The following is a 57671-nucleotide window of genomic DNA, read 5'->3' on the forward strand; positions in this document are numbered from 1 at the left end:
GCGGCCCACACCACGCAGACGCACCCTCCGATCGCGAGCACCAGAACGCCGGTCAACGCGAACATGATCATGCGAGTCCCCCTGTCTGTCGTCCCCCTGCACCGCTTCCGCGAGGGGGTCCGGACATCCTGTCATCCCCGAAAACGGTCTCCACGCGCCCGCGTACGGGCCTCCGCCTGCCCGAACGCGGGCAATTCTCTTGGTCATCGCACCTTTCACTCCTTACTCTCCTGCTCATGACAAGCCCCGCCGTCGACCCGGCCCCCGAGCCACCCCGAGCCGCTCCCGAGCCCGGCCCCCGTACCCCCGTGGCCGTCGAGGCCGCCGCCGTGGCCGCCGCCACCGTCCCGGCCCGCCGGATCACCGGCGCCGTATGGGCCGCGCTCGGCATCGTCTACGTCGTCTGGGGCTCCACGTACCTCGGCATCCGGATCGCCGTCGAGACGATGCCGCCGTTCCTCTCCGCCGGTGTCCGCTTCGCCACCGCCGGGCTGCTCCTGGCCGGGATCATCGCCTGGCGCCAGGGGCCCGCCGCCCTCAAGGTCGACCGGCGGCAGCTCGGCTCGGCCGTGCTCGTCGGCCTGCTCCTGATCCTCGGCGGCAACGCCCTCGTCGTCCTCGCCGAGACCTCCATCCCCTCCGGCCTGGCCGCCCTGCTCATCTCCGTCGTCCCGGCCTGGGTCGTGATCCTCAAGGCCGCCACCGGCCAGCGGCCGAGTGCCGGCGGGCTCGCCGGTGTGCTCCTGGGGCTCGTGGGGCTCGCCGTGCTCACCCTGCCGGGAGTCAGCGGTGAGGTGAAGGTCGGCGGAGTCGTCCTGGTCGTGGTCGCGACCCTGCTGTGGTCGGTCGGCTCGTTCTCGTCCGCGCGTCTCCCGATGCCCCCGAACCCCTTCACGGCCAGTGCGTACGAGATGATCGCGGGCGGTCTCGCCGGTATCGCCCTCGGACTGTTCCGGGGCGAGCAGCACGGCCTCGACCTGTCCGCGATATCGGCCCGCTCGTGGGTGGCGCTCGCCTACCTGATCGTCTTCGGCTCGCTGATCGCCTTCACCGCGTACGCGTGGCTCCTGCAGGCCGCGCCGCTCTCGCTGGTCGCGACGTACGCGTACGTGAACCCGGTCGTCGCGGTCGCCCTCGGCGCCCTCGTCCTGAACGAGGCCCTGTCCTGGCCCATCGTCCTGGGCGGCGCGATCGTCGTCGGCGGCGTCTGTCTCATCGTCTCGACGGAACGGCGCGGATGACCCTGGCCCCGGGGCGCGGATGACCGAATCCACGCGGTGCGGATGACCCGTGCCCCGGGGTGTGCCCGGTCCCGTCCCGTGGCGCCGCGCCCGCTCTTCGGCCAATTCGGACAGAGGCCCCGACCCATCACTCCACATGGGACAAGCCCACGCCCGCCGCCCCGGCCCTAACGTGTCACGAGAGCAATCGCTCGCACCCCCCGATACGGAAAGGGCCGGGACGCAATGACGACCACCCACGCCTTCTGGCTCGCCGGCCGCGAGGCCACCGGCGAGGCCACCTTCGACGTCACGAACTCCTTCGACGGACGTCTGGTCGGCAAGGTCAGCGTGCCCACCGAGGCCCAGGTCGAGGAGGCCGTCGCCGCCGCGCACGCCGTCGTCGACGAGTTCGCCGCGACCCCGGCGCACGTCCGCGCCGCCGCCCTCGACCACGTGTCGAAGCGGCTCGCCGAGCGCACCGAGGAGATCGCCCTGGTGATCTCCGCCGAGAACGGCAAGCCCATCAAGTGGGCCCGCGGCGAGGTCGGCCGTGCCGTCTCCGTCTTCCGTTTCGCCGCCGAGGAGGCCCGCCGCTGGAACGCCGGCGAGGCCCAGCGCCTGGACACCGAGGCCGGTGGCGCGGGCCGCCTCGCGCTGACCCGCCGTATCCCCAAGGGTGTCGTCCTCGGCATCGCGCCGTTCAACTTCCCGCTGAACCTCAGCGCCCACAAGGTCGCCCCGGCCATCGCCGTCGGCGCCCCGATCATCCTCAAGCCGGCCCCGTCGACCCCGATCTCCTCCCTCATCCTGGGCGAGATCCTGGCCGAGACCGACCTGCCGGCCGGCTCCTGGTCGATCCTGACCGTGCCGAACGACCGCATGCCCGCCCTCGTCAAGGACGAGCGCCTCCCGGTCATCTCCTTCACCGGCTCCGACACGGTCGGCTACGCCATCCAGCAGTCGGTGCCCCACAAGCACTGCACCCTGGAGCTCGGCGGAAACGCCGCGGCCGTCGTCCTCCCCGACTGGTCCTCCGAGGAGGACCTGGACTGGGCGGCGAGCCGTATCGCCACCTTCTCCAACTACCAGGGCGGCCAGTCCTGCATCTCCGTCCAGCGCGTGATCGTCGACTCCTCCGTCCACGACCGCCTGCTGCCGAAGATCGTCGCCGCCGTCGAGGCCCAGGTCACCGGTGATCCGTCCGACTCCGCCACCGACGTCGGCCCGCTGGTCGACGAGGCCGCCGCGAAGCGCGTCGAGTCCTGGGTGGACGAGGCCGTCGCCGCCGGCGCCAAGCTCCTCGCGGGCGGCAAGCGCGAGGGCGCGACCTACGCCCCGACCGTGCTCACCGAGCTCCCGGCGGACGTCACGCTGGCCCGCGCCGAGGTCTTCGGCCCGGTCCTGACCATCACCCGGGTGGACGGCGAGGCCGAGGCCTTCGCCGCCGTCAACGACTCCGACTTCGGACTCCAGGCCGGTGTCTTCACCCACGACCTCCAGGCCGCCTTCCGCGCCCACCGCGCCCTCGAGGTCGGCGGCGTGATCGTGGGCGACGTCCCCTCGTACCGCGCCGACCAGATGCCGTACGGCGGTGCCAAGCGCTCCGGCGTCGGCCGTGAGGGCGTCAAGTACGCCATGGACGACTACACCTACGAGCGTGTCCTCGTCCTGACGGGCCTCGCCCTGTAAGGACGCGTACGCGCGCCGCGAGACCAGGCGGTCCGAACCCACTGTGCGGGGGTTCGGGCCGCCTTTCGCCGTCCGGGCGTGCCGCCGCCGGATCCCCCCGCCTGTCGGTACCTCCCGAAATCGGGTACGACGGACAGTGAGACCGAGGAGGTGTCCATGTCCGCCCCCACCCAGCGGCCCAAGGTCACCGCGCACGAGGCCCGGCAGACCGCCGAGGCCGCACGTGAGCGGGACTGGCACAAGCCCAGCTTCGCCAGGGAACTCTTCCTCGGCCGGTTCCGGCTCGACCTCGTCCATCCCCATCCGCTCCCCGCCGACGAGGACGCCCGGCGCGGAGAGGCCTTCCTGGCCGCCCTCCGCGCGTTCTGCGAGACCCGGATCGACGGCGCCCGCATCGAGCGCGAGGCCCGCATCCCCGACGAGACGCTCGCCGGACTCAAGGAACTCGGCGCGCTCGGGATGAAGATCGACGTGAAGTACGGCGGCCTCGGCCTCACCCAGCTGTACTACAACCGGGCCCTCGCGCTCGTCGGCTCCGCGAGCCCCGCGGTCGGCGCTCTGCTCTCCGCGCATCAGTCGATCGGCGTACCGCAGCCGCTGAAACTCTTCGGCACCCGGGAGCAGAAGGACGCCTTCCTGCCCCGGCTGGCCCGTACGGACATCTCCGCGTTCCTGCTGACCGAGCCGGACGTCGGCTCCGACCCGGCGCGGCTGGCCACCACGGCCGTACCCGACGGGGACACGTACGTCCTCGACGGCGTGAAGCTCTGGACCACCAACGGCGTCATCGCCGACCTGCTCGTCGTCATGGCCCGTGTGCCCGTCTCGGACGGGCATCCCGGCGGCATCACCGCCTTCGTCGTCGAGGCCGGCTCGCCCGGCATCACCGTCGAGCACCGCAACGCCTTCATGGGCCTGCGCGGCCTGGAGAACGGCGTCACCCGCTTCCACGGCGTCCGGGTCCCCGCCGAGAACCGCATCGGCCCCGAGGGCGCCGGCCTCAAGATCGCCCTCACCACCCTCAACACCGGCCGGCTCTCCCTGCCCGCCGCCTGCGCGGGCGCCGGGAAGTGGTGCCTGCGGATCGCCCGCGAGTGGGCGGGTGTCCGGGAGCAGTGGGGCGGGCCGGTCGGCAGGCACGAGGCCGTCGGCACCAAGATCTCCTTCATCGCGGCCACCACCTTCGCCCTGGAGGCGGTCGTCGACCTCGCCTCCCAGATGGCCGACGAGGACCGCAACGACATCCGGATCGAGGCCGCCCTCGCGAAGCTGTACGGCTCCGAGATGGCCTGGCTCATCGCCGACGAACTCGCCCAGATCCGCGGCGGCCGCGGCTACGAGACCGCCGACTCGCTCGCCGCCCGCGGCGAACGCGCCGTCCCCGCCGAGCAGGTCCTGCGCGATCTGCGGATCAACCGGATCTTCGAGGGCTCGACCGAGATCATGCACCTGCTGATCGCCCGCGAGGCCGTCGACGCCCACCTCTCCGTCGCCGGCGACCTCATTGACCCCGGGAAGTCGCTCGCCGACAAGGCGAAGGCCGGCGCGCGGGCGGGCGGCTTCTACGCCCGCTGGCTGCCGGGGCTCGTGACGGGGCCGGGGCAACTGCCGCGCTCGTACGCCGAGTTCGGCGAGCTGGCGACACATCTCCGATACGTCGAGCGGACCTCCCGCAAGCTCGCCCGCTCGACCTTCTACGCGATGTCCCGCTGGCAGGGCCGGATGGAACTCAAGCAGGCCTTCCTCGGCCGGATCGTCGACATCGGCGCGGAACTCTTCGCGATGAGCGCCGCGTGCGTACGGGCCGAACTGCTGCGCACCACCGGCGACCACGGCCGGGAGGCCCGGCAGCTCGCGGACGCCTTCTGCCGACAGGCCCGGCTGCGGATCGAGGAGCTGTTCGGACGGCTCTGGTCCAACACCGACGACATCGACCGGAAGGTCGCCGACGGCGTGCTCGCCGGCCGGTACACCTGGCTGGAGGAGGGCATCGTCGACCCGGGCGACGACGGCCCCTGGATCGCGGACGCCACCCCCGGCCCCTCGGCGCACGAGGACGTCCACCGCCGCGTCCCGTGACCGGCCCGCCCGCGTTCCGCCATGCGGAACGCGGGTCCACCCGGCGGGACGGAACGGCAGGATGACCCCGTGACCGTCATCCACATCCCCGGCTCCAAGTCCGTCACCGCCCGCGCGCTCTTCCTCGCCGCGGCGGCCGAGGGCACCACCTCCCTCCTGCGGCCCCTCGTCTCCGACGACACCGAGGGCTTCGCCGGGGGGCTGGCCGCCCTCGGGTACGCCGTCAGCCGGGAGAGCGACGCCTGGCACATCGAGGGCCGGCCCGCCGGGCCCGGCGTGGACTCCGCCGACGTCTACTGCCGTGACGGCGCCACCACCGCCCGCTTCCTGCCCACCCTCGCCGCCGCCGGCCACGGCACCTACCGCTTCGACGCCTCCGCCCAGATGCGGCGGCGTCCCCTGGGCCCGCTCAGCACCGCCCTGCGCGAGCTCGGCGTCGACCTGCGGCACGGCGGTCAGGACGGACACCACCCGCTCGACGTCCACGCGCACGGCGTGAAGGGCGGCGCGCTCACCCTGGACGCCGGGCAGTCCTCCCAGTACCTGACGGCCCTGCTCATGCTGGGCCCGCTCACCGCCGAGGGCCTCGACATCACCGTCACCGACCTGGTCTCGGAGCCGTACGTCGAGATCACCCTCGCGATGATGCGGAGCTTCGGCGCCGAGATCCGCCAGGAGGGACGCACCTACCGCGTCGCCCCCACCGGCTACCGCGCCCGGAGCTACGGCATCGAGCCCGACGCCTCCACCGCCAGCTACTTCTTCGCCGCCGCCGCCCTCGAACCCGGCCGTTCCGTCACCGTCCCCGGTCTCGGCACCGGCGCCCTCCAGGGCGACCTCGGCTTCGTCGACGTGCTGCGCCGCATGGGCGCCGACGTCGAGATCACGGCCACCGGCACCACCGTCCGCTCCACCGGCGCCCTGCGCGGCCTCACGGTCAACATGCGGGACATCTCCGACACCATGCCGACCCTCGCCGCGATCGCGCCCTTCGCCGACGGCCCGGTCCGCATCGAGGACGTGGCCAACACCCGGGTCAAGGAGTGCGACCGCCTCGACGCCTGCGCCGAGAACCTGCGCCGTCTCGGCATCACCGTCGAGACCGGCCCCGACTGGATCGAGATCCACCCCGGCACGCCCACCGGGCCCGTCGAGATCGCCACCCACGGCGACCACCGGATCGTCATGTCCTTCGCGGTCACCGCCCTGCGCACGCCCGGCATCACCTTCGACGACCCCGGCTGTGTGAAGAAGACGTTCCCCGACTTCCACCGGGTCTTCGACACGTTCGTCCACACCCCGTGAAGACCGCCCGGCGTTTGCGGCAAGAATGGGGGGCATGAGCGACCGCCCCTCTCCTCTCGCCGACCCCCATATCGCCTTCGACGTCTCCGAAGGACGCCGGGACATCGTCGTCCTCGGCTCGACCGGGTCCATCGGCACGCAGGCCATCGATCTGGTGCTGCGCAACCCCGACCGCTTCCGGGTCACCGCCCTGGCCGCCTCGGGCGGCCGGGTCGCGCTGCTCGCCGAGCAGGCGCACCGGCTGAAGGTCGCCGCGGTCGCCGTGGCCCGCGAGGACGTGGTGGAGGAGCTCCGTACGGCCCTCAAGGCGCTGTACGGCTCCGAGCCGCTGCCCGAGCTCCTCGCCGGCCCCGACGCGGCCACCCAGCTCGCCGCCTCGCCGTGCCACACCGTCCTCAACGGCATCACCGGCTCCATCGGCCTCGCGCCGACCCTGGCGGCCCTCGAAGCCGGCCGTACCCTCGCCCTGGCCAACAAGGAGTCGCTGATCGTCGGCGGTCCCCTGGTGAAGGCCCTCGCGAAGCCCGGTCAGATCATCCCTGTCGACTCCGAGCACGCGGCCCTCTTCCAGGCACTCGCCGCGGGCACCCGCGCCGACGTCCGCAAGCTGGTCGTCACCGCGTCCGGCGGCCCGTTCCGCGGCCGTACGCGCGCCCAGCTCGCCGGCGTCACCCGCGAGGACGCGCTCGCCCACCCGACCTGGGCCATGGGCCCGGTGATCACGGTGAACAGCGCCACCCTGGTCAACAAGGGCCTGGAGGTCATCGAGGCGCACCTCCTCTACGACATCCCCTTCGACCGCATCGAGGTCGTCGTCCACCCGCAGTCGTACGTGCACTCGATGGTCGAGTTCACCGACGGCTCCACACTGGCCCAGGCCACCCCGCCGGACATGGGCGGCCCGATCGCCATCGGCATCGGCTGGCCCGAGCGGGTCCCGGACGCGGCCCCCGCCTTCGACTGGACCAAGGCCTCCACCTGGGAGTTCTTCCCGCTCGACACCGAGGCGTTCCCGTCGGTCGGGCTGGCCCGGCACGTCGGCGAACTGGGCGGCACGGCCCCCGCCGTGTTCAACGCGGCCAACGAGGAGTGCGTCGAGGCGTTTCTCGCCGGACGGCTGCCGTTCAACGGCATCATGGATACGGTCACAGCGGTCGTCGCGGAGCACGGCGTTCCCGCCGCGGGAACCTCTCTCACCGTGCCGGACGTCCTCGAAGCGGAGACCTGGGCGCGCGCCCGGGCCCGAGAGCTCGCAGCGAAGGCAACAGCGGAGGCCCGCGCATGACCGAAATGCTCCTGTACATCGCGGGCCTCGTGCTGTTCGCCCTCGGCCTCCTCGTCTCCATCGCCTGGCACGAGCTGGGCCACCTCTCCACGGCCAAGCTCTTCGGCATCCGCGTACCGCAGTACATGGTCGGTTTCGGCCCCACGATCTGGTCGAGGAAGCGCGGCGAGACCGAGTACGGCATCAAGGCCATCCCGGCCGGCGGCTACATCCGCATGATCGGCATGTTCCCGCCGGGCGAGGACGGCAAGATCGAGGCCCGCTCCACCTCGCCCTGGCGCTCGATGATCGAGGACGCACGGGAGGCCTCGTACGAGGAGCTCGAGCCCGGCGACGAGACCCGGCTCTTCTACACGCGCAAGCCGTGGAAGCGCGTGATCGTGATGTTCGCCGGACCCTTCATGAACCTGGTCCTGGCGGTGGCGCTGTTCTTCGGCTCGATGATGACGCTGGGCGTCGAGGGCCAGACGACGGGCGTCGCCGCCGTCCAGAAGTGCGTCATCAAGCAGAGCGAGAAGCGCGAGAAGTGCGCGGCGGGCGACCCCGTCTCCCCGGCCTTCAAGGCGGGTCTGAAGGACGGCGACAAGATCGTCGCCTTCAACGGCACGCCGGTGAGCGACTGGGACACCCTGTCCGACCGGATCCGCGACACCATCGGTCCGGCGACGGTCACCGTCGAGCGGGCCGGGCAGCGCGTCGACCTGCACCCCGACCTCGTCTCCAACGAGGTGCCGAAGAAGGACGAGGACGGCAAGGTCGTCCAGCCGGTCGACTACGAACCCGCCGGATACCTCGGCTTCCAGTCCAGGACCGAGGTCGCGCCGCTCTCCTTCGGCGAGACCACCGACCGCATGGGCGACCTCCTGGAGAACGGCGTCCACTCGGTCATCGCCCTCCCGGGCAAGATCCCCGGTCTGTGGGACGCCACCTTCGGCGACGGCGAGCGCGCGGACGACTCGCCCGTCGGTGTCGTCGGCGCCGCCCGCATCACCGGTGAACTGATGACCGTCGAGGCCCCGCCGACGACGATCCTCGTGATGTTCATGAACCTGCTCGTCGGGTTCAACGTGTCGCTGTTCCTGTTCAACATGCTCCCGCTGCTGCCGCTCGACGGCGGCCACATCGCCGGAGCCCTGTGGGAGTCCGTACGCCGTCACACGGCCCGGATCTTCAAGCGCCCCGACCCGGGCCCCTTCGACGTGGCGAAGCTGATGCCCGCCGCGTACGTGGTGGCCGGTGTCTTCGTCTGTTTCACGCTGCTCGTCCTCGCCGCCGACCTCGTCAACCCGGTGAAGATCACGTAGCCCGCAGGGGGGCCGGACCCATCGGTGTCCGGCCCCCCGCCCCCGGGGCGGTAACCTCGGAGACCTGAGCCCGCCGACGCACAACCTTGAGGTTGCACAGAAGATGACCGCGATTTCTCTCGGTATCCCGACCGTCCCGACCCGGCTCGCCGAGCGGCGCAAGAGCCGCCAGATCCAGGTCGGCAGCGTGGCCGTCGGCGGTGACGCACCCGTCTCCGTGCAGTCGATGACCACGACCCGCACGTCCGACATCGGCGCCACGCTGCAGCAGATCGCCGAGCTGACGGCCTCCGGCTGCCAGATCGTGCGCGTCGCCTGCCCCACCCAGGACGACGCCGACGCCCTCGCGGTCATCGCGCGGAAGTCGCAGATCCCGGTGATCGCCGACATCCACTTCCAGCCGAAGTACGTCTTCGCGGCGATCGACGCCGGCTGCGCGGCCGTCCGCGTCAACCCCGGAAACATCAAGCAGTTCGACGACAAGGTCAAGGAGATCGCCAAGGCGGCCTCCGACGCCCGCACCCCGATCCGGATCGGCGTCAACGCCGGCTCGCTCGACGCGCGGCTGCTCAAGAAGTACGGCCGGGCCACCCCCGAGGCGCTCGTCGAGTCCGCCCTGTGGGAGGCGTCCCTCTTCGAGGAGCACGGCTTCCGCGACATCAAGATCTCGGTCAAGCACAACGACCCGGTGATCATGGTCGAGGCCTACCGCCAGCTCGCCGCCCAGTGCGACTACCCGCTGCACCTCGGCGTCACCGAGGCGGGCCCGGCCTTCCAGGGCACCATCAAGTCGGCCGTCGCCTTCGGAGCGCTGCTGTCCCAGGGCATCGGCGACACCATCCGCGTCTCCCTCTCCGCGCCGCCGGCCGAGGAGATCAAGGTCGGCATGCAGATCCTGGAGTCGCTGAACCTGCGCCAGCGCCGCCTCGAGATCGTCTCCTGCCCGTCCTGCGGCCGCGCCCAGGTCGACGTCTACAAGCTTGCGGAGGAGGTCACCGCCGGCCTCGACGGCATGACCGTCCCGCTGCGCGTCGCCGTCATGGGCTGCGTCGTCAACGGTCCCGGCGAGGCCCGCGAGGCCGACCTCGGCGTCGCCTCCGGCAACGGCAAGGGCCAGATCTTCGTGAAGGGCGAGGTCATCAAGACCGTCCCCGAGTCGAAGATCGTCGAGACGCTCATCGAAGAGGCGCTCAAGATCGCCGAGCAGATGGAGAAGGACGGCGTCGCCAGCGGCGAGCCGTCGGTCGCCGTCGCGGGCTGAGCCCTCCCGGCCCGCTCGGAGCGGCCCGCGCGGGTCCTCCTCGGAGCGGCCCGGCCGGCCCGCCCTCCGCGTGGCGGACCGAGCGCTTCCGGCTCCCTCGAAGCCCCTTCTCCCTCCCGGGAGGAGGGGCTTCTCGTGCGGGGAGGGCCCCGCCACAGGCGAGAGGGGTAAAGTGCGGAGACCACGTAGAACCGTACGGTGAGGCCCCTTCGTGCTGACACAACCCGCCACCCGGGTCCTCGAACCCGCCGACCTCGGCGCCGCACTCGCCGTTCTGGAGAGCGCCCCCGTCGAGAACGCCTTCGTGACCGCCCGCGTCCAGGTCGCCGGACTCGATCCCTGGCGACTCGGGGGCGAGATGTGGGGCTGGTACAGCGAGGGGCGGCTGAGGTCGCTCTGCTACTCCGGCGCCAACCTCGTGCCGCTCTGCGCGACGCCCGAGGCCGTGCGCGCCTTCGCCGACCGGGCGCGCAGGACCGGCCGCCGCTGTTCCTCGATCGTCGGGCCGGCCGGGCCCACCACCGAGCTGTGGCGGCTCCTGGAGCCCAGCTGGGGCCCCGCGAGGGACGTCCGCGCCCGGCAGCCGCTGATGGTCGCCGAGGAGCCCTCCGTGACCGTCACGCCCGATCCGCTCGTCCGTCGCGTCCGCAAGGACGAGATGGACGTGATCATGCCCGCGTGCGTGGCCATGTTCACCGAGGAGGTGGGCATCTCCCCGCTCGCCAACGACGGCGGACTGCTCTACCAGGCCCGGGTCGCCGAGCTGGTCGGCTCCGGCCGCTCCTTCGCCCGCATCGAGGACGGCAAGGTGGTCTTCAAGGCGGAGATCGGCGCCGCCACCCGCCAGGCCTGCCAGATCCAGGGCGTCTGGGTCGCCCCCGAGCACCGCGGCAAGGGCCTCTCCGAGTCGGGCATGGCCGCCGTCCTCCAGTACGCCCTCGCGGACATCGCGCCCGTCGTCAGCCTGTACGTGAACGACTACAACACCCCCGCGAGGGCCTCGTACCGCCGTGTCGGCTTCCAGGAGACCGGTGCCTTCATGAGCGTGCTGTTCTGAGGCCCCGGCCGCTTGTAGGGTGCGCCGCATGGACGACGCAGAGATCATGATCGGGCCGGTCAATCTCGCCGCCCGGGTGGACGAGGCACTCGCCGTGCAGGCGGTCGCCTTCGGCCTGGACGCGGACGAGGTCGCCGTACGCCGCCACATCGTGCTGCGCCACCTGCTGAACCCCGGCGCCCGCGCCTACGGGGCCACCACCGCCGGGGGCGAGCTCGTCGGGTTCGTGTACGGGATGCCCAACGACCGGGGCCACTGGTGGTCCACCGTCGTCGAGTCGTATCTGCGCGCCACCGGCACCGTCGACTGGCTCGACGACTCCTTCGTGATCACCGAGCTCCATGTCCACCCCGCCCACCAGGGGCACGGCCTGGGCCGCGCCCTGATCACCACCATCACCGACGAGGCCGCCGAACCGCGCTCGATCCTCTCCGCGATCGACACCGACAGCCCGGCCCGCGGTCTCTACCGCTCCCTCGGCTACCAGGACCTCGCCCGTCAGGTGCACTTCCCGAGCGCGGTCCGCCCGTACGCGGTCATGGGCGCGCCCCTGCCGCTCGGGCGCCGGAACTGATTTCACCGACCCGGGGAGGCCCGGCTAATCTCGGGGCCATCATCCTTACCCGGCAGGAGTACGAGAACCATGGCCAACGCACCGGTCCAGCGCATGTCCCAGTTGATGGCGAAGACGCTGCGCGACGACCCGGCCGACGCCGAGGTCCTCAGCCACAAGCTCCTCGTCCGCGCCGGCTACGTGCGCCGCACCGCCGCCGGCATCTGGAGCTGGCTGCCCCTCGGCAAGAAGGTCCTCACCAACATCGAGCGCATCGTCCGCGAGGAGATGGACGCCATCGGCGCCCAGGAGGTCACCCTCCCCGCGCTGCTGCCGCGTGAGCCGTACGAGGCGACGGGCCGCTGGGACGAGTACGGCGCCGAGCTCTTCCGCCTCCAGGACCGCAAGGGCGGCGACTACCTCCTCGGCCCGACGCACGAGGAGATCTTCACGCTCCTGGTCAAGGACCAGTGCTCCTCGTACAAGGACCTGCCGGTCATCCTGTACCAGATCCAGAACAAGTTCCGTGACGAGGCCCGCCCCCGCGCCGGCATCCTGCGCGGCCGCGAGTTCCTCATGAAGGACTCGTACTCCTTCGACACGGAGGACGAGGGCCTGGCCCAGTCCTACGCGCTGCACCGCCAGGCCTACCAGCGCGTCTTCGAGCGCCTCGGCCTCGACTACCGCATCGTCGCGGCCACCGCCGGCGCGATGGGCGGCTCGAAGTCCGAGGAGTTCCTGGCCCCGGCCGAGGCCGGCGAGGACACCTTCGCCGACTGCCCGAACTGCGACTTCGCGGCGAACACCGAGGCGATCTCGTACGCGCTCGAGCCCGTCGACGGTTCGGCCGTCGCGGCCGCCGAGGAGATCCCCACCCCGGACACCCCGACGATCGAGACCCTGGCCGCCTCCCTCGGCGTCCCGGCCTCCGCCACGCTCAAGAACCTCCTGGTCAAGGTCGACGGCGAGATCGTCGCCGTGGGCGTCCCCGGCGACCGCGAGGTCGACATGGGCAAGGTCGAGGAGCACTTCGCGCCGGCCACCGTCGAGATGGTCACCGAGACCGACTTCGCCGCGCGCGCCGACCTCGTACGGGGCTACGTCGGCCCGCAGGGCCTGGAGAAGGTCACGTACATCGCCGACCCGCGCGTGGCGCCCGGCACCGCGTGGATCACGGGCGCCAACAAGGACGGCATGCACGCGAAGAACGTCGTCGCGGGCCGTGACTTCGAGGTCGAGGAGTACGTCGACGTCGTCGTCGTGCAGGAGGGCGACCCGTGCCCCACGTGCGGCACCGGCCTCAAGCTGGACCGCGCCATCGAGATCGGCCACATCTTCCAGCTGGGCCGCAAGTACGCCGACGCCCTCAAGCTCGACGTCCTCGGGCAGCACGGCAAGCCGGTCCGCGTGACCATGGGCTCGTACGGCATCGGCGTCTCGCGCGCCGTCGCCGCGCTGGCGGAGCAGACGGCCGACGAGAAGGGCCTGTGCTGGCCGGCCGAGGTCGCCCCGGCCGACGTCCACGTCGTCGCCGCCGGCAAGGCGCTCCAGACGGAGCTCGCCCTCGAGGTCTCCGACAAGCTGTCCGCCGCGGGCCTCCGGGTCCTGGTCGACGACCGCGCGGGTGTCTCGCCCGGCGTCAAGTTCACCGACGCGGAGCTGATGGGCGTCCCGAAGATCCTGGTCGCCGGCCGCCGTTCGGCGGAGGGCGTCGTGGAGCTGAAGGACCGTCGCACGGGCGACCGCGAGGAACTGACCGTCGACGAGGCGCTCGCCCGTCTGACGGCGTAACAGGACCCCGGAACGGGGTGCGGGGCCGTGACGACGGCCCCGCACCCCGTTCGTCGTTCTCAGGCGGCTCCCTCGTCCGTCGGCGCGGGTTCGACCGACGCGCCCGTCAGGTCCCCCACCGGCTCCACGCCCTCCGCGGCGTCCGCCGCGCCCTTCAGGTAGGCGGCGCTGACCGGCGACTCCGCGGTGGTCGCCCGCCCGGACTCCGCGGTGGTCGCCCGCCCGGCCGAAGGCGCGGGCTCAGGCGCGGCCGGTGCCGGTGCCGACGTGGCCGCCGAGGCCGGGATCGACGTCGGGGCCGCGGCCGTTTCCGGCGCCGACGCGGACTGCGTCGCCCGTTCCAGGAACCTCAGCAGCTCCACCGGGAACGGCAGCACCAGCGTCGAGTTCTTCTCGGCCGCCACCGCCACCACCGTCTGCAGCAGCCGCAGCTGGAGCGCCGCCGGCTGCTCGGACATCACCTCGGCCGCCTCCGCCAGCTTCTTCGAGGCCTGGAGCTCCGCGTCCGCGTTGATCACCCGCGCCCGGCGTTCCCGGTCGGCCTCCGCCTGCCGGGCCATCGAGCGCTTCATCGTCTCCGGCAGGGAGACGTCCTTGATCTCGACCCGGTCGATCTGCACGCCCCAGCCGATCGCGGGGGAGTCCAGCATCAGCTCCAGGCCCTGGTTGAGCTTCTCCCGGTTCGACAGCAGGTCGTCGAGATCGCTCTTGCCGATGATGGACCGCAGGGACGTCTGCGCCATCTGCGAGACCGCGAACTTGTAGTCCTCGACCCGGATCAGCGCCTCCGCCGCGTCGACCACCTTGAAGTAGACGACGGCGTCGACCCGTACGGTCACGTTGTCCCGCGTGATGCCCTCCTGCGCGGGCACGGGCATCGTGACGATCTGCATGTTCACCTTGTGGAGGCGGTCCACGCCCGGAACGATCATCGTGAAGCCGGGCGCGCGCACGTCATCGCGCAGCCGTCCGAATCGGAAGACGACCCCTCGCTCGTACTGCTTCACGACGCGGGCGGCCGCGCCCGCGTACACGGCGACCGCCGCGGCCGCGCCTGCCACCGCCACCAACAGCTCTTCGATCATCACGGCCCCCTGGATTGAGCCGAACGGTACAAAAAGGGTATTCCCCTACAGCCAGCTCGCGAACTCCAGGAGCAGCTCGGCATCCTGCCGGCGCCCCGCCGCCAGCGCCCGCGTGCCCGACTCCACCGCCCGGAACAGCGTCCAGCCGCGCAGCCGCTCCCGGTCCACGTCCAGGGAGTCGGCCAGTCTGTTGACCCGCCGCCGGGCCGCGGAGGCGCCCGAGGACGCGGCCACCAGATCCTCGACGCGGTCCCGTACGAGCCGGGCGAGGTCGTACGCCCGCTCGCCGACCAGCGGCTCGGGTCCCACGGCCAGCCAGGGCGCCCGGTCACCGCCGAGCACCTTGCCCTGCCGGAAGTTCCCGTGCAGCAGCAGCGTCTCCGAGGCGCCGGTCACCAGCTCCTCGCGGGCCGCGAGCGCCGCCGTCGTCAGCTCGGCGGTCGCCGCGTCGGCGCGGTGGGGCTCCATCGCCGCCGCCTGCCGGGCGGTCCGCCCGGCCACCGTCTCGAAGCCGTGCTCCGCCGCCGGCTCGACCCACAGCTTGCGTACGGTCCCGGCCGCCTCCAGGAGCGCCTTCGCCTCCGGGAGCGAGCGCAGGGAGACCTCGGGGTGCAGTCGTTCGAGGACGAGCGCGTCCTCCGCGGCCTCGGCCAGGAGCTGGACCGCGCCCCAGCCGTTCCAGTGCGCGAGCGCGTCCCGCTCCAGGTCGGGCCGGGCGAACGAGGGCGCGATCTTGAGCGCGGCGGGGGAGCCGTCGGACCGCCGGACGAGCACGACCAGGCTGCTGCGTCCGCCGGGCGCCATCACCCGTTCGCTCTCCAGGGAGGCGCGGTCGAGCACCTGACCGGCCCGCTCGGGCAGTGCCTCGAGCCACTCGGCCGCCACGGCGTCCCCGTACGTCTCACCGAGCGTCCTGATCAGTCGCTGCGGCGGTTCGAAACCCATGCGTACGTTGTTCCTTCGGTCGGGGCGGGGCTCACACCCGCTCGGCGAGCCCAGGAAAGGTTACGTCGCTGCCGCGCCAGCGGACCGCGCGTACCGCCGCCTCCCGCAGCGCGGCGGCCGCCTCGTGGCGTCGGGGGCCCTCGGCGGCCCGGACGAGGTCGGAGTAGACCCCGGCCACCCGGTCCTCCAGGACGGCCGCGAGCCGGACGGCTCCGGCCGGGTCCGCGACCCGGAAGGGCAGCTCGTACGCGGCCTCCGCCACCACCGGTGTCCCGCCGAGGTCGCGCACGCTCCGGCGCAGGGCGTCCCGGCGGGCCCGGTGCGCCTCGTACGCGGCGGTGGCCTCGGCCCGCCGTTCCGTACCGATCCGGCCGCCGACGACTCCGTACCCGTACACGGCCGCGTGTTCGGCGGCCAGCGCGGCCTGGGTCGCGTCGAGGGCGCTCATGCCCGGGCTCCTTCGGTCAGCAGATAGGCGTGGGCGGCGCCGGCGGCGGCCACGGAGGCCAGCAGCCGGGCGTACTCGGGCGGGGCGGTGACCAGGGCGGCGGTGTGGGCGTCGGAGGCCGTGCGTGCGGCCGCCGCGAGCTCCTTCAACGCCGTCCGGGGGTCGGCCGCGACGGTGACGGGGACGGGAGGCGAAGCCGGCCGGGCGGAGGCGCCGGCGGAGGCAGTGGCAGTGGCGGTGGCGGTCGGGGAGGCGGTCGGCGGGGCCGTCGCCGGGCGCACCGTCGTACCGCCCTCGCCGAGCGCCCGGGCGTGGGCGGTCACGGAGCGTCGCAGCGGGGTCAGCCGGGGCGCGAGGGCCGGATGGGCGGCGAGGACGGCGTCGTAACGTTCCAGCAGGACCCTGGAGGCGGTCACGGAGCGTAGCCGCAGCGCGGCCTCGGCGCGTGCCACCCGTTCGGCCTCCACCTCGGCCGCGCCGGGCTTCCGGGTCCCCGGATCCTCGGAGGCGGTGCAGCCCGAGAGCGCCGCCGCGGCGGCGGCCGAGACCCCCGCCGCCAGGAGCGCGCGCCTGCCCGTCGTCGTCACTCTCTCTCCCTCGGCCGTGGTACGTCGTCGAAGATCGTCGGGATCACCGCAGGCGAGCGTACCCGCGGGCCCCGGGGCGATGGACGGCAACACCCTCCGGGACCGGATACCCTTTGGTCTGACACGCGAGAAGACGCGACGAACCCACAACAGCACACGCGGCCGAGGAGTCACCCGGATGAGCACCACCCAGAGCGACAGGCTGCGCGAACTCGTGGAGCCGCTCGTCCAGGCGAGGGGCCTGGATCTCGAGGAGATCGAGGTGTCGCGGGCCGGCCGCCGTGGATTGCTGAGGATCGTCGTCGATTCCGACGAGGGCGTGGAACTGGACGCCTGTGCCGAGCTGAGCCGCGCGATCTCCGAGAAGCTCGACGAGACCGACGCGATGGGCGAGGGCGAGTACGTCCTCGAAGTCAGCTCCCCCGGCGCCGACCGCCCGCTGACCGAGCACCGCCACTACGTGCGGGCCGTCGGCCGCCTCGCCAAGCTCCAGCTGACCACCGAAGGCGCCGCCGAGGAACTCGTCGCGCGGATCCTGGCCGTGGACGAGGACGGCCTCGACCTCGAAGTGCCGGGCGTGAAGGGGCGCAAGCCCACCGCCCGCCGGGTCGCGTTCGCCGACGTCGTCAAGGCGCGTGTCGAGATCGAGTTCAACCGCAAGGACAAGAAGGAAGAGGAGGCGTAGCCGTGGACATCGACGTGAAGCTGCTCAAGGGCTTGGCGCATGAGAAGGAGATCTCCTTCGACCTGCTGGTCGAGGCGATCGAGTCGGCCCTCCTCATCGCCTACCACCGCACCCCCGACGCCCGCCGCCACGCGCGTGTGGAGCTGGACCGGCTCACCGGTCACGTGACGGTGTGGGCGAAGGAAGACCCCTCCGACCTGGAGGAGGGTCAGGAGCCCAAGGACTTCGACGACACCCCGTCGGACTTCGGCCGGATCGCGGCGAGCACCGCCCGCCAGGTGATCCAGCAGCGTCTGCGGGACGCCGAGAACGACGTGACGTTCGGCGAGTACGCGCGCCGCGAGGGCGATGTCGTCGCCGGTGTCGTGCAGCAGGGCAAGGACCCGAAGAACGTCCTGGTCCGGCTGGACGACAAGCTGGAGGCCATTCTTCCGGTGCAGGAGCAGGTGCCGGGCGAGGACTACACGCACGGTCTGCGCCTGCGGACCTACGTCGTCCGGGTGGCGAAGGGTGTCCGCGGTCCGTCCGTCACCCTTTCGCGCACCCACCCCAATCTGGTGAAGAAGCTCTTCGCCCTGGAGGTGCCGGAGATCGCCGACGGCTCGGTCGAGATCGCGGCCATCGCCCGTGAGGCCGGCCACCGCACCAAGATCGCCGTCCGTTCCACCCGTTCGGGCCTGAACCCCAAGGGTGCCTGCATCGGCCCGATGGGCAGCCGCGTCCGCAACGTGATGGCGGAGCTGCTCGGCGAGAAGATCGACATCGTCGACTGGTCGGACGACCCGGCCGAGATGGTGGCGAACGCGCTCTCCCCGGCGCGGGTGTCCCGGGTCGAGGTCGTCGACATGGCGGCCCGGTCCGCGCGCGTGACGGTGCCGGACTACCAGCTGTCGCTGGCGATCGGCAAGGAGGGCCAGAACGCCCGCCTCGCCGCGCGCCTCACCGGCTGGCGGATCGACATCCGTCCCGACACCGAGCCGAGCGGTCCCGAGGACTGAGACCGTTTTTGGCCAACAACTGTTCGATTCTTGCCCCAAACAGGTGAGGTCGGTACGGGGAGGTAGACTTAATCGTGTCTGGCCGGACGCATGCCCGCGCGTGCCCTGAGCGAACCTGTGTGGGATGCCGGGTGCGAGCGGCCAAGAGCGATCTGCTGCGGATCGTGGTGAACAAGGACGAGTGCGTTCCTGATCATCGCGGTACGCTGCCCGGCCGGGGTGCGTACCTGCACCCCGCCGTGGCTTGTCTCGACCTGGCGGTCCGCCGCCGAGCGTTCCCGAGGGCCTTCAAGGTCCAGGGCCCGCTCGAAACAGCGGAACTACGTCACCACGTCGAACGGCCGGCACCGCAGTGAAGAAGTACGGCACGGAACACCGTGCGGTCAGGTACCTCGCGAGTTGGAAGTAGGTCGAGATTGCGATGAGCACTCGATGAGTACGCGATGAGTACGCCCATGAAGTAGCGACGGTCCGGCGGTAACCCGGACCTCAAAGGAGCGAAGTGGCTAAGGTCCGGGTATACGAACTCGCCAAGGAGTTCGGCGTAGAGAGCAAGGTCGTCATGGCCAAGCTCCAAGAACTCGGTGAATTCGTCCGTTCGGCGTCCTCGACTATCGAGGCGCCGGTCGTGCGCAAGTTGACTGACGCTTTGCAGGGTCCCGGCGGCAACGCCGGCAAGACCGCTGCCAAGCCCGGCGCGCCTCGCAAGGCCGCCCCCTCGCCCGCGGCGCCGTCCCCGGCCGCCGCGGCACGTCCCGCTGCCCCCAAGCCCGGCGCCCCGGCCCCCAAGCCGGCCCCCGCCGCGCCTGCGGCGCCGGCCCCGGTCACTCCGGCGGCCGCGCCCGCGAGCAGCACCCCCTCTACGGCTCCGGCCGCCTCGGGCCCCCGCCCGGGCCCGAAGCCCGCGCCCAAGCCGGTCACGCCGGCTCCGGCCGCGCCCGAGTTCACCGCGCCGCCGGCGGCTCCCGCCGCCGCTCAGCGTCCCGGTGGCGCCGCCCAGGGACCCCGTCCCGCCGGCGAGCGCTCCGAGCGTCCGGCCCGTCCGGGTCAGGGCGCACCGCGTCCGCAGGGCCAGGGTGCCCCGCGTCCGCAGGGCCAGGGTGCTCCCCGTCCGGGCGGTGCCCGTCCGGCCGGTCCGCGTCCGGGCAACAACCCCTTCACCTCGGGTGGCTCCACCGGCATGGCGCGTCCGCAGACGCCCCGTCCCGGTGGCGGTGCTCCCCGTCCCGGTGGCCCCGGCGGCGCTCCCGGCGCCCCGCGTCCGCAGGGTGGCCCCGGCGGCGCCCCGCGTCCGCAGGGTCAGGGCGGCGGCGCTCGTCCCACCCCCGGTGGCATGCCTCGTCCGCAGGCTCCCCGTCCGGGCGGCGCGCCCGGCGGTAACCGTCCCAACCCGGGCATGATGCCGCAGCGTCCCGCTGCCGGCCCGCGTCCCGGTCCCGGCGGCGGTGGCCGTGGTCCCGGTGGCCCCGGCGGCCGTCCGGGTGGTCCCGGCGGTGGCGGCGGCGGTCGTCCCGGCTTCGCCGGTCGTCCGGCCGGTCCCGGCGGTGGCGGCGGCGGCTTCGCCGGTCGTCCCGGTGGTCCCGGTGGCGGCGGCGGTCGTCCGGGTGGTCCCGGCGGCGGTGGCGGCGGCTTCGGCGGTCGTCCCGGTGGCTTCGGTGGCCGTCCCGGCGGTCCGGGTGGCCGTGGTGGCACGCAGGGCGCCTTCGGTCGTCCCGGCGGTCCCGCGCGTCGCGGTCGCAAGTCGAAGCGTCAGAGGCGCCAGGAGTACGAGGCCATGCAGGCCCCGTCCGTGGGCGGCGTGATGCTGCCTCGCGGCCACGGCGAGACCATTCGCCTGTCGCGCGGTGCCTCCCTCACCGACTTCGCCGAGAAGATCGGCGCCAACCCGGCGTCGCTCGTCGCGGTGATGATGAACCTCGGTGAGATGGTCACGGCCACGCAGTCCGTCTCCGACGACACGCTGACGATGCTCGGCGAGGAGATGAACTACACCGTTCAGATCGTCTCGCCGGAGGAGGAGGACCGCGAGCTCCTCGAGTCCTTCGACATCGAGTTCGGCGAGGACGAGGGCGGCGAAGAGGCTCTGGTCTCCCGTCCGCCGGTCGTCACCGTCATGGGTCACGTCGACCACGGTAAGACCCGACTTCTCGACGCGATCCGCAAGACGAACGTCGTCGCGGGCGAGGCCGGTGGCATCACCCAGCACATCGGTGCCTACCAGGTGGGTACCGAGGTCAACGGCGAAGAGCGTCGCATCACCTTCATCGACACCCCGGGTCACGAGGCGTTCACCGCCATGCGTGCCCGTGGTGCGAAGTCGACCGACATCGCGATCCTCGTGGTCGCGGCCAACGACGGCGTCATGCCGCAGACGATCGAGGCGCTCAACCACGCCAAGGCCGCCGGCGTCCCGATCGTCGTCGCGGTCAACAAGATCGACGTCGAGGGTGCTGACCCGACCAAGGTCCGCGGTCAGCTGACCGAGTTCGGTCTGGTGGCCGAGGAGTACGGCGGCGACACGATGTTCGTCGACATCTCCGCCAAGCAGGGTCTGCACATCGACTCCCTGCTGGAGGCCGTCGTCCTCACCGCCGACGCCTCGCTCGACCTTCGGGCCAACCCGAACCAGGACGCGCAGGGTATTGCGATCGAGTCCCACCTCGACCGCGGTCGCGGTGCCGTCTCGACCGTCCTGGTCCAGCGCGGAACGCTGCGCATCGGCGACACCGTGGTGGTCGGCGACGCGTACGGCCGCGTCCGGGCGATGCTCGACGACAAGGGCAACAACGTCGAGGAGGCGACCCCGTCGACTCCCGTCCTGGTCCTGGGTCTCACCAACGTCCCGGGTGCCGGCGACAACCTCCTGGTTGTCGACGAGGACCGTACGGCCCGTCAGATCGCCGAGAAGCGCGCTGCGCGTGAGCGCAACGCCGCCTTCGCCAAGCGCGTCCGCCGGGTGTCCCTCGAGGACCTCGACAAGGTGCTCAAGGCCGGTCTCGTCCAGGAACTCAACCTCATCATCAAGGGCGACGCGTCCGGTGCGGTCGAGGCCCTGGAGGCTTCGCTGCTCCAGCTCGACGTCGGCGAAGAGGTCGACATCCGTGTCCTGCACCGCGGTGTGGGTGCGGTCACCGAGTCGGACATCGACCTGGCCATGGGCTCCGACGCCATCGTCATCGGCTACAACGTCCGTGCGGCCGGCCGTGCCGCGCAGATGGCGGAGCGCGAGGGCGTCGACGTCCGGTACTACTCGGTCATCTACCAGGCGATCGAGGAGATCGAGGCGGCGCTCAAGGGCCTCCTCAAGCCGGAGTACGAAGAGGTCGAGCTCGGTACGGCGGAGATCCGCGAGGTCTTCCGCTCGTCCAAGCTGGGCAACATCGCCGGTGTCCTCATCCGCTCCGGCGAGGTCAAGCGCAACACCAAGGCGCGCCTCGTCCGCGACGGCAAGGTCATCGCCGAGGACCTCACGATCCACGGTCTGCGCCGCTTCAAGGACGACGTCACCGAGATCCGCGAAGGCTTCGAGGGCGGTATCAACCTCGGAAACTTCAACGACATCAAGATCGACGACGTCATCGCGACGTACGAGATGCGCGAGAAGCCGCGCGCCTGATCGCGTCCGATCGCAGCAGTGAGCCGGGGCCGGTCGGCGGAAACTATTCCGTCGATCGGCCCCGGCCGTTGCGTGTACGGTTTCGGATGTCCCCGCCGAGTGGTCGGCGGGCACACCGAACCCGAACCGGCGGGACATCCGGACATACATGTACGTGGGGACACTGTCCTTCGATCTGCTCCTCGGCGACGTTCGTTCGTTGAAGGAGAAACGCTCCGTCGTCAAGCCGATCGTCGCCGAGCTCCAGCGGAAATTCGCGGTGAGCGTGGCGGAGGTCAGCGCCCAGAACCTCCATCGACGGGCCGAGATCGGCGTCGCGATGGTGTCGGGGGACACGGGACACCTCAGCGACGTACTGGACCGGTGCGAGCGGCTCGTCGCCGCCCGTCCCGAGGTGGAGCTGCTGTCGGTGCGCCGCAGGCTCCACACTGATGAAGACTGATGTTGAGCAAGGCAAAGAAGGAGAAGGACCAGTGGCCGACAACGCGCGGGCGAAGAAGCTGGCAGACCTCATCCGGGAGGTGGTCGCCGAGAAGCTGCAGCGCGGCATCAAGGACCCCCGCCTGGGCACGCACGTGACCATCACGGACACCCGCGTCACCGGCGACCTGCGGGAGGCCACGGTCTTCTACACGGTCTACGGCGACGAGGAGGAGCGCGCGAGCGCCGCCGCGGGCCTGGAGAGCGCCAAGGGCATCCTCCGTTCGGCCGTGGGCCGCGCGGCGGGGACCAAGTTCACCCCGACCCTGGCCTTCGTGGCCGACGCCCTCCCGGAGAACGCCAAGACCATCGAGGACCTCCTCGACCGGGCGCGGGCCTCGGACGAGCAGGTGCGGGAGGCGTCCTCGGGCGCCGCCTTCGCCGGCGACGCCGACCCCTACAAGAAGCCGGGCGAGGACGAAGCCGCCGAATGAGCAACGCAGCAAAGACGCCCGACGGCCTTGTCATCGTCGACAAGCCGTCGGGCTTCACCTCGCACGACGTCGTGGCCAAGATGCGCGGGATCGCCAAGACCCGCCGGGTCGGCCACGCCGGCACGCTCGACCCGATGGCCACCGGCGTCCTCGTCCTCGGTGTGGAGCGGGCGACCAAGCTCCTCGGTCACCTCGCGCTGACCGAGAAGGAGTACCTGGGCACCATCCGCCTGGGCCAGACGACGGTCACCGACGACGCCGAGGGCGAGATCACGGCCTCCGTCGACGCCTCCGAGGTGACCCGCGAGGGCATCGACGCGGGCGTCGCCGAGCTGACCGGCGCCATCATGCAGGTGCCGTCCAAGGTCTCCGCGATCAAGATCGACGGCAAGCGGTCGTACGCGCGCGTGCGCGGCGGCGAGGAGTTCGAGATCCCGGCACGCCCGGTCACCGTCTCCTCCTTCCAGGTGTACGACGTCCGTGAGGCGACCGCCGAGGACGGCACCCCCGTCGTCGACCTGGTCGTCTCCGTGGTCTGCTCCTCCGGTACGTACATCCGGGCGCTCGCCCGGGACCTGGGCGCGGGCCTCGGCGTGGGCGGGCACCTGACCGCGCTGCGCCGCACCCGGGTCGGGCCGTACAAGCTGGACGCGGCGAAGACGCTCGACCAGCTCCAGGAGGACCTCACGGTCATGCCGGTGGCCGACGCCGCCTCGGCGGCGTTCCCCCGGTGGGACGTCGACGAGAAGCGGGCCAAGCTGCTGCTCAACGGCGTCCGCCTGGAGATGCCGGAGTACCCGGCGGGTCCGGTCGCGGTCTTCGGGCCCGAGGGGACCCTGCTGGCGCTCGTGGAGGACCAGCGGGGCAAGGCCAGGAGCCTCGCCGTCTTCGGCTGATCCGAGCGCTCCGGAGATCATCCTCCGTTTCGTGGTGGGGCGGGCACGCGCGCGTGCCCGCCCCACTCGTCTCCCCCCGCGAGAGCCTGTCCCGGGGAACGCCGAAGAATCACCCGATCAGGGAGGCGCTCGGAGTGAAGGGGGGAGTGCCAGGGGGCGCGTTCCCCTGTCGTGGTCCGCCGTGTGATCACCGGCGACCTACCGTCGACCCCATGGGACGCGGGGACCTGGCGACGCTGGTGCGGATCTGCGATCTGGCGGGCCGGCCTCGCGGCACCGGTTTTCTCGCCGACCACCACGGAACGGTCGTCACCAGTCACGAAGCCGTCGACGGGCTCAGCCGTGTCGTCCTGCACGCCCCCGGCGACCGGACCTGGCTCGCCGAGGCCGAAGCCGTCACCCCGCTGCCGGAGCGCGGCCTCGCGCTCGTACGGACCGAAGGCCTCGACGTCCGGCCGCTGCCGCTCGCGACCCGCACCGAGATCGAACCCGGCACCTACGTACGGATCGCCGCCCACGGCTGGCGCGAGGCTCGTGTACTCGGCCCCGTGGGCGTCACGTACACCGCCGCCGACCGGTTCCACGCGGTCGCCGACGCCCTCGAACTGGCCATCGGCACCGAGGGCGCCGAAGCCCTCCGGCTCGGCGGGCAGGCCGCCGGCGGCCCCGTCCTCGACACCACCACCGGCACCGTCCTCGCCGTCCTCGGCACCGCCCTGCACGGCGACCGCCCCGCCGCCGGATACGCGGTGCGCCTGCGCCCCGACGGCCCCCTCACCGCCCTCCTCCGGCGCAACGCGGCCACCGTCCCCGCCTACGGTCCCGACCTCAACCTCGCCGGCATCCTGGAACTCACCGCCACCTCCACCGGCCCCGTACGGGACCCCGGCCCCTGGCCCGAGCCCGTCGAACGCCCCGAGTGCGTCCGGGAGTTCGCGCGCTTCACGGCGGGCGAGGCGCCGGTCCTCGGCCTCGTCGGCGCCCCCGGCACCGGTCGCACCACAGCCCTCGCCGCCCTCTGCGCCCGCCGTGCCCGGGGCGTCGCGCCCGCCCCCACCGTCCGGCTGCGCGGCGCCGACCTGCGCGCCGGGGACCGCTCGCTCGCCGAGGCCGTCGGCCGCGCCCTCCAGCAGGCCAGCCGGATCGTCGCCGCCTCCGGGGCGCTCGGCGACACCACCACCGCCACGCCCGAACGGGCCGCGGCCCTCGCCCATGAGGCGGGCCGCCCGCTCCTCGTCGTCCTCGACGGTCCCGAGGAGATGCCGCCGCACCTCGCCCACCGGCTCGCCGACTGGACGACCGCCACCGAGGAGTGGCTCCGCGCCCACCACGCCCACCTCGTCACCGCCTGCCGCCCCGAGCACTGGGAACGCGCGGGCGCCCTCTACCGCCCCGGCGCGCTGCACCGGCCGACGCCGGGCCCCCGGGACGGGGCGCCCGGCGGACCGCCCGCCGCCCTCGTCCTCGGTTCCTACTCCGCGGCCGAGGCCCAGGCCGTACGCGAGGGGTACGGGCTGAGGGAGGCGGACCTCGCCGAGGCCGACGCCCGCCATCCGCTGGCCCTGCGGCTGCTCGCCGAGGTGCGGGCGGCGTTGCCGCCGGACGTCCCCGGCCGGCCGGGGCGCGAGGAGATCTTCACCGCGTACCTCGACCTGATGTGCCTGCGGATCGCCGTCCGGATCGCCGCGGGCTCCCGGCCCCTGCCGCCGGGGACCGCCGTACGCCGCCTCGCCGCCCGTGTCACCGGTCAGGTCCACGAGGCGGCCCGTCGCTGTCTGGGGCCCGGGCACGGCGTCCTCGACCGGGCCTCCTTCGAGGAGCTCTTCCCCTGGCGGGAGGGCTGGGCCTCGGCGGTCCTCACCGAAGGCCTCCTCGTCCCTGCGGGCTCCGGGTACCGCTTCGCCCACGAGGAACTCGCGGACTGGGTGCAGGCGTCCCACCTGGACCTGGACGGCGCCCTGGAGGCGCTGCTCTCGCTGGGGCCCGGCTCGCTCGCCGGTGCCGAGACCGGGACGGGTGCCGAGACCGGGGCGGGTCCGCAGGACGCGACCCGACCCGCCGACTCCGCCGCCCCTCCCGCGCCGCCCTCCGTCCCCCGGCAGCGGACCCCCGACGACGCGCCCCCGCCGGTCCCGCGTCACCGCATCGGCCCCGTCCTCCAGGCACTCCTGCTGCTCCACCGGGAGCGCGGCCCGGCCGCCCTCGCTCCCCGGCTCGCCGTACTCGCCGAGACCCTCGGGCGGTACGCCGACGGTGAGGGCGGAGCCTCCGGCGACGGGCCGTGGTGGGCCGCCCGGCTGTTCGGCGAGAGCGTGCGGAGGCTGCCGGATCCCCGGCCGTACCTGCCCGTGCTGCGACTGCTCGCCGACCGGATCGGGGCGGTCGGCGCGCCGAACGAGGCGGGCTCCGCGCCGCACGACCGGCCGGGCGCCGGCCGGACCGGCGCCCGCGTCGGACGACACGCGGTGTTCGCCGCGTTCGGGCCCGGCTTCTGGCTGGGGCTGCCGCTCGGGGAGGACGAGCGGATCGACCTGCTGCGCCGGACCGTCCCCGCCGACCCGGCGCCGGCCGACGACCCCGGCGGCGAGCGGTCCCTCGCCGCCGTCGCCGGGCTGCTCGCCGCCGACCCCCGGGGCGTGCAGCCGCTGCTCTGCCGCTGGTTCGGCGACGACCGCACCCTCCCCGCCGCCCCCGGCGCGACCGTCGCCACCGCCGCCCAGGCCCTGCTGCACACCCATCGGGGGCTCGCCGTCGACGATCTGTGCGAGGCACTCGTCGCCACCGCCCACCCGATGGCCGACGGCCTCCTCGCCGCCCTCGCCGAGGACGAGCCCTCCGCCGTCTGCCGTGCCGTGGACCGATGGGCCCACGACGACGGGCGCCCGGAGCGGCGCGTCGCGGCCGCCACGTACGGCCATCTGGCCGCCGGCCACGCCACCCGGCCCCCCGACCGGGAACTCCTCCGCTTCGCCGCCCTGGCCCTGCTCGCCCGCCCCGGCGACCAGGCCCTCCACGGCGCCGCCCTCGGCCTGCTCATCCGGGACCCGGAGAGCCGCGACCGCCACCTGCCGCGCGCCCTCGCCGAGCCCCGGGTGCCCGCGAGCGCCCTCGCCGAGGCCCTCGCGGCCGACCCCGGACCGGTCCTCGCCGCCTTCGGAGCCCGGCTGGACGGCATCGGCGAGGCCCCCGCCGCCGCCCTGCGGGCGCTCGCCGACGTCGACACGCCCGCGCTCGCCCGCAGGGTCGCCTCCCTCGTCCGCGGATACGTCGCCCGCCACCCGGAGGGCGCCGGACACGTGGCCGCCTTCGTCGACCGGCGCTTCGAGTACGGCCCGGCCGCCCGAGCCGTCCTCTTCCCCCTGGTCTCCGGCCTGATCCGGGGCCGCCCCGCCCGGGTCCGCCGCGCCCTGGCCCCGGTGCTCGCCGCGCCCGGCACCGGAGCCTCCCGCCATCTGCGGGCCGAACTCCTCGACGTCCTCCTGGAGCACGAGCGGTACGAGGCCGAGACGGGGGAGTTCACCGTCCTGGACGCCCTCCTGGAGGCCGCCGCGGAGGGCGCGGAGCGGCGCAGCGAGCCGCGCACCCGGGCCCTCACCCACCGCGTCGGCGGCCTGTGGGCCCGGACCCCCGACGGCGCGCGGCTGCTCGACCCGGCCCTCGCGGGACACGTCGGCGCGTGGCCCGCGTTCGCCACGCTGCTCGCCCGCTGGACGGTCGGCGACCCCGCCGAGTGGGCTCCGCTGCTCGGTCCGGAGACCCTCCGGGCCCTGCGGACGCACGGCACTTCCATGCCGATGCGAACCGACGGCCGTGGGCATGGCAGTCTTAGACCTGCGTAATCGGCGAACAGGCGGACGAGGAGCGGTCACAGTGCAGCGCTGGCGTGGCTTGGAGGACATCCCCCAGGACTGGGGGCGCAGCGTCGTCACCATCGGCTCCTACGACGGTGTGCACCGCGGGCACCAGCTGATCATCGGGCGGGCCGTCGAGCGCGCCCGGGAACTCGGCGTCCCCTCCGTGGTGGTCACCTTCGACCCCCACCCCTCCGAGGTCGTGCGGCCCGGCAGTCACCCGCCGCTGCTCGCCCCGCACCACCGGCGTGCCGAGCTGGTGTCCGGCCTGGGCGTGGACGCGGTGCTCGTGCTGCCGTTCACCGCCGAGTTCTCCCAGCTGTCCCCGGCCGACTTCATCGTCAAGGTGCTCGTCGACAAGCTGCACGCGAAGGCCGTCATCGAGGGCCCCAACTTCCGCTTCGGACACCGGGCCGCCGGCAACGTCGCCTTCCTCTCCGAGCTCGGCGCCACCTACGACTACGAGGTCGAGGTCATCGACCTGTACGTCAGCGGTACGGCGGGCGGCGGCGACCCCTTCTCCTCCACCCTCACCCGCCGGCTGGTCGCCGAGGGCGACATGGCCGGGGCCGGCGAGATCCTCGGCCGTCCGCACCGGGTCGAGGGCATCGTCGTCCGCGGCGCGCAGCGCGGCCGCGAGCTCGGCTTCCCGACGGCCAACGTCGAGACGCTGCCGCACACCGCCATCCCGGCCGACGGCGTCTACGCCGGCTGGCTGACGGCCGACGGGGAGCGGATGCCGGCGGCCATCTCGGTCGGCACGAACCCGCAGTTCGACGGCACGGAGCGGACGGTGGAGGCGTACGCGATCGACCGCGAGGGCCTCGACCTGTACGGGCTGCACGTCGCGGTGGACTTCCTCGCGTACGTCCGCGGGATGCTCAAGTTCGACACCCTGGACGACCTGCTCGAAGCGATGGCCGGCGACGTGAAGCGCTGCCGGGAGCTGACGGAGGCGTACGACCTGGAGCACCCCCAGGCCGGCTAGGCCGGCCCTTCCGGACCGTGCCCGACCGGCGAGACCCGGAGCAGACCCCCTAGGGCCTGTCGTCAAGCTCCCGTCTGCCCCGCGACGCCTGGCACGCACTCTCGCCGCACCGGGCGAAAGCCCGAGTACGTCCAGTACGAGGGCTTCCTCCCGGCACACCGAGAGCACGCACCAGACGCCGCGGGGCCGCCCTCCGGGCGACGACGGGAGTTTGACGACAGGCCCTAGTCCCGCGCCACCCAGTGGCAGGCCACCTCCTGCTCCCCGCCGCCGCCCAGGACCGGCAGGCTCTCGCCGCGGCAGCGGTCCGCGACCGCCGTCGCCTCGCCCGAGGCGAGGATCTGGCAGCGGGCGTGGAAGCGGCAGCCGGACGGGATGCGGGACGGGTCCGGCGGCTCGCCCGTCAGCACCACCGGAGTGCCCCCGGACTCCGGGAGCACCGACAACAGCGCCTGGGTGTACGGGTGTCGGGGCCGGGTCAGGACGGACTCCACCGTGCCGGTCTCCACGACCCGGCCCAGGTACATCACCGCGACCCGGTCCGCGATGTTCCACGCGAGACCCAGGTCGTGCGTCACCACCAGGGCGGAGAGCCCGAGTTCGTCCCTCAGACGCAGCAGCAGCGCCAGGATCTCGCCCCGTACGGAAGCGTCCAGTGAGGCCACCGGCTCGTCGGCGACGATGAGTTCGGGCTCCAGGACCAGCGCGCCCGCGATGACGACGCGCTGCCGCTGCCCGCCGGACAGCTCGTGCGGGTAGCGCAGGAAGAAGCGCTCCGGCGGGCGCAGCCCCGCCCGCGCGAGGGCCCCGGCGACCGCCTCCCGCTCGTCGCCGGTGTATCCGTGGATCCGCAGGCCCTCCGCGACCGCGTCGTACACGGTGTGCCGGGGGTTCAGCGAGCCGCTCGGGTCCTGGAGGACCAGCTGGGCCCGCTTCCGGTACGCCTTGAGGGCCCCCGCGCCGTACGAGAGCGGCTTCCCGTCGAAGGCGACCGACCCCGACGTGGGCCGCACCAGCCCGAGGAGCGAGCGGGCCAGGGTCGTCTTGCCGCAGCCCGACTCCCCGACGAGGGCCACGATCTCGCCCGCGCCGATGTCCAGGTCCACCCCGTCGACCGCCCGCGCGGGCGGTGCGCCCCGCCGCCCGGGGAAGGTGACGTGCAGCCCCCGCGCCGACAGCAGTGACGCCGCCCTCGTCTCCGTCCGCTCGGCTGCCGTCTCCGTACTCATGACGCGCTCCCCACGTGGACGCAGGCGGCCCGGTGGTCCGGGCCCGCCTCGCGTAGCTCCAGATCGATCTCCCCGCACGCGTCCACCGCCACGGGGCAGCGCGGATGGAAGGTGCAGCCGCCCGGCAGGTCCGCCGGGTCCGGCGGGTCTCCCGGCAGTCCGCGCGGCGCACGCCGGGACGCGAGGTCCCCGACACGCGGGAACGCCGAGGACAGGGCACGGCCGTAGGGGTGCCGGGCGGCCTCGTACACCGCCCGGGCCGGACCCTCCTCGACGACCCGGCCCGCGTACATGACGGCCAGCCGGTCACAGGTGTCGGCGAGGACCGCGAGGTCGTGGCTGATCATCAGCAGGCTGATGGACTGCTCGGCGACGAGTCGCTCGATCAGCCGGAGGATCTGCGCCTGGATCATCACGTCGAGCGCGGTGGTCGGCTCGTCCGCGACGATCAGCCGCGGATCGCAGGCCAGCGCCATCGCGATCATCACCCGTTGCCGCTGGCCGCCGGAGAGCTCGTGGGGATAGGCGGCGGCGCGCGCGGCGGGCAGACCGACGTGTTCGAGCAGCTCGCCGACCTTCCTGCGGGCCGCCGCCGGGGTCGCCCGGCCGTGGACCAGCAGCGGTTCGGCGATCTGGTCCCCGATCCGGTGCACGGCGTTGAGCGAGTGCATCGCGCCCTGGAAGACGATCGACGCTCCGGCCCAGCGCACGGCCCTCAGACGGCCCCACTTCATGGCGAGGACGTCGTCGCCGTCGAGCAGGATCCGCCCCTCGATCCGCGCCGACGCCGGAAGCAGGCGCAGCAGCGCGAGGGCGAGCGTGGACTTGCCGCAGCCGGACTCGCCCGCCACACCCAGCTTGCGGCCGGGTTCCAGGGTCAGGTCGACCCCGCGCACGGCGGGCACGGCGGCCGCGCCCGACCCGTACGTCACCCTGAGGTCCCGTACCTCCAGGAGGTTCCGCGCGGTCATCGGCTGACCCCCAGCTTCGGATTGAGCACGGACTCGACCGCCCGGCCGCACAGGGTGAACGCCAGCGCGACCAGGGCGATGGCGATGCCGGGCGGTGCCAGGTACCACCAGTGCCCGGAGGAGACCGCGCCGGCCTCGCGGGCGTCCTGCAGCATGCCGCCCCAGGAGACCACCGTCGGGTCGCCGAGCCCGAGGAAGGCGAGGGTCGCCTCGGTGAGGATGGCGGTCGAGATGCCGAGCGTGGTCTGCGCGAGCACCAGCGGCATCACGTTCGGCAGCACGTGCCTGGTCATGACGTGCCCGTGGCCGCCGCCGAGCGCGGTCGCCCGTTCGATGTACGGGCGGGACTCGACGGCGATGGTCTGGGCCCGCACCAGGCGGGCCGTGGTCGGCCAGGAGGTCACCCCGATGGCCAGGACGACCGTCCACATCGACCGGGACATGACGGTGGCGAGCACGATCGCGAGGACCAGGGTCGGCATCACCAGGAACCAGTCGGTGATCCGCATGACGACGGTCGAGAACCAGCCGCCGTAGTGCCCGGCGATGATCCCCACGAGGGTGCCGATGGCGACGGAGAGCGCCGCCGCCAGCAGTCCGACGAGCAGCGAGATCCGCGCCCCCCAGATCAGCAGGCCGAGCAGCGAGCGCCCGAACTGGTCGGTCCCCAGGGGGAATTCGGCACTCGGAGATTCCAGGGCGGTGCCTGGAGCCTGGGTCACGGACTGCACGTCGGCACCGACGGTCAGCGGGGCGGTCAGCGCGAGAAGCGCGATGACGGCGAGCCCGGCGAGGCCGAGGAGTCCGGCGCGGTGGGTGCGGTACGCCTTCCAGAAGCGGGACACCGAGCCGCGGCGGCGTTCCCATCGCAGCGAGGCGGCCGACGGCAGGGTCGGCTCGGTCGTGGTCATCGGCCCACCCGGGGGTCGAGCAGCGGATACAGCAGGTCGGCGATCAGGTTCATCAGGATCATCGCTCCGGCGAAGACCACGAACAGGCCCTGGACGAGCGGCAGGTCGGGCACGCTCAGGGCCTGGTAGAAGAGCCCGCCGAGCCCCGGCCAGGAGAACACCGTCTCCACCAGGATCGAACCGGCCGCCACATGGCCCAGGTTGATGAAGATCATGGTCACGGTCGGCAGGAGGGCGTTCGGCACGGCGTGCCGGCGCCGCACGTCGTCGTCGCGCAGCCCCTTCGCGCGCGCCGTCGTCAGATAGTCGCCGCCCATCTCGTCGAGGAGCGAGGAGCGCATCACGAGCAGGGTCTGCGCGTATCCGACGGCCACGAGTGTGACGACCGGCAGGACGAGGTGGTGGGCGACGTCGAGGACGTGGGCGAAGCCGGTCTCGCCGGTGCCCGACTCCATGCCGCCGGTCGGGAAGAGGCCCGGGACCGGGCCGATGCCGACCGAGAACACGATGATGAGCAGCAGCCCCAGCCAGAAGGAGGGCACCGACCAGAGCGTCAGCGCGATCCCGGTGTTCAGCTTGTCGCCGAGCCCGCCGTGGCGCCAGGCCGAGCGGGTGCCGAGCCAGAGTCCGAGCATCGAGTAGATCACCACGGCGACACCGGTGAGCAGCAGCGTCGCGGGCAGCTTCTCCGCGATGAGGTCGCCGACCGGGGCGCGGAACTGGAACGAGGTGCCGAAGTCGCCGCTCAGCGCCTTGGCGCAGTAGTCGGTGAACTGCTGCCACAGCGGCAGGTCGAGGCCGAACTGACGCCGCAGCGTGGCAAGTTGTTCGGCGGAGGTGGGCACGCCGTGTGTCATCGCCTTCACCGGGTCGCCGGGGATGATCCGGAACAGGAAGAAGCTGGTGACGAGGACGGCGAAGAGGGAGACGAGCGCGCCGCCCAGCTTGCCCGCCGCGTGGCGGAGATAGCCGAGGGAGGAACCGGTGCGGGGTGCGCCGTCCGTGGCGCGGGCCTCTTCGGCCCGCACCACGTCGGCGGGGGTGCTCGCGGTCGTCACCGACTACTCGCGGTCGTCGGCGGTGGTACGACGGCGACGGGCGGTCCAGACGCCCACGGCGACGAGGACGAGCGCGACGGGGCCGAGGACCAGCCAGAGGGCCGTCGATGAGCCGGAGTCGTCGCCGCCGGACGCGGAGGCCGTGGGCGTGGCCGACCACCAGCTCCAGTAGCCGTCCTGGCCCCAGAGGTTTCCGGCGGCCTCGGGCATGGTCGTGATGGACGCGATCTGGTCCGTGCGGTACGCCTCGAGGGCGTTCGGGTAGGCCATGATGTTCATGTACCCCGTGTCGTACAGCCGGGACTGCATCCGCTTCACCAGATCCGCCCGCTTGGCGGTGTCGTACTCCACCGCCTGCTGCGCGTAGAGCCCGTCGAACTCCTTGTCGCAGATGAAGTTGTCGGTGGCCCCGGAGTCCTTCGGCGTCGCGGGGAGCGTGCCGCAGGTGTGGATCGACAGGACGTAGTCCGGGTCGGGGTTGACCGACCAGCCGTCGAACGCGAGGTCGTAGTCACCCTTGACCCACGGGTCCGAGACGCTGTCGAGGCAGTCGACCTTCAGGCCGATGCCCAGCTCGCCCCACCACTCCTGGAGGTACTTGCCGACCGCCTTGTCGTTCGGGTCGGTGGCGTGACAGAGGATCCGGAAGTCCAGCGGCCTGCCGTCCTTGCCGACCCGCTTGCCGTCGGCGTTCTTCCGGTAGCCGGCCGCGTCGAGGACCTTCGCGGCGGCGGCGGGGTCGTACGCGCGCTTCTGGGCGTCCCCGGGCTTCCAGTAGTACGAGCCGAAGCGCGGCGGGATGTAGCCCTCGCCCTCGACCGCGTGACCCTGGAAGACCTTGTCGACGAGGGTGGTCCGGTCGACCGCGAGGAAGAGCGCCTTGCGCACCTCGGGGTCGAGCAGCGCCTTGTGGCCGTTGCCGAAGGCCTTGCCGTCCTGGGCCTTCGCGCCCGGGTTGGTGGCGATGGCGTAGAAGCGCCGGCCGGGGGCGTCGTTGACCTTGACGTCCTTCTGGGTCTTCAGCGCGGCGGCCTGGGCCGGCGTCAGGTTCGGTACGAAGGACACCTCGCCCTTCTGGAGGGCGGCGACGGCGGCGTCCCCGTCCTTGTAGTACTTGAAGACCAGCTCGTCGAACTTGGGCGCGCCCCGCCAGAACGTCTTGTTCGGCTTGAGCTTGATGTACTGGTCGACCTTGAAGTCCGTGATGACGAACGGACCGTTGCCCACGATGGGGAACTGCTTGTCGTTGTTGAACTTGGAGAAGTCGCCGACCTTCTCCCAGACGTGCTTCGGCACGATCGGCACGTCGAGCGCGGTCATGGTGGCCTGCGGCTTCTTGAGCCGGATGACGAGCGTCTTCGGGTCGGGTGCGGTGACCTGTGCGAAGTTCGCCGTGAAGCTGCCGTTGGCGGTGGCGGCGTTCGGGTCGGTCATCATCTTGTTGAAGGTCCAGGCCGCGTCCTCGGCGGTGGCCGGCTGCCCGTCGGACCACTTCGAGTTCTCGCGGATCGTGTACGTCCACGTCAGCTTGTCCGCCGAGGGGGTCCACGCCGTCGCCAGGCCCGGGACCGTCCGGGCGTCCTTGGCGTCGTAGTTGGTGAGGTACTCGTACGCCAGCCGGTGGATGCTGGTAGAGGTGAGCTTCTGGGCGAGGAACGGGCTCAGCGAGTCGATGCTCTGCGAGACGGCGACGGTGAGCGTGTTGCCCGGGGACTTGTCGTCCTCCGCGGCGGCGGTACCGGGGACGGCCACGAGCGAGACGGCGGTGACACCGGAGGCGAGCAGCAGACGGAGCGCTCTGCGGGTGGGGGTGTGACGGGGCGGAACCTTCGTGACCATGACCATGAGACGTGACCTCGCGTCGGGGGATCTGTCGTGGATCTTGGGCTGACGGGGAGTGAAGCGAAGGTTTATCAGCGGTGGTCTGCCGTCGTCAACGATCCCTCAAACCCCTTGTGGGCTGCGGGAATGCCAAAAGGCCCCGTACCGGTGAACCGGTACGGGGCCTCATTGGTCTACTCCTGTGACGCCTTACTGCTGAGGGGCTGGCGGAGCCTGCGGAGGCTGCTCCTGGGACCAGTTCGGCGGCGGGACCTGCGCCTGTCCCTGGTCATGACCCTGCGGCTGCCCCTGGCCGTGCTCGTGTGGATCCGCCTGCGGAGGCAACGGCTGCCCCGGCTGCGGCTGCTGCCAGCCCTGCGGCATACCGGGCTGGCCGGGCTGCGCCCCGTACGGCTGTCCGGGCGCGGGCGGTGCTCCGTACGGCTGACCCGGCGCGGGCTGCCCCGGCATCGGCTGCTGCCCCGGCATGGGCTGCGCGCCGTACGGCTGTCCGGGCGCGGGCGGCGCGCCGTACGGCTGTCCCGGCGCCGGCTGCTGACCGTACGGCTGCTGCGGCGGGTACGGCTGACCGGGCGGCTGCTGTCCGGGCACCGGCTGCCCGGGGACCGGCTGGCCGGGCAGGGGCTGGGCCCCGTACGGCTGCCCCGGTACGGGCTGACCGGGAGCGAACTGACCCGGCACCGGCTGACCGGGCATCGGCTGACCGGGCATCTGGTGGCCCGGCATCGGCGGGGCCATGTGCGGCGGCAGCGCGCCCTGGCCGTCGCCGGTCCACAGGCCCTGCGCCTGCTGCGCCCGTACGAAGTCCTCGGCCACCATCGCCGAGAGATGGAAGTACGCCTCCCGGGTCTTCGGGCGCATCATGTCGAGGTCCACCTCGGCGCCGGCCGACAGGTGCTCGTCGAAGGGCACGACCACGACGCCGCGGCAGCGGGTCTGGAAGTGCTGCACGATGTCCTCGACCTTGATCATCTTGCCGGTCTCGCGGACCCCGGAGATGACCGTGATGGAGCGCTGTACCAGGTCCGCGTAGCCGTGCGCGGAGAGCCAGTCCAGCGTCGTCGACGCGCTGGACGCGCCGTCCACGGAGGGCGTGGAGATGATGATCAGCTGATCGGCGAGGTCGAGCACCCCGCGCATCGCGCTGTACAGCAGACCCGTGCCCGAGTCCGTGAGGATGATCGGGTACTGCTTGCCCAGGACGTCGATGGCCCGCCGGTAGTCCTCGTCGTTGAACGTCGTCGAGACCGCCGGGTCCACGTCGTTGGCGAGGATCTCCAGACCGGACGGCGCCTGCGAGGTGAACCGGCGGATGTCCATGTACGAGTGCAGGTACGGGATCGCCTGCACCAGGTCACGGATGGTCGCCCCGGTCTCGCGCCGCACCCGTCGGCCCAGCGTGCCGGCGTCCGGGTTGGCGTCGATGGCCAGGATCTTGTCCTGCCGCTCCGTCGCGAGCGTCGCGCCGAGCGCGGTGGTCGTGGTGGTCTTGCCGACACCGCCCTTGAGCGAGATGACCGCGATCCGGTAGCAGGAGAGGACGGGGGTCCGGATCAGCTCCAGCTTGCGCTGCCGCTCCGCCTCCTCCTTCTTGCCGCCGAGCTTGAAGCGGGCGGCGGCGCCGCCGGGCGTCCGGCTGGACTTGGGCTTCTGCTTGTTGTTCCGCAGGAGACGGTCGGAGGACAGCTCGACGGCCGCGTTGTAGCCGAGCGGGGCGCCCGGCACGGACCGCTCCCGCTGGTCGTGCGTCACGGGCGAGGGCCAGGCGGCCCCGGTCCGCGGGTCGACCGGCTGCCCGTCGTGCGGCGGCTGGGGGGCCGGGGCCTGCGGGGGTACGGCGGCGGGGTGCGGGTAGCCGTAACCGCCCTGGGCCTGCGGCGGCACGCCACCGGGGACCCCGGGCTGTCCCCCCGGACCCTGCGGGTAGCCGTAACCGGCCTGCGGCGGAGGCGTCGCCCCGGGCTGCGGGAAGCCGTAGCCGCCCTGGGGGGCCGGAGCCGGGGGCTGGGTGGCCTGGGGAGCGTGCGGAGCCTGGGGGTAGCCGTAACCGCCGGGGGCCGGGGGCTGGTCGTGCGGCGCCTGCTGGGCGTGCGGAGCCTGCGCGGCCTGCGGGTAGCCGTACGCGCCGGGCGCCTGGGCCTGCGGCGGGACGGGGCCGGGTGCGCCCGGCGTCGCGGGCGGCGGCCAGGCGGCGGCGGGCGGCAACGGAGCGGCCTGCGGCTGCGCACCCGGCTGCGCGGGCCACTGCTGGGCCGGCCCGGGAGCGGCCGGCTGGAACGACGGCGGCAGCGGCGGCAGGCCGGCGCCCGCCTGCGGTCCGGCGGCCGGGAAGGGCTGCCCCGGCACGGGGGCGTGAGGCGGAGCGGCACCGGGGTACGGACCGGGAGCCGGGTCGGGGGCGAAACCCTGCGGAGCGGCGTCGGCCGGCGGGTAGGAGACGGGCGCCATCGGCTCCGTCAGCGCCTCGGGAGCGGCCGCGACGGGGTCCGGCAGCGCCGCGTCACCGGAGGCGTCCGCGGGTACGGCGTCGGTGACCGGTGCGGAGTCCGCCTCGGCGCCCTCCGGGCCCGGGTCGGTGTCCGCCGCGGAGTCGGCGACCCGGTCGGGCGCGGCCTCGTCGTGGGCGTCGGGTGCCTCCGCCGCTTCGGGTGCCTCGGGGGACGTGGCGGAGAGGGCATCCTCCGTGCCGGAGTCCGTCGGGTCCGCCGCCTCGGCGTCGGACGCCGGGGTCTCGGCCGGTGCACTGTCGTCGGCGGGTGCTGCCGGCTTCTCGGGACCCGCCGCGGGCGTCGCCGGGGAGGCCGCGGCGGCCTCCGCCGCACGCTCCGCGATCTCGCGCTGGAGGGCGGCGGGGGAGAAGCGCATGGTCGAGCCGCTCTCGACGTCCCCGCCCCCGAACGGCGCCGCGGGCGCGGGCGCGGCGGCACCCGGTAGCGGTGCCGGCGGGGGATAGGCACCCGGCACCGGGGCGTCGGGAGCCGCGACGACAGGGGGCGTGACCACGGGAGGCGCGACGACGGGGGGTGTGACGACCGGGGGTGCGGCGACCGGGGGTGTGGCGAGCGGAGGGGCGGCCACCGGGGGCGTCACCGCGGGAGGCGGCGTGACAGCCGGAGGCCCGGCCACGGGAGGCATCCCGACCGGAGGCATCCCCGCCGTCGGCACCTGCCCGGCGGCGGGAGGCGGTGTGCCCATCGCGGGCGCACCCGCCCCGGGCATGCCCGTCACCGGCGTGCCCGCCGCCGGAGTACCCGCCACGGGCGTACCCCCGGCCGGCGTGCCCATCGCGGGCGCTCCCGCGTTCCAGCTCGGCTCGAAACCGCTGCCCGCCGGGAGGCCCGGGACCGGGACGGGGGCTCCGCTCGGCGGCGGGGGAGTGGCACCGCCGGCCCCCGCACCGCCCGACGCGTTCTGCGTGTACCAGGCCGGCGGGGTGTAGTCGATGGTGAACTCACCCGTCATCTCGGCGGGATCCGCGTCGGACTGATCGTCGGCGGGCGGACTCCAACCCCCGTGGATCTCGTCGCGATCGCCGTTCACTTTGCCTCCTGGTGTGGTCGAGCACCCTTGTGCCGTTGTGGGCGGGGCTCTTCCACCCTAATCGGCGCGGGCAACCCCCGGGCAGGCCCGACGGCCCCTCCGCGCCCGACCCCATGACCCGGTCCGGTCGCCAAGTGACCTGACCGCGTCGCTGAGTGAGAACCCCGACCGTTCAAAACGGTGTAAAAACGGACGTAGTTGAACGACTTCATGCCGTTCCGTGCCGTTCAGTCCATCCTGCGCGCGGCGCCCAACAATCCGGTCTCGGCGTCGGTGCCCTGCGTCATGACGAACTGGCGGTCGCTCGGGGTGCACCAGAGCGTCACTCCGTCCGCGAGCGTGGAGAGCGCCTCGTACTCGTGGCGCGGCAGGCTCATGATGCGGCCGATCTGCGTGGCCTCGTCGGGCGAGACCCGCTGGACGCCGACCAGCGAGGACTTCTCCAGGAGCCGGGGCGCGACCGGGCTCAGATAGGGCAGCAGCGTGACCACCGACTGCCAGGGCGCCGACACGACACGGCCGCGCGGCGGCCGCATGCCGCAGTCGCGGATCACGACCACCGGGCTGCCCGCGGAGGCTCCCTGCGGCGGCACACGGCCCACGTCATGCAGCGCGATGCACGGCTGGCCGCCGCCGGCGGCCTGCGCGAGCGCCGTCCAGGCCTGCGCGCGGCCCGTCTCGACCGCCACCCGGGCGCCCGTCGCGGCGGCCCGGAGGGCCAGCACCTGGGCGGTCCACAGACCGCCGATGAGCGTGATGTCGTACGGCACGGGCCGGTTGATGCCGAGCACGGCGGGCCGGCTCTCGGCGTCGACGCCGATCACCATGCCGTCGTCGCCGACCGGCAGGGCCAGAGCCTCGAGTTGGTCGAGGGGGACGGCGTGCCGGTCGCGGCGGGGCCCGACGAGCCCGAATCCGAAGCGGGGCTTCACGGCCCGGCCCGTACCCCGGGAGCCGGTGCCCCGGGAGGAGGCCCGGCCGGTGCCACCGGCACCCGGACGGGCCGGCGTACCGAAGGAGGAGGAAGAGGAGGAGGCGGCGTGGGACATCAGCGCGCACCCCCCAGCGGAAGCGTCGCGAGGATGCCCGGCACCTGTTCACGGTCGAGTCGCACGAGTCCCGTCCTCACCCCGCGCGCGGCGCGCTCCAGTTCGTGCCGTGCGGCGACCAGTTCCTCGTCGCTGCGCCCGGTGATCCGTACGTGTCCGGCCACCGTCACCTCCTGCCGGTCCCCGCCGCTCAGCGTCAGGCTGAACGTCGTCGCGAGCGCGGGCAGCGAGGTCAGCAGGGCCACCAGCTGCGGCATCGAGGCCCCCGAGCCGCCCTGCCCGCCGAGCTGGGGCCAGCGCCCCACCCAGTACGTCGTGTGCCGCCGGTCGTCCACCCGCCAGGTCCGCGCGGTCTCCTGGGTCCGGCGGCTCTGTGTCTGCCCCCGGCCCGCCTGCGCTATCGCCATCGGGCTGGCGCAGGTCGAGGTGGCGAGCGCCGAGACGAGTTCCTGCTCCGTGAGCACGCTCGCCGCGAACCCGGCGCCCGCCAGCCGGCTCGCCAGCTGGTCCGCCGCCCGCACCACGCACTTCTGCGCGCCCTTGAGGCCGCCGCCGCGCGCGGATACGGCCTCCGGGCAGAGTTCGGGGTCGAGTTTGAGCGCGATCCAGGTGATGCGAACGGCGGGCGAACCCGTCTGCGCCTGGAGCGGCCCGTAGTTGCGCGCGGCCATCGACTGCGCGGGCAGGTGCGGCGCGGGAGCGGGCTGCGTGTGCTGCACGATCTGCGCCGACTCCAGGCGGATGCCGTCCACGCTCAGGACGTCCCGGACGAGTCCGACGGGCAGCGGCGCGGCCGCGCGGTCCGGGCGCAGCGCCGTGCCCTCCGCCTCGACCCGCAGGACCGCCGTCAGGAAGGTGCCGTCGCCGATCATCCCGACCGGCCGGCGGTCACGATCGCTGTACGCGTAGGTCCGCAGGGCCGGGTCGCACTCGACGACCGGCGCGAGCCCCGGCTCGGTGCCCTCGGGCACCGTGAAGGAGGACGCCTTGCGGGTGCGCGTGCGCAGCGCCAAGAACGTTCCGAGCCACTCGGGAAGCGAGCGGCGGTGCCGACGGACGACCGCCATCAGCAGGAGTACGACGGCGACCACGCCCGCGGGGACCATCAGCATCGGCTCGACGACCCAGGCGACGAGCATCAGTGCCGCCGCCACCTCGATCAGTACGAGCTGTTGCAACTGGAACGAACCGAAGTGTCCCGGGCGCGCCTGGAGCTTCGGCGAGACCGAGGAAACAGGCCCCGTGGACGGGGGTGCTGGGGCGGTGGCCGCGGCGGGCCGCGTCCGCGTCGCGGAAACCATGATGGAGAATCCCCCTCAATTCATCCCGATCACCCTGGCCCGCCAGGGCTTTGGCGGCCGGATCACCCTACCCGCCCCACGAACCCCACGGGACAGCAGGCATAGTAGGGGGCCGGTCCGACAGCCGGGGCCCGGGTGTCACCTCCCCCGGCTCCCGCGCGAAGATCGCGCCTGACGAGAATGGGGACTCATGGCATCGCGGCGGGACGAGCTCAACGCGTACACCTTTGCGAAGAAGCGCACGGTGGCGGCATTCCTCCAACCCTCGCCCTCCGGTACGGAGGAGGGGGCACCGAAGCCGCTGCGCGCGGTCCTTCCGGGGCTGATCGTCGCCGCGCTCGTGGTGGCCGGCTTCGGCGCCTGGGGCATGTTCAAGCCGCAGGCCCCCAAGGGCTGGGACACCCCCGGCACCCGGGTCATCGTCGGCAAGCAGTCGACCACCCGGTACGTGATCCTGCAGACGGGCAAGGACAAGGACGCCAAGACCCTGCTCCACCCCGTGCTCAACCTCGCCTCCGCACGGCTCCTCCTCGACCCCGAGCAGTTCCAGGTCGTCCAGGTCGCGGACGAGACGCTCGACAGCGGCAAGGGCACGCCGCCGCGCGGCCCGATCCTCGGCATCCCGTACGCCCCCGACCGGCTGCCCAGTGCGGACGAGGCGGGCAAGGCGAAGCGCTGGGCGGTCTGCGAGCAGCCCGGCGGCGGCGCGGGCGCCAGCGTCCAGAAGGCGACCTTCCTCTTCGCCGAGCGGGACCTGAAGCTCACCGAGGACGGCCACCGGCTCAAGGACGGCGAGGTCCTGTACGTCAGGGGGCAGACCGGCGCGGCCCAGTTCCTCGTCGACCACACCGGCACCAAGTACCCGCTGAAGACGGAGACCACCGGACTTCTCACCGCGCTCTTCGGCCTCCACGAGGAGCCGCAGCCGGTCACCGACGACTGGCTCGCCACGCTGAAGACCGGCGACCCGATCGACTTCCCGCGCATCGAGAGCGACCAGGTCGGCCGCACCACCGAGATCCCGGGCTCGACCCTGTCCGAGACCGAGAGCCGGATCGGCAACGTCCTCGTCGCGCCGACCGGCTCGGGGCCCCAGCACTACGTCGTCCTCGCCGGCAAGGTGCAGCCGGTCACGCCGTTCACCGCCTGGCTGCTCATCAACTCCCCGCAGACCAGCTCCCTCGACATGGACGGCAAGGCCACCCCCGCCAACGCCTCCGACTTCGTCCCCGACCCGACCGTCTTCCACGCCGGCGCGAACTGGCCGAAGGCGAGGTCCAAGAAGGCCAACTCCGTCGCGGGCACCGAAGCCCGCGACACCGTCTGCAGCGTCCTCACCCACGTCGGCGAACAGGGCCAGACGACCCTCACGACCTGGGCCGGTCCCCAGTACCCCGCCGACATCAGCGCGGGCGGCAGCAGCACGTACGTCACCCCCGGCACCGGCCTGCTCTACACCCAGATCCAGGGCAAGCAGAAGGCGCCCGGCGGCTCGCTGTTCCTCGTCACCGACACGGGCCTGCGCTACGCGGTCCAGGCCAACGGCGACAGTGATTCCGCCCGTTCCGAGATCGGCACCGGGGCCAAGGACAAGCCGACCGACGGGCGCCCGGAACCCAGCGACGCCCAGAAGCGTCTCGGCTACGAGAAGGTCGTGCCGGCCCGGGTCCCCATCGAATGGTCCGAGTTCCTTTCGAAGGGCCCCCGGCTCGATGCCAACAGCGCGCGTCAGCCGCAGGGTTCCTAGGGGGTGGCACCGGTGACGAAGAACCACCGCGCGACGACCCGCGGCGTGTCCCGCACGCCGTCCCCCACACCGTCCCGGATCTCGTCCCGCACGGCAGCGCTGCTGACGGCGGGCGCCCTCACCGCGCTGCTCGCGGCCCCCGGCGCGGCCTCGGCCGCGGCGGAGCCCCGTGACGCTCCCGGCGGCGGCCCGGTCCTCGACGGCAGCGGCGAGTGCACCTTCCCCATGAAGAAGCAGATCGCGGACATCCCCTGGCCGCTCCAGCGGGTCCTCCTCGACGAGCTGTGGCAGGACACCAAGGGCAAGGGCGTCCGGGTCGCGGTCATCGACACGGGCGTCGACGACGTCAACCCCCAGCTGCGGACGGCCGTCGACGTCAAGGCCGGCAAGGACTACCTCAAGCCCGACAAGGAGAACCCCGGCTTCGGCGACGAGCAGCGCGGCAAGACCGACGGCACCGTCGACCAGGTCGGCCACGGCACCAAGGTCGCCGGCATCATCGCCGCCCGCCCCCGCCAGGGCACGGGGTTCGTCGGGCTCGCGCCCGAGGCGACGATCATCCCGATCCGGCAGAACGACGAGAAGAACAGCGGCAAGTCCGACACGATGGCGCAGGCCATCAAGTGGGCCGTCGACAAGGGCGCCCACGTCATCAACATCTCGCAGGACACCACCCAGCCGCTCGGCCCCGACTCGCCGATGGCCAAGGCGGTCGCCGACGCGATCAGGAAGGACGTCGTCGTCGTCGCCTCCGCCGGCAACGACGGCATGGACGGCAGTTTCAAGAAGACCTACCCGGCCGCCTTCCCCGGCGTCCTCGCCGTCGCCTCCTCCGACCGGAACAACGAGCGCGCCGCCTTCTCCCAGGCCGGCGACTTCGTCGGGGTCGCCGCACCCGGCGTCGACGTCGTCTCCACGGTCCCCGGCGGCGGCCAGTGCGTCGACAACGGCACCAGCTTCTCCGCGCCGTACGTCGCCGGTGTCGCCGCCCTGCTCCGCGCCGAGCACAAGGACTGGAGCGCGGCCCAGATCGTCGCCCGGATCGAGCAGACGGCCGTCCGCTCGGTCGACGGACGCGACAACTACGTCGGTTGGGGTGTGGTCGACCCGGTGCGGGCGCTCGCCGACACCCCGGGGACGCCGCCCACGGCGCCCACGCCCGACCCGCGGCCGCCCAGGCCGGCGGCTCCCGAGCCGGCGGCCCTGTCGCTGTCGGAGACGCCCCAGGAGCGCTCCGAACGGCTCGCCACCTACACGTTGGGGATCGGTGTCGTCCTGGTGGCCGTGGTCGCCGGGACCGCCACCGTGATCCGCGACAGCCGACGTCGGAGGGGGGCTCGTTGACCGGCGTGTCGGTCAAGTATCCCGACCCTCCTTTGCAGTTGGAACTGCCGCCGTCAATGGCTAAAGTGACCGCTGGGCGCACGGCAGTGCGATCCCAGCACGGGGGCGGCATCAGAAGATTCCCGTCCGCATCACGACCGGATGGCCCGACGGCCCCGCCGTCGACGTCACCGAAGGAAGAAGGGGCAAGATGTCGAAAGACCTGAACGTAACCAGTGCCGAACAAGTCAAGCTCGCCGGCCGGATCCAGGACTTCTCCGACGAGCTGCAGTCCCGCATCACGTCCCTCAACAGCGTGGTGGACCGCGTTCAGGCGGGCTGGCAGGGTGCTGCGAGCAAGGAGTACGACCGGGTCCAGAACGACCTGAACCAGCGGCTGCGCAGCATGCGCCAGGAGCTCTCGAACCTCGAAGAGATGATGCGCATGAGCGCCGACGGGTTCTCGCGCGAGGAGGAGGACCGTCTGCGGTCCTTCCGCTCGATGGACACCGGCGGCGGTGCCGGCGGCGGCGGCAACCAGAGCGCCATTCTCGGCGTCTGAGCCACTCGACCAGTCCTCCGCGCCACTCTCACTCCAGGAGTCAACACCATGACCACTGCGGTCAATTACGACACCGTGACGCAGGCGGCGGCCGACACCCGCCTGACCTCCACCACCCTCACCCAGAAGCTCGACGACCTCATGGCCGAGGTCAACCGCGTCGCCAACAACTGGGAGGGTGAGGCCAAGATCGCGTACCGCGAGACCCAGGACCGCCTGACCCGCGACATGGCCGGCATGAACCAGGACCTGGCGCGCATCGCCCAGCTCCTCGACGAGTCGGTCATCGGCTACCAGGACACCGACCGGGGCAACGCCGCCCGGTTCCGCATGTGACATCCCGCGGACGTACATGAGGGGGTGGCCCGTCTCCGGACGGGCCACCCCCTCACGCGTGTCCGGGAGCTACCGCAGGTCGAACTCGCCGTCCCTGGCCCCGAGGACGAACGCGTCCCACTCGGCCTTCGTGTACCGGAGCACCGTGTCCTTGTCGAGGGACGAACGCATCGCCACCGCCCCCTCGGGCAGCCGGGCGATCTCCACGCGCTCCTCGTCCGGGCTCGTCCCGGGAGCGCCCTCCCACACGACGCCGGAGATGTCGAGCGCGTACAGCTCGTCCTTCTGACGCTGCTTCTCGGCGGCCAGAGCGGCGTCCGCGGCGCCGTCGGCCCCGGTCGTCCTCGTGTCTGCGTCGGTCATCGGCGCGTTCCCTTCGCGGTGGTACGGCGGTCCCTCCCACAGTAGTGGGACCGCCGTACCCGGTCGGCGGGAATGCCCCCGCCCGTCCGGCCCGCTCCGTCAGTGCTGTTCCGGCAGCCAGCCCAGCTGCACCAGCGGCGCGCCCCGCTTCCGCGACACGAACGTGCCCCGGCCCGGAGGCATCGGCCGCGCCCGGACGTTGCCGAGGATGTCGCCCTCCTGCGGATCGCCGGAGAGGATCACGCCCTGCGCGCCCAGCTCCTTCACGCGCTGCATGAACGGCTCGTACATCGCCCGGGAGGCGCCACCGGCGCTGCGCGCCACGATGAACCGGATGCCGACGTCCCGCGCGAACGGCAGGTTCTCCACCAGGGCCGCCAGCGGGTTCCCCGAGTTGGTCGCCACCAGCTCGAAGTCGTCGACCAGCACGTACAGTTGCGGACCCGTCCACCAGCTGCGGTCGCGCAGCTGCTGCGGTGTGATGTCGGGCTTGGGCGCCCGCTTCGTCATCACCGTGTTGATCGCCTCCATGTGCATCTGCATGGCGGAGGCCATCGGCGCGTACTCCAGGAGGTGCGAGGGCGCGACCGCCTCCAGCATCGTCCGGCGGTAGTCGCCCACCACGATCCGCGCCTGCTCCGGCGTGTAGCGCTCGCACAGCTGCTTGGCGATGAGCCGCAGCAGCGCCGTCTTGCCGGACTCGCTCTCGCCGAAGATCAGGAAGAACGGGTCGGACTCGAAGTCGACGAACACCGGCTCCAGGTTCGTCTCGTCGATGCCGATCGCGATGCCGTGCTGCGGGTACTCGAAGCCCTTCGGCAGCCGCTCCGCGGGCAGCTTGCGCGGCAGCAGCCGAACCGCCGGCGCCGGAGCCCCGGTCCAGGACGCCTGTACCGACCGTACGAAGGCAGCCGTGCCGTCCGACAGGTCGGCGCCCGAGCTCGATCCGTCGATCCGCGGCAGCGCGCCCATGAAGTGCAGCTTCTCGGGCACCTGGCCGCGGCCCGGGACACCGGGCGGCACGTTCGCCGCGACCTTGCGGTCGAACTCGGAGTCCATGACGTCACCGAGCCGCAGTTCGAGCCGGCCCAGCATCTGGTCCTTCAGCGCCGCGCGCACCTCCATGTACCGGGAGGCGGTGATCACCACGTGGATGCCGTAGCCGAGACCGCGCGCGGCGATGTCGGAGACGATCGGCTCCAGCACGTCGTAGTCGTTGCGGAAACCGCCCCAGCCGTCCACTACCAGGAAGACGTCGCCCCAGGCCTCGCCGGGCAGCTCGCCCGCGGCCCGCTTGCGCCGGTAGGTCGCGATCGAGTCGATGGAGTGCGAGCGGAAGAACTCCTCGCGCCGGTTCAGGACGCCCATCACCTCGGCGACCGTACGCCGCACCCGCTCCGGGTCCAGGCGCGACGCCACTCCGCCGACGTGCGGCAGGTCGGCGAGCGACACCATGCCGCCGCCACCGAAGTCCAGGCAGTAGAACTGCACCTCGGCCGGGGTGTGGGTGAGCGCGAACGAGGAGATGAGCGTGCGCATGATCGTCGACTTGCCGGACTGCGGACCACCCACCACCATCATGTGGCCCGCCGCACCGGAGAAGTCCCGGTACAGCACCTCGCGGCGCTGCTCGAACGGCTTGTCGATGAGGCCGAGCGGCACCGTGAGCCCGCCCTGACGCGTGTACTCGGTCGCCGTCAGCCCCCGGTCCGCGGTCTGCGCGAGCCCCGGGAGCAGCTGGTCGAGCGACGGCGCCTGGTCGAGCGGCGGCAGCCACACCTGGTGAGCGGGCACGCCCTGGCCCTCCAGCCGGCGCACGATCACGTCGAGGACGGTGTCCGCGAGCGCGTCGTCCTCCTCCGCCCGCTGCTGCGCGAGGTACGCCGGGTCCGGGGCCGCGTACACGACGGGCACCGGCGCCGCGGTGAACAGCGCGGGACGCCGCTCCACCGGCATGTGCCCGATCTCCAGCCGCGGCCCGCCCGTCCGGTAGGTGCCCGAGACGTACGCCGCCTTGAAGCGGGTCATCTCGTCCGTGCCGAACTTCAGATAGCCCGAACCCGGCACCGAGGGCAGGTGGTACGCGTCCGGCACACCGATCGCCGTACGCGACTCCGCCGCCGAGAAGGTCCGCAGACCGATCCGGTACGAGAGGTACGTGTCCAGGCCGCGCAGCTTGCCCTCCTCCAGGCGCTGCGAGGCGAGCAGCAGATGCACACCCAGGGAGCGGCCGATCCGGCCGATCTGGATGAACATGTCGATGAAGTCCGGCTTGGCGGTGAGGAGTTCGGAGAACTCGTCGATCACGAGCACCAGCGAGGCGAGCGGTTCCAGCGGGGCGCCCGCCGCGCGCGCCTTCTCGTAGTCGTGGATGTTGGCGTAGTTGCCGGCCGACCGCAGCAGCTCCTGCCGTCGCTGCAGCTCACCACGGATCGCGTCACCCATGCGGTCCACGAGCGTCAGGTCGTCCGACAGGTTGGTGATGACCGCCGCCACGTGCGGCATCTGCGACATGCCCGCGAAGGTCGCACCGCCCTTGAAGTCCGCGAGGACGAAGTTCAGCGTCTCCGAGGAGTGCGTCACCGCGAGACCGAGCACCAGCGTCCGCAGCAGCTCCGACTTTCCGGAACCCGTGGCGCCCACGCACAGACCGTGCGGGCCCATGCCCTCCTGCGCGGCCTCCTTGAGGTCGAGCATGACCGGCTGGCCGTCCTCGCCGACACCGATCGGCACCCGGAGGCGCTCGGCCACCGAACGGGGCCGCCAGGTCCGCGCCACGTCCACCGACGCCGCGTCGCCCAGGTTCAGCAGATCCGTGAAGTCCAGATTGGCGAGCAGCGGCTCGTCGTCGTCCCCGCCGCCCATCTTCAGCGGGGCCAGCTGACGGGCCAGCGCCTCCGCGGCCGGCAGCGAAATACCGTCCGGCAGACCCTCGTACGCGAAACCCCCACCCGACTCCAGCCGCAGCCGGCCCGGCCGTACGACCACCGAGAGGCCACCGCGCGGCTCGTCGAGGTCACCGGAGACGACCTCCACGATCGTCACGCCCTGCAGGCCCTCGGCCGCCGCGAGCAGCGAGTCCGGCGGCACCAGACCACCGCGGGTGGAGTCGGAGTCCAGGACCACGACCACGTGCGGCTGGTCGAGCACCGGCTGGTTCTCCCGGGAGAACCGCGGCCGGCCGTCCAGCTTCGAGCGGACCAACTGCTCCAGCTCAGCGAGGTCGTCGCCGAACAGACGCTTCGTACCCGCCCCGTCGACCTGCCCCGGCACCTGTGTGTGCGGAAGCCACTTCGTCCAGTCCCAGCGCTCCTGCGCCGGACGGGCGGCGACCACCGCGAGCATCAGGTCCTCGGGGGAGTGCAGGGTCACCAGCTGCGTCACCAGCGCCCGCGCCGCCGCCTGCGCCGACTCCGGCTCACCGGAGACCGTCACGTGGTAGAACGCCCGCATCGAGACGGCCATCGGCAGCCCGTCCAGCGTGCCGTGCACCGCGAGGAACTGCTGCATCGCACCCGCGCACAGCGGCTCCAGCTCGTCCACCGGAGCCGTGTCCGGCGCCACGAGCGGCGTCGCCAACTGCTGCGCCCCGAGCCCTATCCGCGCCTGCCCGAAGTCGTGGTCGCCGACCCGGCGTTCCCACACCCGGGAGCCCTCGGCCACGACCGACCACAACTGCTCCGGCGACGGGTGCAGATACAACTGCGCGTCCCGCTGCTTGTGGGCCGTGCGCCGGACCGTACGCCGGGTCTGCGCGAGGTATTTGAGGTAGTCGCGGCGGACATCGGACATTTGCCCCTGCGTACCGCGACGGAATCTCACGAACTGGGCGACGGCCATCGCGACCGTCGAGGCGAGCATCAGCGTGCCCATGATCCGCATGATCGGCGACGGCGTCATGAAGAAGAACACCACCGAGGAACCCATGCCGAGCATCGGCAGGAGCTGCATCAACGCCGACTCCTGCTGTCCCCGCGGGAGTTCCGGCGGAGACTCCAGGACCAGTTCCCCACCGGGCACTTCCGGCGGAAGAGACCTCGGCGGGCGTTTGACGACGATCTGGCTCACCGGCGCATCAATCCCTCGTTGGAGGCGGGCTCGTGGCGGGAGCATCCGCCCGGCACCCCTGTCGGCAGCCGGGCACACGGACTTCCCCCATGGGACGGCGATCCTACTTGCAGCCCTCACCCGCCGTCCCCGGTAGGGTGGCGCGCGCATCGTGCGCAACCGCGAATCAGGGGGTCCAGACACGTGAGTACGACCGCAGCGACCGGTTTCTGCCGCGTCACCGTCGTGGCGCCGGACAGTCGCATCGACGTCGCGCTCCCCGAGGACATCGCCGTCGCCGACGTCTACCCGGAGATCCTGCGCCTCACCGGACAGACACAGCCCGCCGGGACGCCCACGGGCTACCACCTGGTCCGCCGGGACGGATCCGTCCTCGACGGGGCCCGCACCCTCGCGGCCCAGCAGGTCCTCGACGGCGAGGTGCTCTCCCTGCGCCCGTTCGCCCAGTCCCTGCCGCCGGCCGTCTACGACGACGTGTCCGACGCCGTCGCCTCCGCCGTCACCCGTGACCGGCACCTGTGGAGCGACGAGCTGCTGCGCGGCGCCGGACTCCTCGGCGGAGTGCTGCTCCTCGTCCTGATGGGCTTCGTGCTCTGGTTCGCCGACCCGGTCCGGCACGACATGCACAGCCTGCCCGGGATCATCGCGGGCGCCGCCGGATTCCTCCTCACCGCCTTCGCGGGAGTACGCGCCCGCGTGTACGGCGACCGGGCCACCGCCGTCGCCCTCGGCCTGGGCGCGCTGCCGCTGCTGCTCATCGCCGGCTCCGGCATCGTCGGCCCCGACGCCGGCCAGGGACCCGGCCGCCTCCAGTTCCTGCTGGGCTGCGTCACCGTCCTGGTCGCCTCGGTCGCGCTCGTCGCGCTCACCCCCAGCGGCGACGCACCCTTCGTCGCCGCCACCTTCCTCGCCACCGTCGGCACCCTCGCGACCTTCGCGGCGATCCTCACCGAGTCCACCGCCACCGAGACGGCCGCCGCCTGCGCCCCCGTCGCCATCGGCCTCGTCGCCTTCCTTCCTGGTCTCTCCGCCCGCTTCGCCCGGCTCCCCATCGGCTACGCCGCCCCCCGCAGCGCCGCCGACGACGAGTTCCACGGCGACCCGCAGCAGCCGTCCGGCGACGACCACCAGCCCGTCGACGGCGAGCGCATCGCGCTCCAGGCCCGCCGCGGCCACGAGATGCTCCTCGGCCTCGTCGGCGGCTGCGCCGCGGTCGTCGTCGGCTCCGCCGCGGTCCTCGGCTTCGCCGGAAACGTCTGGGGCCAGCTCCTCGCCCTCGCCGCCGGCCTGGCGATGCTGCTGCGCGCCCGCCTCTTCCGCTACACCTCGCAGGTCGTCTGCGTCCTGGTCGCCGGCATCGCCGCCATCGCGCTGCTCGTCCTCGGCCTCTCCCTGAACCCGCCGGCGGACCTGGTCAAGGACCTCCTCATGTACGGCGACCGGGGCGGCCTCGACATCCGTACGATCTGGCTCACCGCGTCCGTCGCCGCCGGAGCCGCGCTGATCACCGCGATCGGCCTGATCATCCCGAGGAAGGGCCTCTCCCCGTTCTGGGGCCGCCTCCTCGACCTCGCCGAGGGCTTCGTCCTGCTCTCCCTGGTCCCGCTCTGCCTCGCCGTCCTCGACGTCTTCTCCACCGTCCGGTCCTTGACCAGCAAGTAGAGGTCTGCTCCGGGGGCGCTCCGGCGAGCTGGTACGCTGTGTGACGGCCGTTTGTGTACGCGCTCCCGGAATCCTCTGGAAGCTGCGCCCATCGGACCTTCGCCCGTCGAGTCACGGAAGCTTCCCCTGAGATCAAGACCAGGGGCACTCACGGGCGCACGAATACCTAGAGGAGATCCGCGTGGCTCTCGACGCCGCTGTCAAGAAGCAGATCATGACCGAGTTCGGCACCAAGGAGGGCGACACCGGCTCCCCCGAGGTCCAGGTCGCCATGCTGTCCCGTCGCATCTCGGACCTGACCGAGCACCTCAAGCAGCACAAGCACGACCACCACTCCCGTCGTGGTCTGCTCATCCTGGTCGGCCAGCGCCGCCGCCTGCTGCAGTACCTGGCCAAGAAGGACATCGCGCGCTTCCGTACGCTCGTCGACCGGCTCGGCATCCGCCGCGGTGCGGCCGGCGGCGCCAAGTAAGTCGCCGTTGAGGGAGCGGTTCCCCCTTTCAGGGGGCCGCTCCCTTTGCTGTACGTGCACAAAGTGCGCATCGGCCCGTAGGCTGGTCGCACAACCCCCATAACGACGAGCGAGGAGCCGCCGGCTCGCCGCCGGTCCTCGGTAGTGGCCCCCGGAACGAATCCCCGGGTGCTTCGATCGAAGACCGGCCAGCACCCGAGGCGCGCTTCTCCGCCACCGTCGCACACCGTCCCCGGCCACACGGGCCCCGGACGCAAAGACGAACACGTAGGAGAAACCGCTAGTGGAGAACGAGACCCACTACGCCGAGGCCGTCATCGACAACGGCGCCTTCGGTACCCGCACCATCCGCTTCGAGACCGGCCGTCTGGCCAAGCAGGCCGCCGGCTCCGCCGTCGCCTACCTGGACGACGACACGATGGTCCTTTCGGCGACCACCGCCTCGAAGCGCCCCAAGGACCAGCTCGACTTCTTCCCCCTCACGGTGGACGTCGAGGAGCGGCAGTACGCGGCCGGCAAGATCCCCGGCTCCTTCTTCCGCCGGGAGGGCCGCCCCTCCGAGGACGCGATCCTCACCTGCCGCCTGATCGACCGCCCGCTGCGCCCCTCCTTCAAGAAGGGCCTGCGCAACGAGATCCAGATCGTCGAGACGATCATGGCGCTCAACCCCGACCACCTGTACGACGTGGTCGCGATCAACGCCGCCTCGGCGTCCACGATCCTGGCGGGCCTGCCCTTCTCCGGCCCCATCGGCGCCACCCGCGTCGCCCTGATCAAGGGCCAGTGGGTCGCCTTCCCGACGCACACCGAGCTCGAGGACGCCGTCTTCGACATGGTGGTCGCCGGTCGCGTCCTGGAGGACGGCGACGTCGCGATCATGATGGTCGAGGCCGAGGCCACCGAGAAGACGATCGAGCTCGTCAAGGGCGGCGCCGAGGCGCCGACCGAGGAGGTCGTCGCCGCCGGTCTCGAGGCCGCGAAGCCCTTCATCAAGACCCTCTGCAAGGCCCAGTCGGACCTCGCCGCCAAGGCCGCCAAGCCCACCGGCGAGTTCCCGGTCTTCCTGGACTACCAGGACGACGTCCTGGAGGCGCTCACCGCCGCCGTCAAGGGTGAGCTCTCCAAGGCGCTCACCATCGCCGGCAAGCAGGAGCGCGAGGCCGAGCTCGACCGCATCAAGGAGCTCGCCGCCGAGAAGCTCCTCCCGGCCTTCGAGGGCCGCGAGAAGGAGATCTCGGGCGCCTACCGCGCGCTGACCAAGAAGCTGGTCCGCGAGCGCGTCATCAAGGACAAGGTCCGCATCGACGGCCGTGGCCTCACGGACATCCGTACGCTCGCGGCCGAGGTCGAGGCCATCCCGCGCGTGCACGGCTCGGCGCTGTTCGAGCGTGGCGAGACCCAGATCCTGGGCGTCACCACCCTCAACATGCTCCGCATGGAGCAGCAGCTGGACACCCTCTCCCCGGTGACCCGCAAGCGCTACATGCACAACTACAACTTCCCGCCGTACTCCGTCGGTGAGACCGGCCGCGTGGGCTCGCCCAAGCGCCGCGAGATCGGCCACGGCGCCCTCGCCGAGCGCGCCATCGTGCCGGTCCTGCCGACCCGCGAGGAGTTCCCCTACGCGATCCGTCAGGTGTCCGAGGCCCTCGGCTCCAACGGCTCGACGTCGATGGGCTCGGTCTGCGCCTCCACCATGTCGCTGCTGAACGCCGGTGTGCCGCTCAAGGCCGCCGTCGCCGGTATCGCCATGGGTCTGATCTCCGAGGAGATCGACGGCCAGACGCACTACGTCGCCCTCACCGACATCCTCGGTGCGGAGGACGCCTTCGGCGACATGGACTTCAAGGTCGCCGGCACGAAGCAGTTCGTGACCGCGCTCCAGCTCGACACCAAGCTCGACGGCATCCCCGCCTCGGTCCTGGCCGCCGCGCTGAAGCAGGCCCGCGACGCGCGTCTGCACATCCTCGACGTGATGAACGAGGCGATCGACGTTCCGGACGAGATGTCCCCGAACGCGCCGCGCATCATCACCGTCAAGATCCCGGTGGACAAGATCGGTGAGGTCATCGGCCCCAAGGGCAAGATGATCAACCAGATCCAGGAGGACACCGGCGCCGAGATCACGATCGAGGACGACGGCACCATCTACATCGGTGCCCAGCAGGGCTCGCAGGCCGAGGCCGCCCGCGCCACGATCAACGGCATCGCCAACCCGACCATGCCTGAGGTCGGCGAGCGCTACCTGGGTACGGTCGTCAAGACCACCACCTTCGGTGCCTTCGTCTCCCTGCTCCCGGGCAAGGACGGCCTGCTGCACATCTCGCAGATCCGCAAGCTCGCCGGTGGCAAGCGCGTGGAGAACGTCGAGGACGTGCTCGCGATCGGCTCCAAGGTCCAGGTCGAGATCGCCGAGATCGACCAGCGCGGCAAGCTGTCCCTGATCCCCGTGATCGCGGACGACGAGAACGCCGCCGCCGACGACAAGGGCGACACCGACCAGTGACGTCCCGTAGTCCCCGCGCGACGGCCCGCCCCTCCTCGGAGGGGCGGGCCGTCGCCCGTACCCAAACGCTTCTCCCGGGCAGGGACGGCATCGGCACGGTCCGTCGCACGACCCTCCCCGGCGGCCTCCGGATCGTCACCGAGACCCTTCCGTCCGTGCGCTCCGCCACCTTCGGCATCTGGGCGCACGTCGGATCCCGCGACGAGACCCCGGCGCTCAACGGCGCCACCCACTACCTGGAGCACCTCCTCTTCAAGGGCACCCACAAGCGGTCCGCCCTCGACATCTCCGCCGCGATCGACGCGGTCGGCGGCGAGATGAACGCCTTCACGGCGAAGGAGTACACCTGCTACTACGCCCGGGTCCTCGACACCGACCTGCCGCTGGCGATCGACGTCGTCTGCGACATGCTCACGGGCTCGCTCATCCTCGACGAGGACGTGGACGCCGAGCGCGGCGTCATCCTCGAAGAGATCGCGATGACCGAGGACGACCCCGGTGACGTCGTGCACGAGCTCTTCGCGCAGACGATGTTCGGCGACACCCCGCTGGGCCGCCCGGTCCTCGGCACCGTCGACACCGTCAACGCGCTCAGCCGCGGCCAGATCGCCCGCTTCTACAAGAAGCACTACGACCCGACCCACCTGGTCGTGGCCGCGGCGGGCAACGTCGACCACGCCACGGTGGTACGCCAGGTCCGCCGGGCCTTCGAGAAGGCCGGCGCCCTCACCCGTACCGACGCCGCACCCGTCGCCCCGCGCGACGGCCTGCGCACCCTCCGGACGGCGGGCCGCGTCGAGCTCCTGAACCGCAAGACCGAGCAGGCCCACGTCGTCCTCGGCATGCCGGGTCTGGCCCGCACCGACGAGCGCCGCTGGGCCCTGGGCGTGCTGAACACCGCCCTCGGCGGCGGCATGTCCTCCCGCCTCTTCCAGGAGGTCCGTGAGAAGCGCGGTCTGGCCTACAGCGTGTACTCGTACACCTCGGGCTTCGCCGACTGCGGCCTCTTCGGGGTGTACGCGGGCTGCCGCCCGGGCCAGGTCCACGACGTCCTCAAGATCTGCCGCGACGAGCTCCACAAGGTGGCGTCCGACGGCCTCACGGACGACGAGATCGCCCGCGCCGTCGGCCAGCTCTCCGGTTCCACCGTGCTCGGCCTCGAGGACACCGGCGCGCTGATGAACCGCATCGGCAAGAGCGAGCTGTGCTGGGGCACCCAGATGTCGGTCGACGACATGCTGGACCGGATCGCCGCCGTCACCCCGGACGAGGTCCGGCAGGTCGCCCGCGATGTACTGGACCAGCGGCCCTCGCTCTCGGTGATCGGCCCGCTGAAGGACAAGCAGGCGGACCGCCTCCACCAAGCGGTCTCCTGACCCACGAGTCCCTTTAAGGAAGAGCAATGAGCAAGCTGCGCGTGGCGGTCCTCGGGGCCAAGGGCCGTATCGGCTCCGAGGCCGTGAGGGCCGTCGAGGCCGCCGAGGACATGGAACTGGTCGCGGCCCTCGGCCGTGGGGACGAGCTGACGTCGCTCACCGAGGCGGGCGCCCAGGTGGTCGTCGAGCTGACGACCCCGGCCTCGGTCATGGAGAACCTCGACTTCTGCGTGAGCCACGGCATCCACGCGGTCGTCGGCACCACCGGCTGGAACGAGGAGCGCCTCGCGCAGCTGCGGACCCGGCTCGCCGCCTCCCCGGAGACCGGCGTCCTCATCGCTCCGAACTTCTCCATCGGCGCGGTCCTCACCATGAAGTTCGCCCAGATCGCGGCCCCGTACTTCGAGTCCGTCGAGGTCGTCGAACTGCACCACCCGCACAAGGTGGACGCCCCCTCCGGCACCGCCGCCCGGACGGCCCAGCTGATCGCCTCGGCCCGCGCCCAGGCGGGTCTCGGCCCTCAGCCCGACGCGACCGAGACCGCCCTGGACGGCGCGCGCGGCGCGGACGTCGACGGCGTGCGGGTCCACTCGGTGCGCCTGGCGGGCCTTCTGGCCCACCAGGAGGTGCTGCTCGGCGGCGAGGGCGAGACCCTCACCGTCCGGCACGACTCGCTGCACCACTCCAGCTTCATGCCGGGCATCCTTCTGGGCGCCCGCCGTGTCATCAGCACTCCGGGCCTCACCTTCGGCCTGGAGAACTTCCTGGACCTGGGCTGACGGCGATGGGCGGAAAGATCACGTACGTCTTCCTCTCCACCGTGCTCGTACTCGTCTTCGGAGTGGTGGCGATGGAGGGCGTCCTGCTGCTCCTCACGGGCGAGCCGGCCGCCATGGGCATGGGCGCGGTGGCGTTCCTGCTGCCCGCGGTCGGCGGCTGGTTCCTCTGGAAGAACACCCGGTTCGCCCGTCAGGCGGGCCGCCTCGCCACCGAACTGGAGGCGGAGGGCGGCCTGCCCGTCGACGAGCTGAAGCGCACCGAGGGCGGCCGGATCGACCGCGACTCGGCCGACGAGGTCTTCGCCCGGCGCAAGGCCGAGACGGAGGACACGCCGGACGACTGGCGCTGCTGGTTCCGGCTCGCGGTCGCCTACCACGACGCCCGCGACACCCCGCGGGCCCGGAAGGCGATGCAGCGGGCCATCGCCCTCCACGAAGGGCGTCCGGTCAGCATGTAGCGGGCGGGGTGACGCCGTACTCGGCGTTCCAGGCCTCGACCGTGTCGGCCGCCCGGTCGAAGGCCTCGACACGGGAGAGGAAGTCGGCGTTGTGGTCGGTGAGCAGCATCAGCTCCTCACCGCCCCGCCGGCCGAGCACCAGGGCCTGGCCCTGGACCGTACGGGGGAGCCCCAGCCAGCGCACCGGCTGCTGGACGGTCCGTACGGAGGTCACCTTCGCCCAGGGCACGGTGACGGTCGTGAAGAAGGCCGCGCGGCGGATGCCGGCGCGGCTCACCCAGGTGCCCATGCGCAGCATCCGCAGGGCGGCCAGGATGACGAGTACGGCGGTGGCCAGGGTGGCGGCCCCACCGCTGAATCCCCCGGCCGCGGTGATGATCACCGCGGCCAGGAGGACGAACGAGGCCAGCAGCAGCGCGAGCGCCGCCGCCCCGACCCGCCAGGACCCCGGACGGTACGGACGACGCCACTGGTCGTGGTCGTCGAACGGCAGGGCGATGTGGTCGGTCGTGTCAAAAGCACGGTCGGCCGTCAGAAAGGGCAGGGGCACGACAGGTCCTCACTTACAGGCACGCTCGAAGGGGCGATGCCCGGTGAGGCTACCTCAGCGGTTGTCGGAGGCTTCGGACTGCTGCTGACGAGTGGCGGAGTCGCCCGCCTGAAGGGACGGCATCCCGAAGATCAACGAGCCCACGAGGCCGGCCACCACGGTCAGCCCCAGCAGGGTACGGCCCACGATCTGCGAGGCGCCGAGACGCTCCCGGGGCGGTGGAGTGACGTTACTGCGGAAGTGGTCGGCCTCCGCGACGAACGCGAACGGTACGGCCTCTCGCCGGCTGAACATCAGGGCCACTCTCCTCGGGTCGTCGTCATGCGTCACAGGTACAGACGACAGAACCGAGGTTTTGGTGCCCTATTTCACCAAAGCAGCCGAATCTCATCCTCCGGTAGGACGTCGTTAGAGTGGGCGACTGCAACAGCCGATTGGAAGGACCGCTGGTGAGCGACAGCCCCACCGAGAACGTCAAGATCGACTTCCGGAGCGACGTCACCGTCGACCTGGTCAAGAGCGCGGCGGCCGACTCCGACGTCCTCTGGGCGGCCCGGGTCTCCACGGCGGGCGAGCAGTCCCTCGAGGAGCTCCAGAAGGACCCGGAGCGCTCGAAGGGCCTCATCAACTACCTGATGCGCGATCGGCACGGCAGCCCGTTCGAGCACAACTCGATGACGTTCTTCATCAGCGCGCCGATCTTCGTGTTCCGCGAGTTCATGCGGCACCGCGTGGGCTGGTCGTACAACGAGGAATCGGGCCGCTACAGGGAGCTCCAGCCGGTCTTCTACGTCCCGGACACCTCCCGCAAGCTCGTCCAGGAGGGGCGCCCCGGCAAGTACGTCTTCGTCGACGGCACCCAGGAGCAGCACGACCTGGTCAGCCGCACGATGGAGGACTCGTACCGTCAGGCGTACGCCACCTACCAGGAGATGCTCGCCGCCGGCGTCGCCCGCGAGGTCGCCCGGTCGGTCCTTCCCGTCGGTCTCTTCTCCTCGATGTACGCCA

47 protein-coding genes (2 of these 47 cut by a window edge) are annotated in these 57671 nt (G+C 72.3%); 30 read left to right on the forward strand and 17 right to left on the reverse strand.

Going from position 1 to position 57671, the window contains the following annotated elements; all coding sequences use genetic code 11:
- Positions 1–71, reverse strand: partial view of a hypothetical protein gene (locus OG392_RS26495; protein WP_329283592.1) — the 5' end (the start) only. 127 nt of this gene lie to the left of the window's left edge; 71 of the gene's 198 nt are visible here — the first part of the coding sequence; it begins with the start codon at positions 69–71; its stop codon lies off the left edge, out of view.
- Between the two features lie 165 nt (positions 72–236).
- On the opposite strand from OG392_RS26495, the gene OG392_RS26500 reads away from it, so the two are divergent.
- The 10 genes from OG392_RS26500 (at position 237) to OG392_RS26545 (ending at position 13547) form a co-directional block, all read left to right on the forward strand.
- Positions 237–1241: an EamA family transporter gene (locus tag OG392_RS26500; RefSeq protein ID WP_329283594.1), complete on the forward strand. Its 1005-nt coding sequence runs from the start codon at positions 237–239 to the stop codon at positions 1239–1241.
- Between the two features lie 225 nt (positions 1242–1466).
- A complete protein-coding gene (locus OG392_RS26505) occupies positions 1467–2912 on the forward strand; it encodes an aldehyde dehydrogenase family protein (RefSeq protein ID WP_329283596.1) in 1446 nt (481 codons plus the stop codon).
- Between the two features lie 156 nt (positions 2913–3068).
- The gene (locus tag OG392_RS26510) at positions 3069–4991 is read left to right on the forward strand and encodes an acyl-CoA dehydrogenase family protein (protein ID WP_329283598.1); all 1923 of its coding nucleotides are present in this window, start codon (positions 3069–3071) and stop codon (positions 4989–4991) included.
- 69 nt (positions 4992–5060) lie between these two features.
- A complete protein-coding gene (gene aroA / locus OG392_RS26515) occupies positions 5061–6296 on the forward strand; it encodes a 3-phosphoshikimate 1-carboxyvinyltransferase (RefSeq protein ID WP_329283600.1) in 1236 nt (411 codons plus the stop codon).
- A gap of 34 nt (positions 6297–6330) precedes the next feature.
- The gene (gene dxr, locus OG392_RS26520; RefSeq protein ID WP_329283602.1) at positions 6331–7581 is read left to right on the forward strand and encodes a 1-deoxy-D-xylulose-5-phosphate reductoisomerase; all 1251 of its coding nucleotides are present in this window, start codon (positions 6331–6333) and stop codon (positions 7579–7581) included.
- A complete protein-coding gene (locus OG392_RS26525; protein WP_329283604.1) occupies positions 7578–8885 on the forward strand; it encodes a M50 family metallopeptidase in 1308 nt (435 codons plus the stop codon). The genes dxr and OG392_RS26525 overlap by 4 nt, the downstream gene beginning before the upstream one ends.
- 103 nt (positions 8886–8988) lie before the next feature.
- The gene (gene ispG, locus OG392_RS26530) at positions 8989–10146 is read left to right on the forward strand and encodes a flavodoxin-dependent (E)-4-hydroxy-3-methylbut-2-enyl-diphosphate synthase (protein WP_030322406.1); all 1158 of its coding nucleotides are present in this window, start codon (positions 8989–8991) and stop codon (positions 10144–10146) included.
- 211 nt (positions 10147–10357) lie between these two features.
- Positions 10358–11203, forward strand: coding sequence for a GNAT family N-acetyltransferase (locus tag OG392_RS26535; RefSeq protein WP_329283607.1), 846 nt, complete (start codon positions 10358–10360; stop codon positions 11201–11203).
- Between the two features lie 28 nt (positions 11204–11231).
- Complete coding sequence (locus OG392_RS26540) at positions 11232–11777, forward strand: GNAT family N-acetyltransferase (RefSeq protein WP_329283609.1); 546 nt, start codon at positions 11232–11234, stop codon at positions 11775–11777.
- Between the two features lie 69 nt (positions 11778–11846).
- The gene (locus tag OG392_RS26545; protein ID WP_329283611.1) at positions 11847–13547 is read left to right on the forward strand and encodes a proline--tRNA ligase; all 1701 of its coding nucleotides are present in this window, start codon (positions 11847–11849) and stop codon (positions 13545–13547) included.
- 59 nt (positions 13548–13606) lie between these two features.
- On the opposite strand, the gene OG392_RS26550 is transcribed toward OG392_RS26545, so the two are convergent.
- From OG392_RS26550 to OG392_RS26565, 4 genes are read right to left on the reverse strand one after another with little or no spacing between them, the layout of a single operon-like run.
- On the reverse strand, positions 13607–14632 hold the full coding sequence (locus OG392_RS26550) for a slipin family protein (protein WP_329283613.1): 1026 nt from the start codon (positions 14630–14632) through the stop codon (positions 13607–13609).
- Positions 14633–14677: 45 nt separating this feature from the next.
- On the reverse strand, positions 14678–15577 hold the full coding sequence (locus OG392_RS26555; RefSeq protein ID WP_329283616.1) for an aminoglycoside phosphotransferase family protein: 900 nt from the start codon (positions 15575–15577) through the stop codon (positions 14678–14680).
- Between the two features lie 31 nt (positions 15578–15608).
- Positions 15609–16025 (reverse strand): ferritin-like domain-containing protein, encoded by a 417-nt coding sequence (locus OG392_RS26560; protein WP_329283618.1) that lies wholly within the window; start codon positions 16023–16025, stop codon positions 15609–15611.
- Positions 16022–16612 (reverse strand): hypothetical protein, encoded by a 591-nt coding sequence (locus OG392_RS26565; RefSeq protein WP_329283620.1) that lies wholly within the window; start codon positions 16610–16612, stop codon positions 16022–16024. The genes OG392_RS26560 and OG392_RS26565 overlap by 4 nt, the downstream gene beginning before the upstream one ends.
- 178 nt (positions 16613–16790) lie before the next feature.
- Here OG392_RS26565 and rimP point away from each other — a divergent pair, with 178 nt between their 5' ends.
- From rimP to OG392_RS26610, 9 genes are all read left to right on the forward strand, one after another.
- Positions 16791–17297, forward strand: a complete 507-nt coding sequence (gene rimP / locus OG392_RS26570) for a ribosome maturation factor RimP (RefSeq protein WP_329283622.1) — start codon at positions 16791–16793, stop codon at positions 17295–17297.
- Positions 17298–17299: 2 nt separating this feature from the next.
- On the forward strand, positions 17300–18295 hold the full coding sequence (gene nusA, locus OG392_RS26575; RefSeq protein WP_073913073.1) for a transcription termination factor NusA: 996 nt from the start codon (positions 17300–17302) through the stop codon (positions 18293–18295).
- 74 nt (positions 18296–18369) lie between these two features.
- Positions 18370–18651, forward strand: a complete 282-nt coding sequence (locus tag OG392_RS26580; protein WP_329283625.1) for a YlxR family protein — start codon at positions 18370–18372, stop codon at positions 18649–18651.
- A 146-nt stretch (positions 18652–18797) separates the two neighbouring features.
- Positions 18798–21911 carry a translation initiation factor IF-2 gene (infB, locus tag OG392_RS26585; protein WP_329283626.1) on the forward strand — a complete coding sequence of 1038 codons (3114 nt, stop codon included), beginning with the start codon at positions 18798–18800 and terminating at the stop codon, positions 21909–21911.
- A 148-nt stretch (positions 21912–22059) separates the two neighbouring features.
- Positions 22060–22353 carry a DUF503 domain-containing protein gene (locus tag OG392_RS26590; RefSeq protein ID WP_015036543.1) on the forward strand — a complete coding sequence of 98 codons (294 nt, stop codon included), beginning with the start codon at positions 22060–22062 and terminating at the stop codon, positions 22351–22353.
- A gap of 31 nt (positions 22354–22384) precedes the next feature.
- On the forward strand, positions 22385–22825 hold the full coding sequence (gene rbfA / locus OG392_RS26595; protein WP_329283631.1) for a 30S ribosome-binding factor RbfA: 441 nt from the start codon (positions 22385–22387) through the stop codon (positions 22823–22825).
- Positions 22822–23721, forward strand: a complete 900-nt coding sequence (gene truB, locus OG392_RS26600; RefSeq protein ID WP_329283633.1) for a tRNA pseudouridine(55) synthase TruB — start codon at positions 22822–22824, stop codon at positions 23719–23721. The genes rbfA and truB overlap by 4 nt, the downstream gene beginning before the upstream one ends.
- 212 nt (positions 23722–23933) lie before the next feature.
- Positions 23934–27560 carry a serine protease gene (locus OG392_RS26605; RefSeq protein WP_329283635.1) on the forward strand — a complete coding sequence of 1209 codons (3627 nt, stop codon included), beginning with the start codon at positions 23934–23936 and terminating at the stop codon, positions 27558–27560.
- 31 nt (positions 27561–27591) lie between these two features.
- The gene (locus OG392_RS26610; RefSeq protein WP_329283637.1) at positions 27592–28560 is read left to right on the forward strand and encodes a bifunctional riboflavin kinase/FAD synthetase; all 969 of its coding nucleotides are present in this window, start codon (positions 27592–27594) and stop codon (positions 28558–28560) included.
- A gap of 224 nt (positions 28561–28784) precedes the next feature.
- Here the strand turns inward: OG392_RS26610 and OG392_RS26615 are convergent, their stop codons facing one another.
- From OG392_RS26615 to eccE, 8 genes are all read right to left on the reverse strand, one after another.
- Positions 28785–29789 carry an ABC transporter ATP-binding protein gene (locus OG392_RS26615; protein WP_329283639.1) on the reverse strand — a complete coding sequence of 335 codons (1005 nt, stop codon included), beginning with the start codon at positions 29787–29789 and terminating at the stop codon, positions 28785–28787.
- A complete protein-coding gene (locus tag OG392_RS26620) occupies positions 29786–30760 on the reverse strand; it encodes an ABC transporter ATP-binding protein (protein ID WP_329283641.1) in 975 nt (324 codons plus the stop codon). Before OG392_RS26620 ends, OG392_RS26615 begins: the two co-directional genes overlap by 4 nt.
- Entirely contained in the window at positions 30757–31671 is a 915-nt protein-coding gene (locus tag OG392_RS26625) for an ABC transporter permease (RefSeq protein WP_329283643.1), read from the reverse strand. Before OG392_RS26625 ends, OG392_RS26620 begins: the two co-directional genes overlap by 4 nt.
- On the reverse strand, positions 31668–32729 hold the full coding sequence (locus OG392_RS26630; protein WP_329283645.1) for an ABC transporter permease: 1062 nt from the start codon (positions 32727–32729) through the stop codon (positions 31668–31670). The genes OG392_RS26625 and OG392_RS26630 overlap by 4 nt, the downstream gene beginning before the upstream one ends.
- A 3-nt stretch (positions 32730–32732) precedes the next feature.
- On the reverse strand, positions 32733–34568 hold the full coding sequence (locus tag OG392_RS26635) for an ABC transporter substrate-binding protein (protein WP_329287475.1): 1836 nt from the start codon (positions 34566–34568) through the stop codon (positions 32733–32735).
- Between the two features lie 192 nt (positions 34569–34760).
- The gene (locus OG392_RS26640; protein WP_329283647.1) at positions 34761–38111 is read right to left on the reverse strand and encodes an SCO5717 family growth-regulating ATPase; all 3351 of its coding nucleotides are present in this window, start codon (positions 38109–38111) and stop codon (positions 34761–34763) included.
- Positions 38112–38338: 227 nt separating this feature from the next.
- Positions 38339–39160 carry a hypothetical protein gene (locus tag OG392_RS26645; protein ID WP_329283649.1) on the reverse strand — a complete coding sequence of 274 codons (822 nt, stop codon included), beginning with the start codon at positions 39158–39160 and terminating at the stop codon, positions 38339–38341.
- Positions 39160–40461, reverse strand: coding sequence for a type VII secretion protein EccE (gene eccE, locus OG392_RS26650; protein WP_329283652.1), 1302 nt, complete (start codon positions 40459–40461; stop codon positions 39160–39162). The genes OG392_RS26645 and eccE overlap by 1 nt, the downstream gene beginning before the upstream one ends.
- Before the next feature lie 190 nt (positions 40462–40651).
- On the opposite strand from eccE, the gene eccB reads away from it, so the two are divergent.
- From eccB to OG392_RS26670, 4 genes are all read left to right on the forward strand, one after another.
- Positions 40652–42208, forward strand: a complete 1557-nt coding sequence (eccB, locus tag OG392_RS26655) for a type VII secretion protein EccB (protein WP_329283653.1) — start codon at positions 40652–40654, stop codon at positions 42206–42208.
- A gap of 78 nt (positions 42209–42286) precedes the next feature.
- Complete coding sequence (mycP, locus tag OG392_RS26660) at positions 42287–43552, forward strand: type VII secretion-associated serine protease mycosin (RefSeq protein ID WP_329287478.1); 1266 nt, start codon at positions 42287–42289, stop codon at positions 43550–43552.
- Between the two features lie 190 nt (positions 43553–43742).
- Positions 43743–44093 (forward strand): WXG100 family type VII secretion target, encoded by a 351-nt coding sequence (locus OG392_RS26665; RefSeq protein ID WP_329283654.1) that lies wholly within the window; start codon positions 43743–43745, stop codon positions 44091–44093.
- 48 nt (positions 44094–44141) lie between these two features.
- A complete protein-coding gene (locus OG392_RS26670) occupies positions 44142–44429 on the forward strand; it encodes a WXG100 family type VII secretion target (RefSeq protein ID WP_329283656.1) in 288 nt (95 codons plus the stop codon).
- A 69-nt stretch (positions 44430–44498) separates the two neighbouring features.
- Here OG392_RS26670 and OG392_RS26675 read toward each other — a convergent pair whose 3' ends face one another.
- Together OG392_RS26675 and eccCa are read right to left on the reverse strand one after the other, a co-directional pair.
- Positions 44499–44792 (reverse strand): DUF397 domain-containing protein, encoded by a 294-nt coding sequence (locus tag OG392_RS26675; protein WP_329283659.1) that lies wholly within the window; start codon positions 44790–44792, stop codon positions 44499–44501.
- Between the two features lie 99 nt (positions 44793–44891).
- Positions 44892–48860, reverse strand: a complete 3969-nt coding sequence (gene eccCa, locus OG392_RS26680) for a type VII secretion protein EccCa (protein ID WP_329283661.1) — start codon at positions 48858–48860, stop codon at positions 44892–44894.
- A gap of 183 nt (positions 48861–49043) precedes the next feature.
- Between eccCa and eccD the strand changes: the two genes are divergently transcribed.
- The 6 genes from eccD to OG392_RS26710 all read left to right on the forward strand — a co-directional run bounded on the left by eccD (position 49044) and on the right by OG392_RS26710 (position 56113).
- Positions 49044–50522: a type VII secretion integral membrane protein EccD gene (gene eccD / locus OG392_RS26685; protein ID WP_329283663.1), complete on the forward strand. Its 1479-nt coding sequence runs from the start codon at positions 49044–49046 to the stop codon at positions 50520–50522.
- Positions 50523–50703: 181 nt separating this feature from the next.
- On the forward strand, positions 50704–50994 hold the full coding sequence (rpsO, locus tag OG392_RS26690) for a 30S ribosomal protein S15 (protein WP_231071434.1): 291 nt from the start codon (positions 50704–50706) through the stop codon (positions 50992–50994).
- A gap of 283 nt (positions 50995–51277) precedes the next feature.
- A complete protein-coding gene (locus OG392_RS26695) occupies positions 51278–53500 on the forward strand; it encodes a polyribonucleotide nucleotidyltransferase (RefSeq protein ID WP_329283665.1) in 2223 nt (740 codons plus the stop codon).
- Complete coding sequence (locus tag OG392_RS26700; RefSeq protein ID WP_329283668.1) at positions 53497–54876, forward strand: M16 family metallopeptidase; 1380 nt, start codon at positions 53497–53499, stop codon at positions 54874–54876. Before OG392_RS26695 ends, OG392_RS26700 begins: the two co-directional genes overlap by 4 nt.
- 26 nt (positions 54877–54902) lie before the next feature.
- On the forward strand, positions 54903–55655 hold the full coding sequence (gene dapB / locus OG392_RS26705) for a 4-hydroxy-tetrahydrodipicolinate reductase (protein WP_329283670.1): 753 nt from the start codon (positions 54903–54905) through the stop codon (positions 55653–55655).
- Positions 55656–55660: 5 nt separating this feature from the next.
- Positions 55661–56113, forward strand: coding sequence for a tetratricopeptide repeat protein (locus tag OG392_RS26710; protein WP_329283672.1), 453 nt, complete (start codon positions 55661–55663; stop codon positions 56111–56113).
- Here the strand turns inward: OG392_RS26710 and OG392_RS26715 are convergent.
- Together OG392_RS26715 and OG392_RS26720 are read right to left on the reverse strand one after the other, a co-directional pair.
- Entirely contained in the window at positions 56103–56663 is a 561-nt protein-coding gene (locus tag OG392_RS26715; protein ID WP_329283673.1) for a hypothetical protein, read from the reverse strand. The genes OG392_RS26710 and OG392_RS26715 overlap by 11 nt on opposite strands.
- A gap of 54 nt (positions 56664–56717) precedes the next feature.
- Entirely contained in the window at positions 56718–56957 is a 240-nt protein-coding gene (locus OG392_RS26720) for a hypothetical protein (RefSeq protein WP_329283674.1), read from the reverse strand.
- A gap of 155 nt (positions 56958–57112) precedes the next feature.
- Here OG392_RS26720 and thyX point away from each other — a divergent pair, with 155 nt between their 5' ends.
- Positions 57113–57671: the 5' portion of an FAD-dependent thymidylate synthase gene (gene thyX, locus OG392_RS26725; protein ID WP_329283675.1), read on the forward strand. Its footprint extends 182 nt past the window's final position; 559 of the gene's 741 nt are visible here — the first part of the coding sequence; it begins with the start codon at positions 57113–57115; the stop codon falls past the right edge of the window.

The organism is Streptomyces sp. NBC_00691 (assembly GCF_036226665.1).
Taxonomy (GTDB): domain Bacteria; phylum Actinomycetota; class Actinomycetes; order Streptomycetales; family Streptomycetaceae; genus Streptomyces.

Coding starts and splice junctions, on each gene's coding strand:
- OG392_RS26500 (WP_329283594.1), top strand. CDS start 237: ATGACAAGCCCCGCCGTCGACCCGGCCCCCGAGCCACCCCGAGCCGCT.
- OG392_RS26505 (WP_329283596.1), top strand. CDS start 1,467: ATGACGACCACCCACGCCTTCTGGCTCGCCGGCCGCGAGGCCACCGGC.
- OG392_RS26510 (WP_329283598.1), top strand. CDS start 3,069: ATGTCCGCCCCCACCCAGCGGCCCAAGGTCACCGCGCACGAGGCCCGG.
- dxr (WP_329283602.1), top strand. CDS start 6,331: ATGAGCGACCGCCCCTCTCCTCTCGCCGACCCCCATATCGCCTTCGAC.
- OG392_RS26525 (WP_329283604.1), top strand. CDS start 7,578: ATGACCGAAATGCTCCTGTACATCGCGGGCCTCGTGCTGTTCGCCCTC.
- ispG (WP_030322406.1), top strand. CDS start 8,989: ATGACCGCGATTTCTCTCGGTATCCCGACCGTCCCGACCCGGCTCGCC.
- OG392_RS26540 (WP_329283609.1), top strand. CDS start 11,232: ATGGACGACGCAGAGATCATGATCGGGCCGGTCAATCTCGCCGCCCGG.
- OG392_RS26545 (WP_329283611.1), top strand. CDS start 11,847: ATGGCCAACGCACCGGTCCAGCGCATGTCCCAGTTGATGGCGAAGACG.
- OG392_RS26550 (WP_329283613.1), bottom strand. CDS start 14,632: ATGATCGAAGAGCTGTTGGTGGCGGTGGCAGGCGCGGCCGCGGCGGTC.
- OG392_RS26555 (WP_329283616.1), bottom strand. CDS start 15,577: ATGGGTTTCGAACCGCCGCAGCGACTGATCAGGACGCTCGGTGAGACG.
- OG392_RS26560 (WP_329283618.1), bottom strand. CDS start 16,025: ATGAGCGCCCTCGACGCGACCCAGGCCGCGCTGGCCGCCGAACACGCG.
- rimP (WP_329283622.1), top strand. CDS start 16,791: ATGAGCACCACCCAGAGCGACAGGCTGCGCGAACTCGTGGAGCCGCTC.
- OG392_RS26590 (WP_015036543.1), top strand. CDS start 22,060: ATGTACGTGGGGACACTGTCCTTCGATCTGCTCCTCGGCGACGTTCGT.
- truB (WP_329283633.1), top strand. CDS start 22,822: ATGAGCAACGCAGCAAAGACGCCCGACGGCCTTGTCATCGTCGACAAG.
- OG392_RS26605 (WP_329283635.1), top strand. CDS start 23,934: ATGGGACGCGGGGACCTGGCGACGCTGGTGCGGATCTGCGATCTGGCG.
- OG392_RS26615 (WP_329283639.1), bottom strand. CDS start 29,789: ATGAGTACGGAGACGGCAGCCGAGCGGACGGAGACGAGGGCGGCGTCA.
- OG392_RS26620 (WP_329283641.1), bottom strand. CDS start 30,760: ATGACCGCGCGGAACCTCCTGGAGGTACGGGACCTCAGGGTGACGTAC.
- OG392_RS26625 (WP_329283643.1), bottom strand. CDS start 31,671: ATGACCACGACCGAGCCGACCCTGCCGTCGGCCGCCTCGCTGCGATGG.
- OG392_RS26635 (WP_329287475.1), bottom strand. CDS start 34,568: ATGGTCACGAAGGTTCCGCCCCGTCACACCCCCACCCGCAGAGCGCTC.
- OG392_RS26645 (WP_329283649.1), bottom strand. CDS start 39,160: ATGTCCCACGCCGCCTCCTCCTCTTCCTCCTCCTTCGGTACGCCGGCC.
- eccE (WP_329283652.1), bottom strand. CDS start 40,461: ATGGTTTCCGCGACGCGGACGCGGCCCGCCGCGGCCACCGCCCCAGCA.
- eccB (WP_329283653.1), top strand. CDS start 40,652: ATGGCATCGCGGCGGGACGAGCTCAACGCGTACACCTTTGCGAAGAAG.
- OG392_RS26665 (WP_329283654.1), top strand. CDS start 43,743: ATGTCGAAAGACCTGAACGTAACCAGTGCCGAACAAGTCAAGCTCGCC.
- OG392_RS26670 (WP_329283656.1), top strand. CDS start 44,142: ATGACCACTGCGGTCAATTACGACACCGTGACGCAGGCGGCGGCCGAC.
- OG392_RS26675 (WP_329283659.1), bottom strand. CDS start 44,792: ATGACCGACGCAGACACGAGGACGACCGGGGCCGACGGCGCCGCGGAC.
- dapB (WP_329283670.1), top strand. CDS start 54,903: ATGAGCAAGCTGCGCGTGGCGGTCCTCGGGGCCAAGGGCCGTATCGGC.
- OG392_RS26710 (WP_329283672.1), top strand. CDS start 55,661: ATGGGCGGAAAGATCACGTACGTCTTCCTCTCCACCGTGCTCGTACTC.
- OG392_RS26720 (WP_329283674.1), bottom strand. CDS start 56,957: ATGTTCAGCCGGCGAGAGGCCGTACCGTTCGCGTTCGTCGCGGAGGCC.